The organism is Specibacter cremeus, assembly GCF_003946885.1.
GTDB classification, from domain to species: Bacteria; Actinomycetota; Actinomycetes; order Actinomycetales; family Micrococcaceae; genus Specibacter; species Specibacter cremeus.
On record NZ_RWKQ01000002.1, the window covers coordinates 54,453 to 112,123 of the forward strand.

General features: G+C 70.4%; 48 protein-coding genes and 2 tRNA genes (2 of these 50 cut by a window edge). 33 read left to right on the forward strand and 17 right to left on the reverse strand.

Annotation, left to right across the window (positions count from 1 at the left end; all coding sequences use genetic code 11):
* From hemE to kynU, 10 genes are all read left to right on the forward strand, one after another.
* A protein-coding gene (gene hemE, locus EJC77_RS00960) for a uroporphyrinogen decarboxylase (protein WP_125609703.1) crosses the window boundary here: on the forward strand, window positions 1–1,002 show its 3' portion. The gene continues 60 nt to the left of window position 1, outside the view; only the last 1,002 of its 1,062 coding nucleotides appear in the window; its start codon lies off the left edge, out of view; it ends in the stop codon at window positions 1,000–1,002.
* A 30-nt stretch (window positions 1,003–1,032) separates the two neighbouring features.
* Window positions 1,033–2,592 carry a protoporphyrinogen oxidase gene (gene hemG, locus EJC77_RS00965; protein WP_125609704.1) on the forward strand — a complete coding sequence of 520 codons (1,560 nt, stop codon included), beginning with the start codon at window positions 1,033–1,035 and terminating at the stop codon, window positions 2,590–2,592.
* Window positions 2,593–2,666: 74 nt separating this feature from the next.
* Entirely contained in the window at window positions 2,667–3,380 is a 714-nt protein-coding gene (gene hemQ, locus EJC77_RS00970; RefSeq protein WP_125609705.1) for a hydrogen peroxide-dependent heme synthase, read from the forward strand.
* Complete coding sequence (locus EJC77_RS00975; RefSeq protein ID WP_125609706.1) at window positions 3,377–4,594, forward strand: ferrochelatase; 1,218 nt, start codon at window positions 3,377–3,379, stop codon at window positions 4,592–4,594. The genes hemQ and EJC77_RS00975 overlap by 4 nt, the downstream gene beginning before the upstream one ends.
* On the forward strand, window positions 4,594–5,598 hold the full coding sequence (gene hemC, locus EJC77_RS00980; protein WP_125609707.1) for a hydroxymethylbilane synthase: 1,005 nt from the start codon (window positions 4,594–4,596) through the stop codon (window positions 5,596–5,598). Before EJC77_RS00975 ends, hemC begins: the two co-directional genes overlap by 1 nt.
* Window positions 5,595–6,671, forward strand: a complete 1,077-nt coding sequence (locus EJC77_RS00985) for a uroporphyrinogen-III synthase (RefSeq protein WP_125609708.1) — start codon at window positions 5,595–5,597, stop codon at window positions 6,669–6,671. The genes hemC and EJC77_RS00985 overlap by 4 nt, the downstream gene beginning before the upstream one ends.
* Before the next feature lie 13 nt (window positions 6,672–6,684).
* Complete coding sequence (gene hemB, locus EJC77_RS00990; RefSeq protein WP_125609709.1) at window positions 6,685–7,686, forward strand: porphobilinogen synthase; 1,002 nt, start codon at window positions 6,685–6,687, stop codon at window positions 7,684–7,686.
* Window positions 7,686–8,993 carry a glutamate-1-semialdehyde 2,1-aminomutase gene (hemL, locus tag EJC77_RS00995; protein WP_125609782.1) on the forward strand — a complete coding sequence of 436 codons (1,308 nt, stop codon included), beginning with the start codon at window positions 7,686–7,688 and terminating at the stop codon, window positions 8,991–8,993. Before hemB ends, hemL begins: the two co-directional genes overlap by 1 nt.
* A gap of 439 nt (window positions 8,994–9,432) precedes the next feature.
* On the forward strand, window positions 9,433–10,599 hold the full coding sequence (locus EJC77_RS01000; RefSeq protein WP_240629613.1) for a glycoside hydrolase family 3 N-terminal domain-containing protein: 1,167 nt from the start codon (window positions 9,433–9,435) through the stop codon (window positions 10,597–10,599).
* 15 nt (window positions 10,600–10,614) lie between these two features.
* A complete protein-coding gene (gene kynU / locus EJC77_RS01005; RefSeq protein ID WP_205786747.1) occupies window positions 10,615–11,898 on the forward strand; it encodes a kynureninase in 1,284 nt (427 codons plus the stop codon).
* 4 nt (window positions 11,899–11,902) lie between these two features.
* On the opposite strand, the gene EJC77_RS01010 is transcribed toward kynU, so the two are convergent.
* The 4 genes from EJC77_RS01010 to EJC77_RS01025 all read right to left on the reverse strand — a co-directional run bounded on the left by EJC77_RS01010 (window position 11,903) and on the right by EJC77_RS01025 (window position 15,341).
* Complete coding sequence (locus EJC77_RS01010) at window positions 11,903–12,637, reverse strand: amino acid ABC transporter ATP-binding protein (RefSeq protein ID WP_125609710.1); 735 nt, start codon at window positions 12,635–12,637, stop codon at window positions 11,903–11,905.
* A 1-nt stretch (window position 12,638) separates the two neighbouring features.
* The gene (locus tag EJC77_RS01015) at window positions 12,639–13,397 is read right to left on the reverse strand and encodes an amino acid ABC transporter permease (RefSeq protein WP_125609711.1); all 759 of its coding nucleotides are present in this window, start codon (window positions 13,395–13,397) and stop codon (window positions 12,639–12,641) included.
* A gap of 10 nt (window positions 13,398–13,407) precedes the next feature.
* The gene (locus tag EJC77_RS01020; RefSeq protein ID WP_125609712.1) at window positions 13,408–14,337 is read right to left on the reverse strand and encodes an ABC transporter substrate-binding protein; all 930 of its coding nucleotides are present in this window, start codon (window positions 14,335–14,337) and stop codon (window positions 13,408–13,410) included.
* Window positions 14,338–14,642: 305 nt separating this feature from the next.
* The gene (locus EJC77_RS01025; protein WP_125609713.1) at window positions 14,643–15,341 is read right to left on the reverse strand and encodes a 3'-5' exonuclease; all 699 of its coding nucleotides are present in this window, start codon (window positions 15,339–15,341) and stop codon (window positions 14,643–14,645) included.
* A gap of 97 nt (window positions 15,342–15,438) precedes the next feature.
* On the opposite strand from EJC77_RS01025, the gene EJC77_RS01030 reads away from it, so the two are divergent.
* The 4 genes from EJC77_RS01030 (at window position 15,439) to EJC77_RS01045 (ending at window position 24,272) form a co-directional block, all read left to right on the forward strand.
* Window positions 15,439–15,861 (forward strand): MGMT family protein, encoded by a 423-nt coding sequence (locus EJC77_RS01030; RefSeq protein WP_125609714.1) that lies wholly within the window; start codon window positions 15,439–15,441, stop codon window positions 15,859–15,861.
* Between the two features lie 53 nt (window positions 15,862–15,914).
* Window positions 15,915–19,220 carry an ATP-dependent helicase gene (locus tag EJC77_RS01035; protein ID WP_125609715.1) on the forward strand — a complete coding sequence of 1,102 codons (3,306 nt, stop codon included), beginning with the start codon at window positions 15,915–15,917 and terminating at the stop codon, window positions 19,218–19,220.
* Window positions 19,217–22,705, forward strand: coding sequence for an ATP-dependent helicase (locus tag EJC77_RS01040; RefSeq protein WP_125609716.1), 3,489 nt, complete (start codon window positions 19,217–19,219; stop codon window positions 22,703–22,705). Before EJC77_RS01035 ends, EJC77_RS01040 begins: the two co-directional genes overlap by 4 nt.
* Before the next feature lie 88 nt (window positions 22,706–22,793).
* A complete protein-coding gene (locus EJC77_RS01045; RefSeq protein WP_164520267.1) occupies window positions 22,794–24,272 on the forward strand; it encodes a CAP domain-containing protein in 1,479 nt (492 codons plus the stop codon).
* Between the two features lie 328 nt (window positions 24,273–24,600).
* Here the strand turns inward: EJC77_RS01045 and EJC77_RS01050 are convergent, their stop codons facing one another.
* Window positions 24,601–25,743 carry a macrolide 2'-phosphotransferase gene (locus EJC77_RS01050; RefSeq protein ID WP_240629614.1) on the reverse strand — a complete coding sequence of 381 codons (1,143 nt, stop codon included), beginning with the start codon at window positions 25,741–25,743 and terminating at the stop codon, window positions 24,601–24,603.
* A gap of 114 nt (window positions 25,744–25,857) precedes the next feature.
* On the opposite strand from EJC77_RS01050, the gene nudC reads away from it, so the two are divergent.
* Window positions 25,858–26,883: an NAD(+) diphosphatase gene (nudC, locus tag EJC77_RS01055; protein ID WP_125609718.1), complete on the forward strand. Its 1,026-nt coding sequence runs from the start codon at window positions 25,858–25,860 to the stop codon at window positions 26,881–26,883.
* Window positions 26,880–29,000, forward strand: coding sequence for an ATP-dependent DNA helicase UvrD2 (locus EJC77_RS01060; protein ID WP_240629616.1), 2,121 nt, complete (start codon window positions 26,880–26,882; stop codon window positions 28,998–29,000). The genes nudC and EJC77_RS01060 overlap by 4 nt, the downstream gene beginning before the upstream one ends.
* Here EJC77_RS01060 and EJC77_RS01065 read toward each other — a convergent pair.
* Complete coding sequence (locus EJC77_RS01065; protein ID WP_125609719.1) at window positions 28,961–30,049, reverse strand: TOMM precursor leader peptide-binding protein; 1,089 nt, start codon at window positions 30,047–30,049, stop codon at window positions 28,961–28,963. The genes EJC77_RS01060 and EJC77_RS01065 overlap by 40 nt on opposite strands.
* 152 nt (window positions 30,050–30,201) lie before the next feature.
* Between EJC77_RS01065 and EJC77_RS01070 the strand changes: the two genes are divergently transcribed.
* Window positions 30,202–30,801 carry a M48 metallopeptidase family protein gene (locus EJC77_RS01070; protein WP_125609720.1) on the forward strand — a complete coding sequence of 200 codons (600 nt, stop codon included), beginning with the start codon at window positions 30,202–30,204 and terminating at the stop codon, window positions 30,799–30,801.
* Window positions 30,802–30,887: 86 nt separating this feature from the next.
* On the opposite strand, the gene EJC77_RS01075 is transcribed toward EJC77_RS01070, so the two are convergent.
* A complete protein-coding gene (locus EJC77_RS01075; protein WP_125609721.1) occupies window positions 30,888–32,294 on the reverse strand; it encodes a zinc-dependent metalloprotease in 1,407 nt (468 codons plus the stop codon).
* A gap of 268 nt (window positions 32,295–32,562) precedes the next feature.
* On the opposite strand from EJC77_RS01075, the gene EJC77_RS01080 reads away from it, so the two are divergent.
* The 9 genes from EJC77_RS01080 to EJC77_RS01120 all read left to right on the forward strand — a co-directional run bounded on the left by EJC77_RS01080 (window position 32,563) and on the right by EJC77_RS01120 (window position 42,003).
* Window positions 32,563–33,663 carry a YlbL family protein gene (locus tag EJC77_RS01080; protein ID WP_240629618.1) on the forward strand — a complete coding sequence of 367 codons (1,101 nt, stop codon included), beginning with the start codon at window positions 32,563–32,565 and terminating at the stop codon, window positions 33,661–33,663.
* Window positions 33,664–33,767: 104 nt separating this feature from the next.
* On the forward strand, window positions 33,768–36,749 hold the full coding sequence (locus EJC77_RS01085) for a UPF0182 family membrane protein (protein WP_240629619.1): 2,982 nt from the start codon (window positions 33,768–33,770) through the stop codon (window positions 36,747–36,749).
* A gap of 67 nt (window positions 36,750–36,816) precedes the next feature.
* Window positions 36,817–36,890 (forward strand) — tRNA-Met (locus EJC77_RS01090).
* A 158-nt stretch (window positions 36,891–37,048) separates the two neighbouring features.
* A complete protein-coding gene (locus EJC77_RS01095; protein WP_125609722.1) occupies window positions 37,049–37,441 on the forward strand; it encodes a nuclear transport factor 2 family protein in 393 nt (130 codons plus the stop codon).
* 162 nt (window positions 37,442–37,603) lie between these two features.
* Window positions 37,604–38,434: a DUF3800 domain-containing protein gene (locus EJC77_RS01100; protein WP_125609723.1), complete on the forward strand. Its 831-nt coding sequence runs from the start codon at window positions 37,604–37,606 to the stop codon at window positions 38,432–38,434.
* Between the two features lie 124 nt (window positions 38,435–38,558).
* Window positions 38,559–38,837: a type II toxin-antitoxin system RelE/ParE family toxin gene (locus EJC77_RS01105; RefSeq protein WP_125609724.1), complete on the forward strand. Its 279-nt coding sequence runs from the start codon at window positions 38,559–38,561 to the stop codon at window positions 38,835–38,837.
* An 8-nt stretch (window positions 38,838–38,845) separates the two neighbouring features.
* Complete coding sequence (locus EJC77_RS01110; RefSeq protein WP_240629621.1) at window positions 38,846–39,136, forward strand: HigA family addiction module antitoxin; 291 nt, start codon at window positions 38,846–38,848, stop codon at window positions 39,134–39,136.
* Between the two features lie 198 nt (window positions 39,137–39,334).
* The gene (locus tag EJC77_RS01115; RefSeq protein ID WP_240629623.1) at window positions 39,335–40,588 is read left to right on the forward strand and encodes an acetyl-CoA C-acetyltransferase; all 1,254 of its coding nucleotides are present in this window, start codon (window positions 39,335–39,337) and stop codon (window positions 40,586–40,588) included.
* Window positions 40,585–42,003 carry an enoyl-CoA hydratase/isomerase family protein gene (locus EJC77_RS01120; RefSeq protein WP_125609725.1) on the forward strand — a complete coding sequence of 473 codons (1,419 nt, stop codon included), beginning with the start codon at window positions 40,585–40,587 and terminating at the stop codon, window positions 42,001–42,003. Before EJC77_RS01115 ends, EJC77_RS01120 begins: the two co-directional genes overlap by 4 nt.
* Window positions 42,004–42,101: 98 nt before the next feature.
* Here EJC77_RS01120 and EJC77_RS01125 read toward each other — a convergent pair whose 3' ends face one another.
* Window positions 42,102–42,635, reverse strand: coding sequence for a MarR family winged helix-turn-helix transcriptional regulator (locus tag EJC77_RS01125; RefSeq protein ID WP_240629625.1), 534 nt, complete (start codon window positions 42,633–42,635; stop codon window positions 42,102–42,104).
* Window positions 42,636–42,911: 276 nt separating this feature from the next.
* Between EJC77_RS01125 and EJC77_RS01130 the strand changes: the two genes are divergently transcribed.
* From EJC77_RS01130 to EJC77_RS01160, 7 genes are all read left to right on the forward strand, one after another.
* Complete coding sequence (locus EJC77_RS01130) at window positions 42,912–43,853, forward strand: cytochrome b/b6 domain-containing protein (protein ID WP_125609726.1); 942 nt, start codon at window positions 42,912–42,914, stop codon at window positions 43,851–43,853.
* Window positions 43,854–43,904: 51 nt separating this feature from the next.
* On the forward strand, window positions 43,905–45,041 hold the full coding sequence (locus tag EJC77_RS01135) for an acyl-CoA dehydrogenase family protein (protein WP_125609727.1): 1,137 nt from the start codon (window positions 43,905–43,907) through the stop codon (window positions 45,039–45,041).
* 27 nt (window positions 45,042–45,068) lie between these two features.
* Window positions 45,069–46,127 (forward strand): enoyl-CoA hydratase/isomerase family protein, encoded by a 1,059-nt coding sequence (locus EJC77_RS01140; protein WP_125609728.1) that lies wholly within the window; start codon window positions 45,069–45,071, stop codon window positions 46,125–46,127.
* 44 nt (window positions 46,128–46,171) lie between these two features.
* Window positions 46,172–47,110: a 3-hydroxyisobutyrate dehydrogenase gene (gene mmsB, locus EJC77_RS01145; RefSeq protein WP_125609729.1), complete on the forward strand. Its 939-nt coding sequence runs from the start codon at window positions 46,172–46,174 to the stop codon at window positions 47,108–47,110.
* The gene (locus EJC77_RS01150) at window positions 47,107–47,883 is read left to right on the forward strand and encodes an enoyl-CoA hydratase (protein WP_125609730.1); all 777 of its coding nucleotides are present in this window, start codon (window positions 47,107–47,109) and stop codon (window positions 47,881–47,883) included. The genes mmsB and EJC77_RS01150 overlap by 4 nt, the downstream gene beginning before the upstream one ends.
* 140 nt (window positions 47,884–48,023) lie before the next feature.
* Window positions 48,024–48,410, forward strand: a complete 387-nt coding sequence (locus tag EJC77_RS01155; RefSeq protein ID WP_125609731.1) for an SHOCT domain-containing protein — start codon at window positions 48,024–48,026, stop codon at window positions 48,408–48,410.
* Window positions 48,411–48,538: 128 nt separating this feature from the next.
* Window positions 48,539–48,612 (forward strand) — tRNA-Met (locus tag EJC77_RS01160).
* Window positions 48,613–48,670: 58 nt separating this feature from the next.
* On the opposite strand, the gene EJC77_RS01165 is transcribed toward EJC77_RS01160, so the two are convergent.
* The 9 genes from EJC77_RS01165 to EJC77_RS01205 all read right to left on the reverse strand — a co-directional run.
* Window positions 48,671–50,092 (reverse strand): MFS transporter, encoded by a 1,422-nt coding sequence (locus tag EJC77_RS01165; protein ID WP_164520268.1) that lies wholly within the window; start codon window positions 50,090–50,092, stop codon window positions 48,671–48,673.
* Between the two features lie 106 nt (window positions 50,093–50,198).
* A complete protein-coding gene (locus EJC77_RS01170; RefSeq protein ID WP_125609733.1) occupies window positions 50,199–51,158 on the reverse strand; it encodes a dipeptidase in 960 nt (319 codons plus the stop codon).
* A gap of 26 nt (window positions 51,159–51,184) precedes the next feature.
* Window positions 51,185–51,973, reverse strand: coding sequence for a hypothetical protein (locus tag EJC77_RS01175; protein ID WP_125609734.1), 789 nt, complete (start codon window positions 51,971–51,973; stop codon window positions 51,185–51,187).
* Window positions 51,970–53,730, reverse strand: coding sequence for a hypothetical protein (locus EJC77_RS01180; protein WP_125609735.1), 1,761 nt, complete (start codon window positions 53,728–53,730; stop codon window positions 51,970–51,972). Before EJC77_RS01180 ends, EJC77_RS01175 begins: the two co-directional genes overlap by 4 nt.
* The gene (locus tag EJC77_RS01185; protein WP_205786749.1) at window positions 53,717–54,448 is read right to left on the reverse strand and encodes an IclR family transcriptional regulator; all 732 of its coding nucleotides are present in this window, start codon (window positions 54,446–54,448) and stop codon (window positions 53,717–53,719) included. Before EJC77_RS01185 ends, EJC77_RS01180 begins: the two co-directional genes overlap by 14 nt.
* A 172-nt stretch (window positions 54,449–54,620) precedes the next feature.
* Complete coding sequence (locus tag EJC77_RS01190; protein WP_125609737.1) at window positions 54,621–55,673, reverse strand: sulfate/molybdate ABC transporter ATP-binding protein; 1,053 nt, start codon at window positions 55,671–55,673, stop codon at window positions 54,621–54,623.
* Window positions 55,670–56,530 carry an ABC transporter permease gene (locus EJC77_RS01195; RefSeq protein WP_240629627.1) on the reverse strand — a complete coding sequence of 287 codons (861 nt, stop codon included), beginning with the start codon at window positions 56,528–56,530 and terminating at the stop codon, window positions 55,670–55,672. The genes EJC77_RS01190 and EJC77_RS01195 overlap by 4 nt, the downstream gene beginning before the upstream one ends.
* Complete coding sequence (gene modA / locus EJC77_RS01200) at window positions 56,517–57,335, reverse strand: molybdate ABC transporter substrate-binding protein (protein ID WP_125609738.1); 819 nt, start codon at window positions 57,333–57,335, stop codon at window positions 56,517–56,519. The genes EJC77_RS01195 and modA overlap by 14 nt, the downstream gene beginning before the upstream one ends.
* On the reverse strand, window positions 57,332–57,671 hold the 3' portion of the coding sequence (locus tag EJC77_RS01205) for a TOBE domain-containing protein (RefSeq protein ID WP_125609739.1). The gene runs 71 nt beyond the window's last position; 340 of the gene's 411 nt are visible here — the last part of the coding sequence; its start codon lies beyond the right edge, outside the window; it ends in the stop codon at window positions 57,332–57,334. The genes modA and EJC77_RS01205 overlap by 4 nt, the downstream gene beginning before the upstream one ends.

The following is a 57,671-nucleotide window of genomic DNA, read 5'->3' on the forward strand; positions in this document are numbered from 1 at the left end:
ACCGCCTACCGGGGCCGCACGCCGTCGCGCCGGCCCGTCTGGTTCATGCGCCAGGCCGGCCGCTCGCTGCCCGAATACCGCACGCTGCGCGAGGGCACCACCATGCTGGACGCCTGCCTGGACCCGGCCATGGCCGCCGAGATCACGCTGCAGCCGGTGCGCCGGCACGATGTTGACGCCGCCATCTTCTTCTCCGACATCGTCATCCCGCTGCGGCTGGCCGGCGTCGGCGTGGACATCGTCCCCGGCGTGGGGCCCGTGCTCGAGAAGCCCGTGCGCACGGCCGCCGACGTCGCCGCCCTCCCGGAGCTGGCCGACGCCGCGCTCGCACCGATCCGGGAGGCCGTGGCCCGGACGGTGGCCGAGCTGGGCGGCACGCCCCTGATCGGCTTCGCCGGCGCCCCGTTCACCGTCGCCGCCTACATGGTGGAGGGCCGGCCGTCGCGCGACCACCTGGGCCCACGCACCATGATGCACGCCGACCCGGAGGTGTGGAGCGCGCTCATGGACTGGGCCGCCGACGCGTCCGGTGCGTTCCTGCGCGCCCAGATTGAGGCCGGCGCCAGCGCCGGGCAGCTGTTCGACTCCTGGGCCGGCTCGCTCGGGCTGGCCGACTACGTCGGCCACGTGGCGCCCGCCTCCGCCCGCGCCCTGGACCACGTCCGCGACCTGGGTGCCCCGCTGGTCCATTTCGGCACGGGCACCTCGGAGCTGCTCGTCGCCATGCGCGACGTCGGCGTGGATGTGGTCGGCGTCGACTACCGGCTGCCGCTGGACGAGGCCAACCGCCGGCTCGGCGGCGGCGTGCCGCTGCAGGGCAACATCGACCCGGCCCTGCTCTCGGCCCCGTGGGACGTGCTCGAGGCGCATGTGCGGGAGGTGCTCGCCGCCGGCGCCGCCGCGCCCGGACACGTCGTCAACCTGGGCCACGGCGTGCCGCCGGACACCGACCCGGCCGTGCTCACCCGCCTCGTCTCGCTCGTCCATTCGATCGAACCGTAGCCACGCCTCGTCACGACCAGGGAAGGCGCCATGGAACACCCGCAGGGTCCCGAAAAGCAGTCCGGCAGAGCGTCCACCGCCCAGCTCATCCACCGCCTCACCCACCGGCACGGTGACCGGCCCGCGGGGCCGCACGCCGTCGTCGTCGGCGGCGGCGTCTCCGGCCTGCTGGCCGCGCGCGACCTGGCCGCGGCCGGGCATGCCGTGACGGTCCTCGAGGCCGGGTCGGCGTGGGGCGGCTGCGTCGGCGTCCACGAGGTCGCCGGGCTGCGCCTTGACAGCGGCGCCGAGTCTTTTGCCACGCGGACGACGGCGGTCGCGGACCTGGCCGCCGAACTCGGCCTGGGCGGGCGGCTGGTGTCGCCGAACCCGGCCGGGGCCTGGGTGGCGCTGCCGGACGGACCGGTGCCGCTGCCTCGCACCGGCATCCTCGGCATCCCCGCCGACGTGCACGCGCCCGAGGTGCGCGCCGCCCTGGGCCGGTCGGGCGTGCTGCGTGCCGCCCTGGATGCGCGCCTGCCCGTGACGGTCGGCACCACGGAGAAGACCTCCAGCGTGGCCGATCTGGTGCGGGCGCGCATGGGCGAGCGCGTGCTGGACCGGCTCGTCGCCCCCGTGGTGGCGGGCGTCCACTCCGCCGATCCGGAACTCCTCGACGTCGACATGGTGGCCCCCGGCCTGCGTGCCGGCATCCGCGAGCACGGTTCGCTGGCCGCCGCCGTGGCCGCACTGCGCGGCGCCGCCGGGGAGACGGACGGCACGGGCCAGGCCCCGGCCAGGCCGGGCTCGGCCGTGGGCGGGCTGTCCGGCGGCATGCACGTCCTGGTCGAGGCCCTGGTCGCCGGGCTGGAGCGGGCCGGCGTCGACCTGCGCCTGCGGCACACCGCCACGGTCGTCAGCCGAACGGCGGCCGGCACGTGGACGGTCGGCTGGGACCATGCCGGGGCGCCGGGCGGCGTCGAGGCCGAGGTTCTTGTCCTGGCCACCGACGGGCCCACGGTGGTGCGCCTGCTCGGCGCCGAGGTTCCCGCGCTCGTCCCGCTGGCACCCGAGCGCGGCCCAAACGTCCGCCTCGTCACGCTCGTCGTGGACCTGCCCGACCTGGACGCCGCCCCGCGCGGCACCGGCGTCCTGGTGGCCCCGCAAACCCCGGGCATCAGGGCCAAGGCGCTCACGCATGCCACGGCCAAATGGGAGTGGCTGGCCGACGAGACGGGTCCGGGCACGCACGTGCTGCGGCTGTCCTACGGCCGGGCCGGCGACGTGGCCTCCGAGGCCGTCCGGCTGGGCGGCGGCGGTCCCGGCGACGCGGAGCTGTTCGCGGACGCGCTCGCCGACGCCACGATCCTGCTCGCCACGCCCATCAGTGTCTCGGACGTGCTGGGCTGGGACGTGGTGCGGTGGCGCGGCGCCCTGCCGTTCGCCGCCGTCGGGCACAAGGCCAGGATGGCGCAGCTGCGTGACCTGGCCGATCGTGAGCCCGGGTTGCTGGTGGTCGGCGGCTGGGTGGCCGGGAACGGGCTGGCCGCCGTCGTCGCCGATACCCGCGCCCGCGTGGCCGCGCTGGCCGGCCGCGGGACGACGGCGTGATCTTCACCACTTTCTACATGCTGTAGAGAAATCGGGTTTCAGTTTTCGGGCCGAATCGGTGCACACTTGAAGCCATGAGCCACACTTCTGCCGAATCTGTCACTAAAACTTCCGGGGCCGCGGAATCGGCGCAGACGCCGTTCACGCTGTGGACCGTCTTCAAGCGCACGGGCCTGCCGGCCGCCGGCAACGGGCAGGCCGTCGCGGCCTTCGAGGGCCTGACGGCGTCGCTGGCCGACTCCGGGATCACGGTGCGCGGCACCTACGACGTGTCCGCCATGCGCAATGACGCCGACGTCATGGTGTGGCTGGTCGGGCCGAACGCCGAGGGCCTGCAGCAGGCCGTGCGCGACATCCGACGCAGCGACCTGTTCGCGAACACCGCGATCGCCTGGTCCGCCATGGGCGTGCACCGCGAGGCCGAGTTCGCCAAGAACCACGGCCCGGCGTACATGCGCGACGCCGCCCCCAAGGGCTGGGTGTGCGTGTACCCGTTCGTGCGCTCCTACAACTGGTACATCCTGCCGGCCGACGAACGTTCCCGCATGCTGCGCGACCACGGCCTGCTCGGACGCGACTTCCCGCAGGTGCTCGCCAACACCGTCTCCGCGTTCGCGCTGGGCGACTGGGAGTGGCTGCTGGGCCTGGAATCCGACGACCTGACCGAACTCGTCGACATGATGCGCCACCTGCGCGCCACCGACGCCCGCATGCACGTGCGCGAGGAGATCCCGTTCTACACCGGCCGGCGCATCGACGCCGCCGCCGTCGCCGAGGTGCTCCGGTGAGTACCGCCGTCGATCTTCACAAGGTCGCCCCCAAGCACTATGACGCCGTCCTGCTCGCCTCCTTCGGCGGTCCCGAGGGCCAGGACGACGTCCTCCCGTTCCTGCGCAACGTCACGCGCGGACGCGGCATCCCGGACGAACGGCTCGAGGAAGTCAGCCACCACTACCGGGCGAACGGCGGCATCAGCCCCATCAACGCGCAGAACCGGGCGCTGAAGGCGGCGCTGGAGGCCGAATTGGCCGCGCGCAACATCAACCTGCCGGTGCTGTGGGGCAACCGCAACTGGGACCCGTACATTCCGCAAACGCTGCAGGACGCCTACGACGACGGCCACCGCCAGATCCTGATGGTCACCACGAGCGCGTACACCTGTTATTCCAGTGACCGGCAGTATCGGGAGGACATCGGCATGGCGCTGACGTCCCTGGGGCTGGACGGCAAGCTGGCCGTCGACAAGGTGCGCCAATACTTCGACCACCCCGGCTTCGTGGAGCCGTTCATCGAGGGCACGGCCGCGTCGCTGGCCAAGGTCCGCGCCGACCTGGCCGCCGCCGGCACGCCCGACGCACCCGTGCACGTGCTGTTCTCCACGCACTCCATCCCGACCCGCGACGCGCAGGCCGCGGGACGGTCGGTGGACGAGCCGCGCTCCTTTGAGCAGGGTTCCGCGTACGTGGCCCAGCACCTGGCCGTCGCCCGCCGCGTCATGGCGTCCATTGCCGCGGACACCGCCGGCCCGGCCCCGGACTGGTCGCTCGTGTACCAGTCCCGCTCCGGCGCCCCGCACGTGCCGTGGCTCGAGCCCGACATCAACGACGCGATCGCCGACCTCGCCGGCAAGGGCGTGAAGGGCGTCGTCGTCGTGCCGCTCGGCTTCGTCAGCGACCACATGGAGGTCGTCTGGGACCTCGACACGGAGGCGAAGGAAACCTGCGCCGGACTCGGCCTGGCCTTCGACCGCGCCCCGACCCCGGGCACGAGCCCGTTGTTCGTTGCCGGACTCGTGGACCTCATCTGTGAACGCACCATCGAAAACCACATCAACGACCGACCGGCCATGACCGACCTGGGCCCCTGGTACGACGTGGCCCCCGCCGGCTGCTCGCAGAACTTCCGCGGCGAGAAGCCGGCCATCGCCGAACACGGCAGCACGATCGGCCTGGTGGCGGGTCCCGTGGTGGACAAGTCAGTGCCCGCTGAGGCGGGGCGTTGATGGTGGCGACCGCAACCGCCGTGAAGTTCGGCACGCGCGGCAGCAAGCTGGCCATGGGCCAGACGCAACAGATCGCCGACCGGCTGGCCGCCGTCGGCGGGTTCGCCGCCGACCTCGTCACGGTCCGCACCGACGGGGATGTGCTCACGGGTTCGCTGTCCCAGATGGGCGGCACGGGCGTGTTCGCCACCGCCCTGCGGGCGGCAGTGCTGGACGGCCGCGTCGACGTGGCCGTGCACTCGCTCAAGGACCTGCCGACGGCGGCGGCTCCCGGCCTGACCATGGCCGCCATCCCCGCCCGCGTCGACCCACGCGATGCGCTGTGCTCCCGCGACGGGCTGTCCCTGACCGGCCTGCCCCAGGGCGCGAAGGTCGGCACCGGCTCCCCCCGCCGCGCCGCACAGCTGCTCGCCGCCCGCCCGGACCTGCGGATCATGGACATCCGCGGCAACGTCGACACCCGGCTCGCCCGCGTCCCCGGCCTGCCCGGGAACCCGGAGGCGCCCGTCATGCCCGGCAAGACCGGCGACCTCGACGCCGTCGTCCTGGCCGCGGCCGGGCTCAGCCGCCTCGGCCGGCTCGACGCGGTCGGCGAATTCCTCGAACCGGCCGTCATGCTCCCGGCCCCCGGGCAGGGCGCCCTGGCCGTCGAATGCCGCTCCGAGGACTCCGCCGCCCACGGCTCCACGGCGGTGCTCGCCCAGGCGCTGGCCGCCGTCGACGACACCGACACCCGGTTGTCCGTCACCGCCGAACGGGCCCTGCTCGCACGGCTCGAGGCCGGCTGCGCCGCGCCCGTCGGAGCTTACGCGTTCCGCAAGGGCAGCATGCTCCACCTCGAGGCCGTCGTCTGCTCCCTCGACGGGCAGCGCTCGCTGCGCCTGAAGAAAGCCACCGACGGGCTCACCGACGTGGGCGCCACGCTGTTGGGGATCGAGCTCGCCGAGCAACTGCTCGCCGACGGCGCCGGCGACCTCGCGGACCTGGCCGGCACGTCGAAATGACCGATCCGGTGGTCGAGCCTCCGGTGGTCGAGCTTGTCGAGACCAAGGACCCCGGGATTTCGACGGGCTCAATCACCGTTCCGGTGGTCGAGCTTGTCGAGGCCCCGGTGGTCGAGCTTGTCGAGGCCCCGGCCGGGATTTCGACGGGCTCAATCACCGTTCCGGTGGTCGAGCTTGTCGAGACCAAGGACCCCGGGATTTCGACGGGCTCAATCGCCGGCCTCCGGGTGGCGGTGACACGCTCCGCCGACCGGGCCGGGGCGCTGGCCGACGCGTTGGCGGCGGCCGGGGCCGAGCCGGTGCTCGTGCCCGTGATCGACTTCGAGACGGCTGACCAGGATGCGCTGGGTTCCTCACTTCGGCGGCTTCAATCGGGTGAGTACCGGTGGCTCGTCATCAGTTCCATCACCACCGTGCGGGCGCTCAAGCAGTGGTGCGACGCCCACGGCGCGTCGCTTGCCGCCCTTGTCCCCGCCGGGACGTCCGTGGCCACCATCGGGCCGACGTCCGTCGCCGTGCTGGCGGCCGAGGGTGTCCGGGTGGACCTGGCCCCTGTCGATGTGCAGTCGGCGGCAGGGCTCGTCGCCCTGTGGCCCGAGAAGGAGGGGCCGGGCCGGGTGCTGCTGCCGCAGTCGAACCTGGCCGAGCCGACCCTCGTCGACGGGATCACGGCCAGGGGCTGGACGGCCGACGTCGTCACCGCGTACCGCACGGTCGACCATCCCGCGTCCGCGGACCTGCGGCTCACCGCCCGGCTGGCGGCCGGCGGCGGGGGCGCCGCCGGCGACCACCCCATGCTCACCACGGCCGAGGCGGCCGGTGACGTGCGCGCGGGCCGCATCAACGCCGTCGTCCTTGCCTCCGGCAGCGCCGCCCGGCGCGTGGCCGAGACCCTGGCGCCGCTGCCGGACGGCTGCCGCATCGTGGCGATCGGGCAGCCGACCCGGCGGGAGGCCGAGCGGCTGGGTCTGGCCGTGGCCGCGACCGCCGAGCACCCCACGCCCGCGGGCATTGTCGCCGCGCTCGTGGCCGCTTTCCATGAATCACAGCCTTCGCTGGAACCGAACCCCTGAACTGGAGTCCCCCGTGAGTTTCCCCGCCCAACGCCCGCGCCGCCTGCGCAGCACCCCCGCAATGCGCCGGCTCGTCGCCGAATACACACTGGCGCCGGCCGACCTGATCCTGCCCGTGTTCATCCGGGAGGGCCTGACCGAGCCGTCGCCGATCACGTCAATGCCCGGCGTCGTCCAGCACACCACCGAGACCCTCGTGGCGGCTGCACGGCAGGCCGTCGACCTGGGCCTGGGCGGCATCATGCTGTTCGGCATCCCGGCCGTGCGCGACGCCGTCGGCTCCGCCTCACTGGACCCCGACGGCGTGCTGAACCGTGCCATCGCCGAGGTGCGGGCCGCCGTGGGCGACTCCCTGGTGGTCATGAGCGACCTATGCCTGGACGAGTTCACCGACCACGGCCACTGCGGCGTGCTCGACGACGCCGGCCGGGTCGACAACGACGCGACGCTGGAGATCTACGCGAAGATGGGCGTCGCCCAGGCCCGGGCCGGCGCGCACGTCGTGGCCCCGTCCGGCATGATGGACGGCCAGGTCGGCGTGATCCGCGAAGCCCTGGATGAGGCCGGATTCCAGGACGTGTCCGTGCTGGCCTACGCGGCCAAGTATGCGTCCGCGTTCTACGGGCCCTTCCGGGAGGCCGTCGACTCGCAACTGCAGGGCGACCGCCGCACCTACCAGATGGACCCGGGCAACCGTCGCGAGGCCATGGCCGAGGTCGAGCTGGACCTGGCCGAGGGCGCCGACATCATCATGGTCAAGCCGGCCATGAGCTACCTGGACATCCTGGCCGACGTGGCCGCGGAGTCGCCGGTGCCGGTCGCCGCGTACCAGATCTCCGGCGAGTACGCCATGATCGAGGCCGCGGCCGCGAACGGCTGGATCGACCGCCGCCGCGCCATCGAGGAATCCGTGCTCAGCATCAAGCGCGCGGGGGCCAACATGATCCTCACCTACTGGGCCGCCGAACTGGCCGGCTGGCTGCGGGGGACCACCATCGAGAAGGGCACCAAGTGATCACCAGTTCCGACGAACTCTTCGACCGGGCCAAGTCCCTCATGCCGGGCGGGGTGAACTCGCCCGTGCGCGCCTTCGGGTCCGTGGGCGGCACGCCCCGGTTCATGGTCAACGCCAAGGGCGCCCACCTGACCGACTCGGAGGGCCGGGACTACGTGGACCTGGTCTGCTCGTGGGGCCCGGCGCTGCTGGGGCACTCCCACCCGGACGTGCTGGCCGCCGTGCACGCCGCCGTCGACCACGGGCTGAGCTTCGGCGCCTCCACGCCCGCCGAAAGCGAACTGGCCGCGCTCGTGCAGGGACGCGTGCCCGCCGTCGAACGCCTGCGCATGGTCTCCACCGGCACCGAGGCGACCATGACCGCCGTCCGGCTGGCCCGTGGCTTCACCGGCCGCAACCTCATCATCAAGTTCGCCGGCTGCTACCACGGCCACCTGGACGGGCTGCTCGCCGCCGCCGGCTCCGGCCTGGCCACCCTCGCCCTGCCCGGCTCGGCCGGCGTCACGGCCGCCACGGCCGCCGAGACGCTCGTGCTGCCGTACAACGACCTGGCCGCCGTCGAGGCCGCGTTTGCCACGCACGGGGACTCGATCGCGGCCGTCATCACCGAGGCGGCGCCGGCCAACATGGGCGTCGTCACCCCGGGCGAGGGCTTCAATGCGGGGTTGTCGCGCCTCACCGCCGCGCACGGCGCGCTGCTCATCTACGACGAGGTCCTGACCGGCTTCCGCACCGGCCCGGCCGGGTACTGGGGCCTGACAGGCATGACGGAAGGGTGGACGCCTGACCTGTTCACGTTCGGCAAGGTGATCGGCGGCGGACTTCCGACGGCGGCGCTCGGCGGCCGCGCGGACGTCATGGAATACCTGGCGCCGTTGGGTCCCGTGTACCAGGCCGGCACGCTGTCCGGGAACCCGGTGGCCATGGCCGCCGGCGTGGCCACGCTGACCGCGGCCACGGCGTCCGTGTACGCGACGGTGGACGCGCGCTCCCTGGAACTGTCCGCGGCCGTGTCCGCCGCCCTGTCCACGGAGGGCGTGGACCACTCGATCCAGCGCGCCGGGAACCTGTTCTCGGTGGCCTTCGGGACGTCGGCCTCCGGCGTCCACAACTACGCCGACGCGCAGGCCCAGGAGGTGTTCCGGTACGCGCCGTTCTTCCACTCGATGCTGGACGCCGGGGTATACCTGCCGCCGAGCGTGTTCGAGGCCTGGTTCCTGTCCGCCGCGCACGACGACGCGGCCATGAACCGCGTCGTCGAGGCGCTTCCCGCGGCGGCGCGGGCCGCGGCGGCCGCCACGCGGTAACCCAAGCCGGTGAGGGGTGAGCGGGTGGGCGAGTCCGACCTGGATTCCCCCATCCGCTCACCCCTCGACTGTCGCGTCGTGTGGTGGCCGAGCGTGTCGAGGCCCGGCCATGTGACCCCCGTATCGAAGACATTACTCGTGGCGTCCGCGACCCAAGTAGGGCGCACTTAAGCACGTATTCCCCCCGGTTTTGGTGCTTAACTGCGCCCTACTTGGGTCGCCGGGGCCCCGGCCACCCACCCGGACCCGGCGGAAATAGCCGGACCCACGGGACAGGTGTGCGCAAAACAGCCCCGCGCGGCGATGCCAGGTCGCAGCCACGCAGTGGGCCAGAGCGCGGGGTGCGTGCAACCGGTTCGTTATGGATTCCGCGGGTGCCGGTGAGCCGGGCCAGGCGTAGGATTCGCCTATAGGTCCCGTCGTCGAAGCCGTGTGCATCATGCGTCCATTTCTCAAGCAGACCGCGATCTGTGCCGCCCTCTTGGCCGCAGTTCCATTCCTCGGATCGGCGCCGGCCCTGGGTCTGACCCCGGCCGCCGCGAAACAGGCAGCGCAGACCACGACACTGACGCCGGCGCAGCAACTGGCGTCCATGACCCTGCAGCAACGCATCGGCCAGCTGTTCATGGCCAAGTCCGCAGCCACCGGCGCCGACGCGAACACGATGTCGGACTTGATCAATTTCCATGTGGGGAACGTGTACCTGGGCGGGCGCTCCTACGCCGGCATTAACCCGACCCTGGCCGTCGTGAAGAAGATGACGGACACGGTCTCGCAGGCCACCACCTCCGGGGTGGCGCTGGCCGTGGCCACCGACCAGGAGGGCGGCTACGTCCAGGTCCTCAACGGTCCCGGGTTCTCCAAGATCCCCACGGCGCTGGCCCAGGGTGCCATTGCGCCGGCCATGCTGCGTGCCGATGCGAAGAACTGGGGCAACCAGCTGCGCTGGGCCGGCGTCCACGTGGATCTGGCGCCCGTCCTGGACACGGTCCCGAGTGCAGCCTTCGCCCCGAACAACCCGCCGATCGGCTACTACGAACGTGAGTACGGGTACACTCCGCAGGTGGTCTCCACCGAGGGCAACGCCTTCGCCGCCGGCCTCAAGGACGGGTTCGTCGCGCCCGCCATCAAGCACTTCCCCGGACTGGGCCGGGTCACGTTGAACACGGATACGTCATCGAACGTGCACGACACCGTGACCACGCGCTACGACTCCTACATGCTGCCTTACAAGACGGCCATCAACGACGGCGCCCGATGGGTCATGGTCTCCAGCGCCTACTACGACAAGATCGACAACCGGTCCGGCAAGCTGGGGGCGTTCTCGTCGGTTCTCATGCAGACCATCCTGCGCGGCGACGACCACTTCACCGGCATCATCCTCTCCGACGATCTGTGCAACGCCCAGCAGCTCGCCCCCTGGAGCCTGGGCGTGCGGGCCGCAAACTTCATCAACGCCGGGGGCACCATGGTGTTGTGCGCCGCTCCGCCCAGCATTTCCCCGATGTACTGGTACCTGCTGCACCTGGCGCAGACCAGCCCGTCGTTCCTGTCGATGGTCAACGCCGCGGCACTGAAGGTGTTGCAGGTGAAGGCCGGGCAGTAGCGCTATCGTGGGGTCATGACCCTCGCCTTGTCCACCCGTGACGACTGCCTGGCCGCCGACGCCGCCGACCCCTTGGCGCCGTTCCGGGCGAAGTTCCTGCTGCCGGAGGGCGTCATCTACCTGGACGGAAACTCGTTGGGGCCCCGTCCGGTCGGGGCGCTGGAACGGGCCCAGGCGGTCGTTGCGGACGAGTGGGGCACCGGACTGATCCGCAGCTGGAACACGGCCGGCTGGTTCGAGCTGCCGGGCCGGCTCGGCGACAAGCTGGCCGGGCTCCTCGGCGGCCGCGCGGGAGAGTGTGTCGTCACGGACACGACCAGCCTGAACCTGTTCAAGGCGCTGGCCTCCGCGTTGCGCATCCAGCAGGCCGACCACCCGGGCAAGCGGGTCATCGTGACCGAACGCGACAACTTCCCCACGGACATCTACATCGCCGAGGGGCTGGCCGACTTCCTGAACTCGGTGGCCGCGGAAACCGGGACCCGGTACGAGGTGCGGCTCATCGACGAGGAAGTGCCGCTGGACCGTGCGCTGGGAGGCGACGTGGCCGTCGTCGCGCTTTCCCATGTCAACTACCGCACCGGGGCGATGTGGGACATGGCCCAGGTGACCGCCCAAGCCCACGCACACGGCGCGTTGGTGATCTGGGACCTGGCGCACGCGGCCGGGGCCGTGCCGGTGGACCTGAACGACGCCGGCGCGGACTACGCGGTGGGGTGCACGTACAAGTACCTGAACGGCGGGCCCGGATCGCCGGCGTTCATCTGGGTCGACGCCCGGCACCAGGACCGGTTCTGGCAGCCGCTGTCCGGGTGGTGGTCGCATGAGCGCCCGTTCGCCATGGCCGATTCGTACACGCCGGCAGACAGCATCGACCGGTTCCTGTGCGGCACGCAGCCGATCACGTCGCTGGCCATGGTGGAGACCGGATTGGACATCATGCTGGCCGCGGACGCCGGGGCGGTCCGGGCGAAGTCGCTGGCGTTGACGGACCTGTTCATCGACCTCGTGGAGCGGCGGTGTGGAGCCCACCCCTTGGAGCTCGTCACGCCCCGGAACCATGCCCGGCGCGGCAGCCACGTGAGCTTCCGGCATCCGGAGGGATACGCGGTCATGGCCGCCCTGATCGCCCGCGGCGTGATCGGCGATTACCGCGAACCGCATGTGCTGCGTTTCGGCATCACGCCGCTGTACCTCGGGTACGCGGACGTGTGGGATGCCGTGGAAACGCTGCGCAGCATCCTGGACTCGCGCGCGTGGGATGCGCCGGAATTCCAGGTCCGCAACGCCGTCACCTGACGTCCTACAGCACGTCGGAGAGGAAATTCCGCAGCCGGTCCGTCGTGGGCGCCTCGAACAGCTCGTCGGGGCGGCCGGTCTCCACGACGACGCCGCCGTCCATGAACGTGACCGAGTCGGAGACGTTGCGGGAGAAACCCATCTCGTGCGTGACCACGACCATGGTCATGCCGCCCTTGGCCAGGTCGGTCATGAGCGCCAGGACCCCCTTGACGAGCTCCGGGTCCAGCGCGGACGTGGCCTCGTCGAAGAACATGACCGCCGGCTCCATGGCCAGGGCGCGGGCTATCGCCACGCGCTGCTGTTGGCCGCCGGACAGGTTGGCCGGCCGGGCGTCGGCCTTGTGCTTCAGGCCCACCATGTCGAGCTGGTCAAGGGCCTTGGCGCGCGCCTCATCACGGGACAGCCCGCGGATCTTGCGCAACGCCAGCGACACGTTGTCGGCGACCGTCTTGTGCGGGAACAGGTTGAACTGCTGGAACACCATGCCGATGCGCCGGCGCAGCTCGTCCGGGTTGTCCTTGAGCACGGAGCGGCCGTCCAGTGCGATGTCGCCCTGGTCGGGTTCGATCAGCCGGTTCATGACGCGCAGCAGCGTGGACTTGCCGGAACCGGACGGGCCGATGACCGACGTCGTCGTTCCCTGCGGCACGTGCAGGTCGATGCCGCGCAGCACATGGTTGGCGCCGAAGGACAGGTGGATGTTGGTCGCTGTCAGCGAACCGGAGGCGGTGGTCATCTCAGGCACCCTTTCCGACGACGGCGGCCGCCTCGTCCGGTTCGACCCGCTCCGGGCGCCCGGTGCGCAGCCGGTTGTCGATGTAGTTGACCAGGTGCGTCAGCGGGACGGTGAGGCACAGGTAGAGCAGGCCGGCGGCGATCAGGGGGGACAGGTTGCCGGTGTTCGCCGCCGCGTCGTTGCCGATGCGGTAGATCTCCCGCTCGCCGGACATCAGGCCGAGCATGTAGACCAGTGAGGAGTCCTTGATCAGGGCGATGAGCTGGTTGACCAGGGCAGGCAGCACACGCCGGATGCCCTGCGGGATGACGACGAGCGTCATCGAATGCCCGTAACTGAAGCCGAGGGCGCGGGACGCCTCCAGCTGTCCCTTGTCCACACTTTGAATGCCGGACCGGAAGATCTCGCCGATGTAGGCCGCCGCCATGAGCGTCAGGGCGAGCACGCCCATCGGGAACGGACTGGTGACGCCCGTCAGGTGGCGGAAGATCGGCCCCAGCCCGATCCCGATCACGACGATCACCAGGATCGCGGGCAGGCCCCGGAAAACGTCCGTGTAGATGCGTGCGATCCACCGCGGCACCGGGTTGCGGGAGATGCCCATGACCGCCAGGACCAGGCCCAGGATCGAGCCCAGGATCGCCGACGAGGCGGCCAGGATGAGCGTGTTGGTCAGGCCGACGGTGAGCATGGTCGGGAGGACCTGGCCCATCGCCTGCCAGTCAAAGAAGGTGTCAAGGAACTGCTGGAGGGTGTCCACTCAGGCGTCCTCAGGAAAGCTTGACGGCCTTTGAACCGGGCGTCCAGTTCTTCGGCGTCTCGCGCTTCGGGTACCACTCCTTGGTCAACTTGCTCCAGGTGCCGTCGTCGATCACGGCATCCAAAGCGGAGTTGAGCGCGTCGATCAGCGGCTGGTTCTGGGCATTCACGGCGTAGGCGGTGAAGTTCTGGGTATTGACCACGGATTCCACGATGGCGGTGCCGTCGCCGTCCTTGACCTGGCCGCTGGCCTGCTGGGACGGGGCCACCCAGGCGTCAACCTGTCCGTTCTTCAGGTTGGCGTAGGCGGTGTTGTAGTCCGAGAATCGGACCGGCTCAAGCTTGAGCGTGTTGGTCACATAGTCGTCCTGGACGGTACCCTGAACCACGGCGATGCGGGTTTTGGCGCTCAAGTCCTTGAAACCCTTGACGGCCGAGTCCTTCTTGGCGACGACGGCCATGTAGCCGAAGTCGTAGCCGTTCGTGAAACCAACCGTCTTGCGGCGGGCGTCCGTCGTCGAGATCGAGGAGGAGCCGAGGTCGAACTGCTTGTTCGCCACCTGCGACAGCAGCGCGGAGAAGTCCGTGGACTTGAACTCGACCTTCAGTTTCAGCTTGTCGGCGATGGCGCGCAGCAGCTCGTTGTCATAGCCGGTGAACTTGCCGGACTTGTCGATGAAGATGTTCGGCGGGGCATCCGAGAGCGTGCCGACGGTGAGGGTGCCGGGCGTCTGCAGGCCGAGCTTGGACGTATCGATCGCACCCAGCGGGGTGACGTTCGCCGTCGTGTAGCGGTCCAGCGACTGCTGGTCGCTGCCGGCCAGCGCGTTCGTCGGCGTGCCGCTGCCGCTGGCGTTCGAACCACCGCAGGCGGCCAGCGAGAAGGCCAGTGCGACGGCGACCGGAACGGTCGAGAGCCATTTCAGGGCAGATTTCTTCATCAAGCGTTCACTTTCATAACAGGAGCCCGAACCGTGACGCGGTCCGGGTGGTGCGAGGGGCGGAGAGCGTCCCCCAGGTGCTGGTGGTGCGATACCAGAGCTCAACCCGCCGAACTAAATTATGTCAGCCGCGCGAAAAACATGACGCGACTGAACTATCGGCGTCAGATGGTCGGTTGGGCGGAATTAATCACAGGTTTGACGCGGAGTGGCCGCAGCGAACCCGCCGGGGGCGCGCCGCCGGCTGAATGTATGACCGGGGCATCCGCGCGTTTTGCGCGACTCCGGCGCCTGTGATTTGACTCTCACGGACGCGGCTGCGGCAGCACGGGCCAGTCGCCCTCGATGACCGCGGCCGGGTCCTTCACGCGGCGCAGGTACTCCTGGAAGTTGGCCGCCTGCTCCCGGGCCCAGCCGATCTGGGCGGCGTGCAGGTCTGTCGCGGAGCCGCGCAGCTCACCGAACCTCTCCGCGAGCCGGTCGGCCAGGCGCAGCGCGGCCAGCGCGTCGGCCGACGCCGTGTGGGCGGCGTCCAGCGCCACACCGTATTCCTCACACAGGGCCGCGAGTGTGCGGCTGCCCTTGCGGTACCGGTCCACACGCTTGCTGCAGATGTACGGGTCGATGACCGGCGCCGGGGCCGGCGTCGAGGCGCCGTGCCGGGCTGCCTCATGCGCCATGACCGTGAAGTCGTAGGCGGCGTTGTACGCGATGACCGGGATGCCGTTGTCGAACAGGGCGTCCAGCGCGCCGGCGACCTCCGCCACGACCTCGCCCACGGGGCGCCCGTTCGCGCGGGCGTGCCCGGTGCTGATGCCGTGGATCTCGGTGGTCTCGGCCGGAATCTCCACGCCCGGATCGGCCAGCCATTCGAACGAGTCATCCACTTCGCCGTCGCCGCGCACCACGACGATCGACGCCGTCACGATGCGTGCCTCGCGGGGGTCCCGGCTGGTGGTTTCCAGGTCGAAGGCGGCACGGGGGAGGGCTGTCCAGCTAGTCATGCCCTCACGCTACCGTTCCGCACCGACAAACTCCGCCGACAACCCATGCGGCCAACCCCGCAGCCAAACCACGCTGCCACCCGGCTACGCTGATGCCATGCGTGCCGCGTACATCGACGCCGTCCTCGAGGTGGCAGAAGCCATCCCGGCCGCCCGGGTGCTCTCCTACGGCGACATCGCCGTGCTGCTGGACTCCGGCGGGCCGCGCCAGGTGGGTTCGGTCATGTCGCACCACGGGTCGGCGGTGGCCTGGTGGCGGGTCATCCGTGCCTCCGGCGAACCGCCGCAGTGCCATGAGGCGCACGCCCTGGAACACTATCGGACCGAGCGGACGCCGTTGCGTGGAAAGACGACCGGGGCCGACGCGCGTTGGCGCGTTGACATGGCCGCCGCCCGCTGGGACCCGACCGACGCGGAGCTGGACGTGCTCGACGCGATCGCCGCGCGGCTGCGCGCCGCGGAGGGCGCGGAGGCGAAGAACGACGACGACGGGCCGGGTCGGGCCGTCGAACGCGCCTGACACGGGGGTGCTTGGGCGCAGCGGCTGTCGGACCCGCGTGATGTGATGGTTGCATGAGTTCGCTTCCCCGCTCAACCACCGCGCGACCGACCACCGTGCGACCGCCCGGCGTTCGGCTGGCGCTCGTCCCGCCGGCCGCCGGCCCGTCGCGGCACCCCGCGTTGAGTGCCGACCAGCGGGCGATCGTCGATGTGCCGCCCGGCAGCGGCCCGGTCTTGGCGTGGGGCGCGCCCGGGACAGGCAAGTCCACGGTGCTCATCGAGGCCGTCGCCCACCGTGTGGAGCGGGACGGGCTGGACCCGGCCGGCGTGCTGCTGCTGGCGCCGTCACGGCTGGCCGCGGCCCGGCTGCGCGATGGCCTCAGCGCGCGGCTCACGCGCAGCCTGAGCACATCCCCGGCCCGCACCTGGTCGTCATACGCGTTCGACCTGCTGCGCCGCGCCAGGGTGGAGGGCCGACTCCCGCACCTGGACTCGGGCCCGCGCCTGATGAGCGGCCCGGAACAGGACCAGGTCATCAAGGACCTGCTCGACGGGCACCGGCTGGGGATCGGCCGCGATCCGCGGTGGCCGGCCGACCTGCGTGAGGCGCTGGGCACGCGCGGTTTCCGCCAGGAGATCCGCCAGCTGTTCGACCGGGTCATTGAATACGGCCTGACCCCGGACCGGCTGGCCGCGCTGGGCCGCGACCTCGACCGGCCGGACTGGGTGTCGGCGGCCTCCCTGTACGACGAGTACCGAGACGTCGTGGACTGGGGGAAGTCCGGCTCCTTCGACCCGGCCGGCATCATCACGGCCGCCACCACCCTGCTCGCCAACGACCCCGACTTCCTGGCCCGCGAACGGGAGCGGGTGCAGTTCCTGCTCGCCGACGACGTCCAGGAGGCCAACACGGCCGTGTACGACCTGCTGGCGGTGATCGCCGGCGGCAAGGACGCGCTCGTGACGGCCTCCCCGGACACCGTCGTGCAGGGCTTCCGCGGTGCCCGGCCGGACCTGGTCGGTACGCTGCGCGAGCGGCTCGCCCGCCCCGCGACCCATACGGAGGTGCACGAGTTCGTGCTGTCCACCTCCCACCGCATGGGCCCGGCGCTGGCCACCGGCTGGGCATCCGTGGCCGACCGCATCTCGCAGACCCGGGGCGGGCACAAGGCCCGCATCCTCGAATGGCCGAAGGACCGGCCGGGCGGCCAGGCCGGGCAGCCGGGCACGGCACCGGCGGCGAGCGGGCCGCCGTCGTCCATCCGGGGGAACATCTGCGCGCATGTCGTCGCCTCGGAGGTGCACGAGCTGCGCCTCGTGGCCGAACGCATCCTGCACGTCCAGCACATCGAGGGCCGCAACCTGGCGGACATCGCCGTGATCGTGCGCACCGGCGCGGCGCTGGCCGCGCTGCAACGCTACCTCAGCGCGCACGGCATCCCGGTCAAGGTGCCGGTCGCCGAGAACCCGGTGCGCGACGAACCGGCCGTGCGGCCCCTGCTGGACGCGCTGCGGATCTGCCTGGACCCGGACGTGCTCGACGCCGAGCTGGCCGTCGCGCTGCTCACCTCGCGGTTGGGCCGCTCGACGGCGCTGCACCTGCGCCGGCTGCGGCAGGCGCTGCGGCGGCAGGAACTGGGCGACGGCGGCGGCCGGGCCAGCGACCAGCTGCTCGTCGCGGCGCTGCGTGACCCGGCCATGTGCTCGCACCTCGGCTGGGAGGGGGCCAACGCGGCCCGCATGTCCGCCATGCTGGCGGCGGGCGCGGCGGCCATGACGGAACCGGGGGCCAACGCCGAGACCGTGTTGTGGGCGTTGTGGGCGGCCGCCGACTGCTCCGACACGTGGGAGGCGCAGGCGCTGGCCGGCGGGCCGGCGGGCATCCGCGCCGACCGCGACCTGGACGCCGTCATGGCGTTGTTCGAGGCCGCGGAACGGTACGTCGACCAGCTGCCGGGTTCCAGCCCGGCCCAGTTCCTCGACTACCTGCTCAGCCAGGAACTCCCCATGGACACGCTTGCCGCCCGGGCCCAGCGTGCCGACGCCGTGGAGATCCTCACCCCCGCCAGCGCGGCCGGGCGCGAATGGCCGGTGGTCATCGTGGCCGGGCTGCAGGAGGGGGTGTGGCCCAACACCCGGCTGCGCGGGGAACTGCTCGGCAGCCAGCTGCTCGTCGACGTGCTCGAACGCGGGGCGGCCGCGGCCCGCCAGGTCGACCCGGCTACCCGGTTGCGCGAGACCCGCTACGACGAGCTGCGCAGCTTCGCCGCCGCCATGTCCCGGGCGAGCGAATCGCTGATCCTGACGGCCGTGGCCGGCCACGACCTGCAGCCGTCGCAATTCATCGACCTGGCCTCACCGTGGGACGTCTCCGACGGTCCGGTGCGCGCCATCGAGCAGGTGCCCCGGCCCATGACGCTGCGCACGCTGGTGCCGGAACTGCGGCAGGAATCCGAGATGACGGGGGACCCGGAGGCGGCCCGCATGCTGGGCCTGCTGGCCCTGGCCGGGGTGCCCGGCGCCCCTCCCGAGCAGTGGTGGGGGCTGGCGCCGTTGAGCTCCGAGCAGCCGATCATCGCCGCCGACGAGCCCGTGCACGTGTCCCCGTCCAAACTCGATGCCGTGAAGAAGTCTCCCTTGAACTGGTTCGTCCGGGCCGCCGGCGGCGAGCGGGCCACCGACCTGGCCCGCAGCCTCGGCACGCTCATCCACGCCATCGCCCAGGACCTGCCCGAGGCGGCCGGGCACGAGTACGTGGCCGAGCTCGAACGGCGCTGGCCCACCCTCGGCATGGGCGAAGGCTGGGAGAGCGAGGTTGACTTCGCCCGGGCGCGGGAGATGCTGCGCAAACTCGCCCAATACGTGGTCGACGCCCGCGCCCAGGGACGGACGCTGATCGGGGTGGAGGTCAACTTCAGCGTCGACCTGCCCGCGGGGGACCGCACGGCCCGGCTCAAGGGCCAGGTGGACCGGCTCGAGGCCGACGCCGACGGCCGGCTCGTGATCATGGACCTGAAGACCGGCCGGGGCAAGCCCACCGCCAAGGAGATCGTCCGGCACCCGCAACTGGGCGCCTACCAACTGGCCGCCCGGGAGGGCGCGTTCGACGACGCCGCGCGGGCCGCCGGGATCGAACCGCACGGGAGCGGGGGCGCGGCGCTGGTGCCGCTCGGCGACGGCACGAAGTCCATGAAAACCCAGGACCAGGCGCCGCTGGGCACGGACACCTGGGCCATGGAGGATGTGCTGCTCGCCGCCCACGTCATGTCCGGCGCCATGTTCGAGGCCCGGCACGATGAAACGTGGACGCCCCGCTCGGGCTGTCCGTTGCCGGAAGTGTGCCCGCTGTGCGCGGCAGGAAAGCAGATCACCGAATGAGCCCGGACCCCGTCCTCTCCCCGCACCGGCTGGCCGAACTGCTGCACCAGCCGCCGCCCACCGACGAGCAGGCCGCCATCATCAGCTCCCCGCTGGAGCCGCTGCTCGTCATCGCCGGGGCCGGCTCGGGCAAGACCACCACCATGGCCGACCGTGTCGTGTGGCTTGTGGCCAACGGCCTGGTGCTGCCCGAACAGGTGCTGGGCGTGACGTTCACGCGCAAGGCCGCCGGCGAGCTGGCCGCCCGGATCCGCCGCCAACTGGGCAAGCTGGCCGAGCTGGCCCGCACGCCCGGCCTGGACCTGCCGCCGGCCGCCGCGGCCCTGGACGCGCTGGAACCCAAGGTGTCCACCTACCACTCGTACGCCAGCGGGATCGTGTCCGACTACGGGCTGCGGCTCGGCGTGGAACGCGACGCCGTCGTCCTTGGCGCGGCGGAGGCGTGGCAGTTGGCCAGCGAGGTGGTGGAGGCCCACGACGGCGACCACGAGCACTTCACGGCCGCCAAGTCCACGCTCATCCAGGCGGTCATCGACCTGGCCGGTGAATGCGCCGAACACCTGCAGGACCCCGACCACGTGCGCGCCGTGATCGACGGTTACGTGTCCCGGTTCGCGGCGCTGCCATACCTTGACGGCACGCCCAAGCCCGCCACCGCGGCCGCCGTGAGGCTGCTGGACATCCTGCGCACCCGCAGCTCCGTCGTCGCGCTCGTGCAGTCCTATGCGGCGGCCAAGCGCCGCCGCAACGCCCTCGACTTCGGCGACCTCGTGGCCCTGGCCGCGCGTATCGCCGCCGAGGTGCCGCAGGCCGGCGACCTCGAGCGCCGCCGCTACAAGGTGGTGCTGCTCGACGAGTTCCAGGACACCTCGCACGCCCAGTTGCGGCTGTTCGCGAAGCTGTTCGGCGGCGGCCATCCGGTCACGGCGGTCGGCGACCCGCACCAGTCGATCTACGGCTTCCGCGGCGCGTCCGCCGGGCAGCTGTTCCGCTTCCCCGAGGTGTTCACCGAGGACGACGGCGGGTACGCGCCGACCGCCGAACTCACCATCGCCTGGCGCAACGCCGGGCGCATCCTGCAAACCGCCAACGTGATGTCCGCCGAGCTGGCCGCGGCGCAGCGGCGCAAGGCCGACGCTGCGCTGGCCGCCGGGCTGTCCGCGGCCGAACGTGCCGCCGCCGGCCCGTCCGTCACGGTGTCGCCGCTGCGGGAGAAGCCCGACGCGCCGGCCGGGGAGGTGGTGCTGGCGCGGTACGAGACCGAGCACGACGAGGCCGACGCCATCGCCGCGACCATCCTGGACCGCAAGGGCGACTTCACCCACCACAGCGCCGCGCAGGGTGCGATGACGGTGGCGGTGCTGTGCCGGCGCCGGGCCCAGTTCGCGGCGCTGCAATCCAGCCTCGACGCGCACGCCATCCCGTACGAGATCGTCGGGCTGGGCGGGCTGCTGGCCACCCCGGAGATCGTGGACCTGGTGGCGACCCTTCGCGTGCTGGCCGATCCGGCCCGCTCCGACGCGCTCATGCGGCTGCTGACCGGGGCGCGCTGGCGCATCGGCACGGCCGACCTCATGGCGCTCGCGGACTGGTCCCGGTACCTGGCCCGGCGGCGGTCCTGGGCCGCCGCGCACCGCCACGTGTTCGACCCGGCGAACCCGGCCGCCGGCGACGCGTTCGACGACAGGACGTTCAGCGACGGCGCGGCGTCCGGTGACGCCCTGGTGCAGTCCGACCTGGCCGACGCCGCGTCACTGGTCGAGGCCATCGACTACCTGTCCGCCGATTTCTGGCCCGGGTCCGTGCCGCGCACGCTCACGGCCGAGGGCCGGCGCCGGCTGCTGGCGCTGCGGGACGAATTGCGTGTGCTGCGCGGGTTCGTCGGCGACGACCTGACGAACCTGCTCGGCGCCGTGGAGCGGACCATGCTGCTGGACATTGAGCTGGCCGCCAAGCCCGGGTCCAGCATCCACCACGCACGCCGCAACCTCGACGCGTTCGCCGACGCGGCCGCCGAATTCATGCAATCGGGTGAGCGCGTCGACCTGTCCGCGTTCCTCGGCTGGCTGGAGACCGCCGAATCGGAGGAGGGCGGGCTGGAGCGCGCCCCCGTGGAGGCGAACCCCGACGCCGTCCAGCTGTTGACGGCGCACGCCTCCAAGGGGCTGGAGTGGGACATGGTGTTTGTGCCCGGCATGAACGCCGGCGCGTTCCCGAGCGGCCGCACCGACCGGTGGTCCACCGGCGCCAGTTCGCTGCCGTGGCCGCTGCGCGGCGACCGGGCCGACCTGCCCGTCTGGGAGCTGGACGCCCCCGATCTCAAAACGCTGCTGGACAACGAGAAACTGTTCGCCGAGGACGTCTTGGCCCACGGGGAACTGGAGGAGCGCCGTCTCGCGTACGTGGCGTTCACACGGGCACGCGACTTCCTCATGTGCAGTTCCACGCTGTGGGGGAACGGTCTGAAGGCGTTGGCACCGTCGCCTTTCCTGGCCGAACTGCTGCCGCTGGCGTCCGGGCCGCGGCCGTTGGCGCGGATCGCGCACTGGCAGGACGAGCCTGTGGACGGCGACGCAGGGAACCCGAACACGGCCGGGGTGGAGACCGCGCCCTGGCCCTACGACCCCCTGAACGGGCCGGACATCCGGGGCCGGCGCGGGGTCGCGTCCCGGCCCGGCCGGCGCGCCAACGTGGAACGCTCCGCCGCCGCCGTCGTCGCGGCGCGCGAGCAGGCCAGGGCCCTCGTTCCGGAAGGGGCGCCCGACCCGGTCGGGGCCCTGCTGGACCGGCAGGGGCTGGCCGAGGCGAACCCGCGCTGGGGACGGGAGGCCATGGTGTTGCTGGCCCAGGAACGCCTCGAGCAGGACCATTTGAGCGTGGAGCTGCCCGCCCACATCTCGGCGTCCACGCTCGTGGCACTCGGCGAGGACCCGGACAAGGTGACCCGTGCGCTGCGCCGGCCGGTGCCCCGCAAACCGGGCATGGCGGCCCGGAAGGGGACGGCGTTCCATGCGTGGGTGGAGGAGTACTTCGGCACGAGCGGCCAACTGGACCTGGACGAATTGCCGGGTGCCGACGCCTACGTGGACGAGGCCTATGGGCTGGCCGCCATGCAGGAGACGTTCCAGGCCTCCGCCTGGGCGGCCCGCACGCCGGCCACACTCGAGGTCCCGGTCGAGACCCGCGTGGCCGGCGTCGTCGTGCGCGGGCGCATCGACGCCGTGTTCCGCGACGCCGACGGGCGCTGGGACCTGATCGACTGGAAGACCGGTGCCGTGCCATCGAAGTCCAAGCTGGCCGTGCGGGCCGTCCAGCTCGCCGTGTACCGGCTGGCGTGGGCGAGACTCAAGGGGTGTCCGCTGGAGGACGTGCGGGCGGCGTTCTACTACGTCGGCCAGGACCGGGTGGTCCGCCCGCACGATCTTGCCGGGGAGGACGCCCTGGAGGCGGTCATCACCGGCGCCTACGCCGGATTCGACGGATGAGGACCGCCCGACGCCAAGTAGTCTTGATCTCAATGACCTGGGGGTCGCGCCGGACCAGCCGGCAACATCGAGGATGAGGGGCAATCACTTGCGCAAGACAGTCATGGGGGCAGTGTGCGCGTTGGCCGTGGCGGCGGCAGCCGTCGTCGGACCGGCGCTGCCGGCCGGGGCCGCGGACCGGTCAACCGGACCCGCGTCGGCCCAGGCCACAGCTACGGCCACGAAAGCGGAATCTGAGACAACCGCGGGCAACGCCGCAACCGGTGGCGTCGACGGGCCCACGAACCAACCACTGAAGCGATCGCTGGCCAAACCGGCCGCGACGGGCACCATCGTCAAGGACAGCAACCTCACACAGGTCGCGGACATCTTCAACGGGATCAACACGTTCCGTGCCTCGAAGAAGCTGCCGCCGGTCAAGCTGACGCCGGCCATCAGCGCCGTGTCGCAAAAATGGTCGGACACGCTGGCCACCACCGGGGACGTTTACACCAGCCCCCACAACCCCAACGTCGGCAGGCAGATCCCGGCCGGGTGGACCGGTTGGAGCGAGATCGTGGCCTGGCGGTCGGACCGCTCGGGCCAGGGCATGGTGGACCTGTGGATCGGGTCCCCGCCGCACAACAAGATCATGTCGGACCCGACCTTCACCACCATCGGCATCGGCGTGACCTTCACGGACGGCACGGCCGGCCGGTTCGCCACGTATGCGGTGGTGAACCTGGCCACGTACAAGTCCAACCCGTCGCCGACGTATTCCTCGATTGCCAACTGGCGGGCGGGCATCCCCGACAAGGGCGAGGTGGCGCCGCCCAGTCCCGGCCCGACCCCGCAGTCCACGGCCAGCATCCCCAACGCCGGCGACGTCGTCGCCATCGATGGGGGCGGCCTGTTGTGGAATTACGGATCCCCGTCGCTGTCGAACCGGCGCCAGATCGGGAACGGCTGGGGCGCGGCGCAGAAGATCACCGTGGTCGACTGGGACCAGGACGGCGTGCAGGACATCCTGGTCCAGTGGAAGGATGGGCGCCTGGCCGTCTACTACGGCCGGGCCGCCGGCGGATTCCAGGCCCCCGTCGCCATCGGCGTCGGCTGGACCGGGTATGAGGTCACCGTCGGGAGGTGGAACAACGCGAACCCGTTCCCGTCCATCGTGGCCCGCGATCCGGGCGGGCTGCTGTGGCACTACCCGAACGTGGACGGTCGCGGGTTCGGTGCCCGCATCCAGGTCGGCACCGGCTGGAACGGCCTGGGCATCGCGCAGGTCGATTGGGACCAGAACGGGACCATGGACATGATCGCCATCCGCGGCAACGGGCAGCTGGTCCTGTACCGGGGCAACGGTGCCGGCTACTTCGTCTCCGAGGCGCGCCCCGTGGCGGGCACCGGGTGGACCGGCTACTGGGTCACCGGCGTCAACGGTTTCCGCGGCGCCGGAACGCAGGGACTGCTGGCCAGGGACCCCGACGGACTGTTGTACCACTACGCCATGACGAGCGCGGGGGTGCAGCCGGCCGTGCAGATCGGCAACGGCTGGGGTCCGTACACCATCGCGTCACACGGTTAGTGGCGGTGGCCGGGAAGATTTGCCGGTTTCGGGTTCGTGGCAACGGGGTTGGTGCCGCCTGGGCTTCGATGGGCCGGCTGTCATGGGCGGAAGGACCCTGGCGTCTGGCGAACCAGTGGACGGTAAACGCTCGTTTGTGAACGAGTGGGCGGTAGGTGCTCGTTTTGGGCCGATTTTCGACATCTGCTGCCCAGTAGTTTGCGTCGTCGACATCTACTGTCCGGCAGTTGCGTCCAGGGCGCGGGCGCCCCGGCCGACTCCGGCGAGGCAGCCCCTGACGCGGCGACGGCCGCCCGAACAACCATCCTCGCCCTTTCGCGTCACACGGCTAGTCTTCCAGCGGGATGACCTTCAGCGTGGTCGTATCCGTCTCCTCGGCCGTCGCCGTGACGGCGTCCGGGGCGGCGGTGGCCGCCGTGTCGGCGGCGTTTCCCGCCGGCTCCGCGTCGATCGGCGTGACGGTGACCTTGCCGTCGTCGTCCGGCTGCTCCGTGCGACCGGCGTCAGGGCCCGCGACGGGGGCGGGCACGGGTTCGGTGCTGATCGGCCGGCCGCCGTGCGTGGCAATGTCGGCCTCGAGCGTGCGCAGCATCGCCTCGGCGTCCGCGACCATCTGCCGGTCTCCGGCCGCCACGCCCTTCACCAGCCACTGCGCCAGCGCGAACTCGGCGCTGAGCGCCGCGCGGCGCATGAGGTGGGGGTCGGTGGCGTCGGTCCGGGCCTCCCTGTAGGCGGCGACGACGTCGTTCACGAACGCCTGGTCGTGGATGGCCACCAGCCAGGCCAGGTCGTCGGCCGGGTCGCCCACGTGCAGGTCCGTCCAGCCGATCACGGCCGTCACCCGGGTGTCCTCGAGCAGGATGTTGTCCTCGTGCAGGTCCCCGTGCACCACCGAGGCGTTGAAGCGCCACAGCGCCACGTCCTCCAGGGCGTGCTCCCACCGGCGCAGCAGCGCGGCCGGAATCTTACCGGTGGTCGCGGCCTGGTCCAGCTCGGTGAGCTTGCGCTGGCGGAACTCGTTGGCCGTGTAGCTGGGCAGGTCGGCGCCGGTGACGATGTCGACCGGCATGTCGTGGATGGCGGCAATGGTGGCGCCCAGCTCCTTCGCCAGCCGCGCACCGCCGGCGGGGATGGCGTCGATGGTCCGCGACTTGCCGGCCAGGTGCGAGTACACGAACGTGGTCAGCGCCCCCTGCCGTACGGTCCCGGCCACGGTGGGCAGCAGGAACGGCAGCTCGGCCCGGATGCCGGGGGTGAACGCGCGCAGCACGGCCAGCTCGGTCTCCAACCGGGTGCTCGCCTCGGCGTGCCTGGGGGAGCGCACCCGCCAGCGCCGTGATTCGGCGTCCACGAGCAGCGCGGAGTTGAAGTCTGCGGCGTCGTCGGGCTCGAGGGCGCACCCCGTCAGTTCCAGTCCCGGCACGGCCGCGCTCGCAATGGCGGCCAGTTCTAGCGCAGTCAGTCGTCTCACCCCTCAACCGTAGATGCCGCGGGCGCGAACGGGCCGACCCTGTCGCGGCGAGTCGGCAATCGGCCCGCGGGCGCGCAAGTGTCATTTGGGCGCCGTTCGCCGTACCGTAGAGGCATGATCCAACCCCTGCCCTGGCCCGACGCCGTCCTCGACCGGGACAGTGACAACCGCCAGGAACCGGGATTCCTGGACGCCGTGCGGACCCGCGCCTCGCGCCGGCTCATGATCATCCAACGGGGGCGCACGCTCGTCCGCGACGGCCGGATCAGGTACCTGCGCCCCGACGAACTGCCCGCCGGCGTGCTGGCCCGCGAGGACCAGGCCGTCTACCTGGGCGCCGTGCTGCCGGGCCTCGGCGACGGCGCCGGCACCGACCTGCCGGCCGGCACCGAGGTGCTGATGCTTGATGTCACGGACGACGACGACCCGCTGGCCTGGGTGCCCGGCGGCGCGGTGCCCGTCAATACGGGGCCCGGTGACACAGTGTTGATCGACTACCGCGAGGGGGCCGAGGGCCTGGGCGCCGTGGACGCGGGCATTTTCGTGGAGGCGCAGGGTGTGGCCAACTGGCATCGCACCCATCCGCGCTGCCCGCGGTGCGGGTCCGCGACCACGCTGGAATGGGCCGGCTGGATGCGTCGCTGCGTGGCCGACGGCTCCGAGCATTTCCCGCGCACCGACCCGGCCGTCATCGTGGCCATCATCGGCGCCGACGACCGGATCCTGCTCGCCAACAACGCCAGCTGGGAGACGAACCACTTCTCGACCGTCGCCGGGTTCGTCGAGTCCGGCGAGAACCTGGAGCAGGCTGTGGTGCGGGAGATCGCCGAGGAGGTCGGGGTGCGCCTGCACACGCCCACCTACGTCGGCTCGCAGGCGTGGCCGTTCCCGCGTTCCCTCATGCTCGGTTTCCTGGCCCGCACCGATGACGTGGAGCCCATGCCCGACGGCGTCGAGGTGGTCCGGGCCCGCTGGTTCGGGCGGGCCGAACTGCAGGCGGCCGTGCTCAGCGGCGAGGTCGTGATCTCCCGCCGGACGTCGATCGCGCGGTCGTTGATCGAGCACTGGTACGGGGGGCGCATCGCGAACGCCGGTGAAACGCCGGTTGCCCCGGTCATCGCCGGGTCGGTGGCACCGTGAGCGAAGCGAATGCCCGGCTGGACCTGGATGAGCGCGGCGTCGAGGAACGCATCCTGGCCGGGCTCGACGACGAGCAGCGGTCCGTCGCGACGACCCTGGCCGGTCCGCTGTGTGTGCTGGCGGGCGCCGGCACGGGCAAGACCCGCGCCATCACGCACCGCATCGCCTACGGCGTGCACACCGGCGTGTACAGCGCCAACCACCTGCTGGCGGTGACGTTCACGGCGCGTGCCGCGGCGGAAATGCGGGCGCGGCTGCGCGACCTGGGCGTCGGCAACGTCCAGGCCCGCACCTTCCATGCCGCGGCGTTGCGGCAGCTGCAGTATTTCTGGCCGCACGCCGTCGGCGGCCAACTGCCGGGCCTGCTCGAACACAAGGCGCAGACCATCGCCGAGGCGGCTCGCCGGTTGCGGCTGCCCGCCGACCGGGCCGGCATCCGCGACCTGGCGGCGGAGATCGAGTGGGCCAAGGTGTCCATGCTGACGCCGGAGACGTACCTGGCCAAGGCGGCGGACCGCGGCGAGCCGGCCGGGCTGGACCGCACCAGCGTGGCCCGGCTGTTCCAGTCGTACGAGGACGTCAAGACGGACCGCAACCTGATCGACTTCGAGGACGTGCTGCTCGTGACGGTCGGCATCCTGCAGGAGGACGAGCGCGTCGCGGCGACCGTGCGCGACCAGTACCGGCACTTCGTCGTCGACGAATACCAGGACGTCTCCCCGCTGCAGCAGCGCATGCTGGACCTGTGGCTGGGCGGGCGCCAGGAGCTGTGCGTGGTCGGCGACGCCAGCCAGACCATCTACTCGTTCACGGGCGCCACGCCACGGCACCTGCTCGACTTCAAGGCCCGGTACCCGGACGCCGGCGTCGTGAAGCTGGTGCGCGACTACCGGTCCACGCCGCAGGTCGTCGGGCTGGCGAATGCGCTGCTGTCGTCGCGGCGCAGTGCCGGGCCGGCCGCCGACGCGTTGTGGTCGGCGCCGTTGCGGCTCGTGGCGCAGCGCCCGTCCGGTCCGGAGCCCGAGTTCGTCGAGTGCAGCGACGACGAGGCGGAGGCCGCGGCCGTGGCCGCCCGCATCAAGGTGCTGCTCGACGGCGGCACCGAGGCCGCCGCGATCGCCGTGCTGTTCCGCACGAACGGTCAGTCGGAGGCGTATGAGCAGGCGCTGGCCGCGGCCGGGATCGGTTACCAGTTGCGCGGCGGTGAACGCTTCTTCGCCCGCAAGGAGGTCCGTGACGCCATCTTGCAGCTGCGGGCCGCGTCCCGGGCCGCCGAGGGCGAGGCCGTGGGGCAGATGGTCCGCGACGTGTTGTCCAACCTGGGCTACCAGGCGGAGGCGCCGAAGTCGTCCGGCGCGGTGCGCGAACGCTGGGAGTCGCTGGCCGCGCTCGTGGCCCTGGGCGACGAGCTGGTGGCCGCCCGCGGGGAGGGGTTCACGCTGGCGCATTTCGTGGCCGAGCTGCAGGAGCGCGCCACGGCCCAGCACGCCCCGACCGTGCAGGGCGTCACGCTGGCGTCGCTGCACTCCGCCAAGGGCCTGGAATGGGATGCCGTGTTCCTGGTCGGGCTGAGTGAGGGCCTGATGCCGATCTCCTTCGCGGACACGCCGGAGAGCGTTGATGAGGAACGCCGCCTGCTGTATGTGGGCATCACGCGGGCGCGGAAGTTCCTGACGTTGTCGTGGTCGACGGCGCGCACGCCCGGCGGCCGCGCGAACCGCCGCCCGTCCCGCTTCCTGGACGGGCTGCGGCCCCATTCGACGGCGACCGCGTCAAGCCGGATGCCGGCGCGCAAGACGCGCAAGGCGGCGGCGCCGAGCACCTGCCGCGTGTGCGGGAAGCTGCTGTCGACCGGCGCCGAACGGAAGGTCGGCCGGTGCGCCGACTGCCCGCCCGGCTACGACGAGGCCGTGTTCGAGGCGTTGCGCCAATGGCGGCTGTCCGAGGCCGCCACGGCCGGCGTCCCCGCCTATGTCGTGTTCACCGATGCGACGCTCATGGCCATCGCCGAGTCCTCGGCCCGGACGCTCGAGCAGCTCGCCGCACTGCCCGGCGTGGGCCCGGCCAAGCTGGACCGCTACGGCTCGGCCGTGCTGGAGATCGTGGCCAGGGCCTGATCCTGGATCCGGCAGCTGCAGTCCGGGTGGGCGGACAGTTCCTGCCGGCTCCAGCAACCGTCGGCGCCATGGAACGTCAGCGTCGCCGACCATGCGCCCGGGCGGTTGACGGCATCGATGTACAGCAGCACCTGGGCGGCCGCCGTGCCGGCCAGGGCGGTGGACAGCGCGGCGCTCTCAAGGGCCGGGTGGCGCCCGGGCCCGGTGCCGGGCGGGCCGGCGGCCAGCTGCCGGGACACCTCGTCCCACTGCGGGTCGGCGGCGCCGCGGTGCCGTTCCAGGCATTCCCCGCACGGCGTGGCGCCGGGAACCACGAGCGGGCCGACCACGCCGTCCTGTTCGCGCAGCAGCACGTACAGGTGCGGGCGATCCGCGGCCAGCAGCCGCGCCTCGGCGGCCGCGTCGACGGCGTCGTGCCCGACCTGGACCACCAGGTCGAGCCGCGGCAGGTCCGGCCCGCCCGGGTCGCGGCCGTGCACCACGTGCGGCCGGCACTCCGCGTCCAGGCGCAGCAGGCGCCGGCGCAGGGCCAGGGAACGCCGAAGGCCGATGTCGGGGCCGCCGTAGGCCCCGCCGTCGACGTCGGACGCCGTGACGGGCCGGTCGTCCTCGAGCAGCAGGGTGCCGATGCCCGAGGTGACCAACGCCGTGGCCAGCGCCGCACCGGTCCGGCCCAGTCCGATGATGCGGACGACGGCGTCCTCGCGTTGGTCGAGCAGGCCCAGGGCGGGGTGGTGGTGCAGGCCGGCGAGGAAATGCTCCTCGGCCAGCAGCCGGTCGCCGCGAAGGCCGGGCAGGTGGAAGTCGTCGTCGTCGAACAGTGCCGGGGCCAGCGACCGGCAGATCTCGGCCGCGCGCGCGAAGCTCATGTCCAGGTCGGCGAGAATGGCCGCCAGATCCCGTCCGGCCGTGCCGCGGCGCAGCGTCTCGACGAAGGCCAGGTCGGCCGCCGTCATGCCCTCCACGATGAAACCGCCGGGACCCACGCCGACCTGCACACTCGTGGCGTTCCGGTACACCACACGCAACCCGGGATTGATCCTGGCCATGGCTCCTCCATTTCGGTTCGGGCGCGCGGCCCGTGTGGACGATGGTTGCACGAATCCCCGCCGCCCGCCTCCGGTTATCCACAGGCGGGCGTTGTCCACACCGTGGCTGCCGGTCGTCGCGAGGCGCCCGCGGGACGGGATACGGTCGAGGCATGGCAACCAGGAACCGCGCCTACCCCGTGGGCGACTTCACGACGGCGCACACCACCCGCACCGGCGCACCCGTGATCGTGCGGCGCTCCACCCGGCGCACGCGCAACATCGCCGCGTTCTGGGAGGCCGGCACGGCCGTGATCGCGATCCCGGCACGGCTGAGCGCCGCGGAGGAGACGAAGTGGGTGAGCCACATGCTCGACCGCCTCAATGCGGGGGAGGACCGCGATGAGCGCCGCCCCACCCTCGTGGGGGACGGGCTCGCCGCCCGGGCGCTGCTGCTCTCCGTGCAGTACCTGGGTGCGCGCGCACGGCCGCGGTCGGTGCGCTGGGTATCGAACCAGCACAAGCGGTGGGGGTCGGCCACGCCGGCCACCGGCGACATCCGGATCTCCGATGCGGTCAAGCCCATGCCGGACTACGTCCTCGACTATGTCCTGCTGCACGAGCTGGCGCACCTGATCGTGGCCGGCCACGGCAAGGACTTCTGGGCCCTGCTGGCCGGCTACCCGCAGCTCGAACGGGCCCGCGGATTCCTGGACGGCGCCGCGTTCGCCGCCCAGCGCGGGGTGGCGTTCGACGGCGGGGAGGACATGTAGGTTCCCTCCACCCAACTGGTGGACTGTTGTTGCACGAAATCCACGGAAAACGTGCAATTACCGTCCACCAGTTGACGCGCGGCAGGTCAGCTCGCCGCGGGGGTGGGGCCGTCGTCGGGCGTGTCGTCCGGCGTGTCGGTCGTCGTGTCGGGGGCCTTGTCGTCGAAGCCGCCCTCGAGCAGCTTGGCCAGCGCAGCGTCCACCTCGGACTCGGAGGCCTCGGACGCCTCGCGCCGGGCGGCGAATCCGGACGGGTCGTCCAGGTCGGCTGCCGTGGGCAGCAGGTCCGGGTGCTTCCAGATCGCGTCGCGGCCCTCGATGCCGCGCTCGTCGCGCATCGACTTCCACAGCGTGGCGGCGTCGCGCAGCCGGCGAGGGCGCAGCTCCAGGCCCACGAGGGCGCCGAACGCGTGCTCGGCGGGGCCGCCCGTGGCGCGGCGGCGGCGCACCGTCTCACGCAGCGCGGCGGCGGAGGGCAGGTTCGTCGCCGCCTCGAACGTGAGCTCGTCCACCCAGCCCTCGACCAGCGCCAGCGCCGTCTCCAGCTTGGCCAGGGCGGCCTCCTGCTCGGGCGTCTTGGCGGGCATGAACACGCCCTCCGACAGCGCGTCCTGCAGGTCCTGCGGGTTGCTGGGATCCAGGTTGCGGGCCACGTCCTCGATCCGGGACATGTCGATGTGGATGCCGCGCGCATACGACTCGATGGCGCCCAGCAGGTGGCCGCGCAGCCACGGGACCTGCACGAACAGCCGGGCGTGCGCGGCCTCGCGCAGCGCCAGGAACAGCCGCACGTCGGCCTCCGGCAGGTCCAGGCCCGCGCCGAACGCCTTCACATTGGCCGGCAGCAGCGCCATCTGCAGGTCCGCGAGCGGCACGCCGATATCGGTGGAGCCGACCACTTCCTTCGCCAGCGCCCCGACGGCCTGCCCCAGCTGCATGCCGAACAGCGCCCCGCCCATGTTCTGCAGCATGGAGGATGCCTGGCCCATCATGGACTTCATCTCCTCGGGCAGCTGCTCGTTCATGGCCGTGGACAGCGCAAACGCGATGCTGTTGGCCACCGGTTCGGTCAGCCGCTTCCACGTGCCCAGTGTCTCCTCGACCCATTCGGCCCGTGACCAGGCCCGGCCGATGATGCCCGTGCTGGGCAGGTCGGTCACCGGATCCAGCCACAGCTCGGCCAGCCGCAACGCCTCATCGACCTCCCGCGACTGTGCGGCGGTGACGGACGGGTCATCGCCGGCCGCGGCGGCCCGGGCGTTGTCGTGGGCCAGGTCCCAGTTGACCGCCGTGTCGCTGTCGGCGCTCATCATGGCCTGCACCTGCGCGAACATCTGGGCGAGCGTGTTCGGGTCCGATGGCAGGCCCGCGGCCTTGGCCAGCTCGGCCGGGTCGAATCCCTCGATCCCCTCGCCCCCCATCAGCCGGGCCAGCATTTCAGACAGCGGGTCCTTGGGGGTGTCGTCGTCGTTGTTGGCTGGGTTCGTGGACATGGTGTGCCGATCGTCGCAGGGGGTGCTGGTGATTTCACGTTACCGCCGCGCCCGGGGGTTGTCGCCCCCGCCGGCGCCGCTGTTCGCTACCGGCAAATCAACCGGCAAATCACCGACCGCAATCCGCCGGCCCGGGACGGACGACGGCGGCGCTCACCGCTCGCCGCGGGCGAAACCCAGTAGGCTGGTGTGGATACCCGGTGCCGCATGCCCGGGGGCCGAAGAGTTCGTTGGCACCGCTATCACGTCCAGGGAGAGGAACGCGCATTTGAGCGAGGAGAACGCGGCAGTCCCGGCCCCGGCCGCTGCCCCGAAACGACCCCGCGACGGCCGGTTCCCGGCCATGCTGGTCTCCGGCGTGCTGGCCGCCGTCCTCGCCATCGTCGCAATCCTGGTCCCGGTCCCGTACGTCATCGAATCACCCGGCCCGGCCATCAACACCATCGGCAAGGTCAACGGCGAGCCGATCATCACGGTCACCGGCCAGAAGTCGTTTCCGGGAACCGGCACACTGGACCTGACCACCGTCCACATGTTCGGCGGGCTGCCCGAGAGCCCGGTCAACATCTTCCAGGTGCTGCGCGCATGGGCGAGCAACAGCAATAACATCTACCCGGCCGAACTGATCTACGCGCCGGGCACCAGCGAGCAGACGATCTCCGGGGAGAACGCGGCGCAGATGACCTCCTCGCAGGAGGACGCGACGGCCGCCGCGCTGAAACAGCTGGGCATCAAGTACACGACGCACCTTGCCGTCGCCGCGATTCCGTCCGGCTCGGCATCCGCGGGGCGGCTCAAGCCCGGCGACGTGCTGGTGTCCATCGACGGGACCAGGATCGCCGGCCTCACGGTCATCCAGGACGCGCTGGCCAAGGGCAACGGCGCCCCGGCCAGCCTCACGATCAAGCGTGCCGGCGTCGAGAGCACCGTTTCGGTCACGCCGCAGAAGGCCGGCACCGGCAAATACGTGCTCGGCATCCAGGTCCAGTACAAGTTCGATTTCCCGTTCCAGGTCAGCTTCGCCCTGCCGAACGTCGGCGGCCCCAGCGCCGGCATGATGTTCAGCCTCGGGATCATCGACACGCTCACGCCGGGCAACCTGACCGGGGGCAGGCACTTCGCCGGCACCGGCACGATCGACCCGGACGGCACCGTCGGGCCCATCGGCGGCATCGCACAGAAGATGATCGGGGCCCGCCAGGCCGGCGCCGACTACTTCCTGGCCCCGGCCCCGAACTGCGGCGACGTCGTCGGGCACATCCCGCAGGGGTTGCAGGTGATCAAGGTGGCCACGTTGTCGGCCGCCTATGACGCCGTGAAGCTCATCGGTTCGGGACAGGACGGTTCGAAACTGCCGACCTGCAGCTAGCGGGAACTTCCCGCCGTCGTCCTTCGTGCCACAACTGAGGGCACCCACACCCGCACCATCCACCCACTACCGACCAACAAAGGCCAGCCAACCATGAGGTACCAGTGAGCACCCGACCCTCACCGTCCAGCCGACCCGCCAACACGCGCCGCCGGCGCGGTGCCCTGCTGCCGACCATCATCGTGGTCGTCGTGCTCGTCATCGCCCTGGTCATCTTCGCGGGCATCTACACCGACGCGCTGTGGTTCAGCCAGCTCGGCTACAGTGGTGTGTTCTGGCGTGAACGGATCGCCAAGCTGCTGATCTTCCTGGCCGGGTTCCTGGCCATGGCCGGTGGCGTCTACGCGTCCATCCGCATCGCCTACCGGGCACGCCCCGTGTACGCGCCCGACTCCGCCCAGACCGACAACCTGCACCGTTACCAGTCGCAGCTCGAACCCGTGCGGCGGGTGGTCATGCTCGGCGTCCCGATCGTGTTCGGCCTGTTCGCCGGCGCGGCCGCGATCGCGCAGTGGCAGAAGGTGATGCTGTTCTTCTTCCAGGTGCCGTTCGGCAAGACAGACCCGCAGTTCGGGCTGGACATCAGTTTCTACACGAACACGCTGCCGTTCGTCGGCTTCGTCATCGGCACGCTGATCAGCGTTACCGTCGTGGCCGCCATCGCCGGCATCCTCACGCACTACCTGTACGGCGCCATCCGCCTGCACGACCGCGGCCTCTATGCCTCCCGTGCCGCGCAGGTCCACCTGGGCGTGCTGGCGGCCCTGTTCCTGATCCTGCTCGCCATCAACTTCTGGATGGAACGCTACGGGACGCTGCAGGACAACTCCGGTTCCTGGGCCGGCGCCCTGTACACGGATGTCAACGCCGTCATCCCGACCAAAGCGATCCTGGCCGTCGCGGCGCTGCTCGTGGCCGTGCTGTTCGTCGTCTCCGCCGTGATCGGCCGGTGGAAGCTGCCGCTGATCGGCACGGCCATGCTCGTCATCACGGCCATCGTCGCCGGGGGCATCTACCCGTGGGCCATCCAGAACCTGCAGGTCAAGCCGTCACAGAAGACGCTCGAGTCCCAGTACATCGGCCGCAATATCAACATGACGCGGCAGGCCTACGGGCTCGCCGACATGGAGGTCACCGCCTACGACGCCAAGACGACCGTGAGCGCCGGCCAGTTGCGCAAGGACGCCAACACGGCGGCCAACATCCGCCTGCTGGACCCGAACCTGGTCTCGGCCACGTTTGCGCAACTGGAACAGTACCGCCCCTACTACAAGTTCCCCAAGACACTCAACGTGGACCGCTACACCATCGACGGCAAGGTCCAGGACGCCGTCATCGCCGTGCGCGAGCTGAACCCCGACGGCATCAGCCCGGGCCAGCAGACCTGGTACAACCAGCACCTGGTCTACACGCACGGCTACGGCGTCGTGGCCGCCTACGGCAACAACGTCACCTCCGACGGCAAGCCGGTCTTCATGCAGTCCGGTGTTCCCTCGACGGGCGTGCTCGGCGACTACGAACCGCGCATCTACTTCGGCCAATACATGACCGACTACTCGATCGTGGGCGGGCCCGCGAACGGCTCCCACGTCGAACTGGACCGCCCGCAGGGCTCGTCCGGGTCGTCCGGGGAGTCCATGACGACGTTCACCGGCAACGGCGGTCCGAACGTGGGCAACTGGTTCAACCGGCTCATGTACGCGTTGAAGTACCAGTCCTCCGACCTGCTGCTCACCGACGGGGTCAACAGCGATTCGCAGATCCTGTACGACCGCACCCCCGTGGACCGCGTCGCCAAGGCCGCGCCCTACCTGACGATTGACGGGAACCCATACCCGGCCGTCGTCGACGGCCGGGTCAAATGGATCGTGGACGGGTACACGACCAGCTCGTACTATCCGTACTCGCAGCAACAACAGTTGCAGCAGGCCACATCCGACTCGCTCACCGCCCAGGGCTCATCCTCGGCGTTGCCCGCGAACACGGTCAACTACATCCGCAACTCGGTCAAGGCGACCGTGGACGCCTATGACGGGTCGGTGACGCTGTACGCGTGGGACGACCAGGACCCGATCCTGAAGGCGTGGGAGAAGGTCTTCCCGACCTCGGTCAAACCGTACTCGGAGATGTCCGGGGACCTGATGAGCCATGTGCGGTATCCGGAGGACCTGTTCAAGGTCCAGCGGTCGCTGCTGGGCCAGTACCATGTGACGAATCCGGACGACTTCTTCTCCAACACGTACGCGTGGAGTGTGCCGGACGATCCGACGACGTCCTCGACCGACAAGCAGCCGCCGTACTACCTGTCGCTGCAGATGCCCGGTGACACCCGGACGGCGTTCTCGCTGACGACCGGCTTCATCCCGCAGGTCGTGGCGGGGACCGAATCGCGCAACGTGCTTTACGGGTTCCTGGCCGCCAACGGCGACGCGGGCGACGTCAAGGGGGTCAAGGGCAAGAACTACGGCAAGTTGCAGCTGCTCGACCTGACCGCGAACACGCAGGTGCCCGGTCCGGGCCAGGTGCAGAACACGTTCGTGTCCGACCCGTCCGTCTCGGAACAGCTGAACGTGCTCAAGCTGGGCCAGTCCGAGGTGCTCAACGGCAACCTGCTGACCCTGCCCATGGGCGGCGGCATGCTGTATGTGCAGCCCGTCTACGTGAAGGGCACCGGCTCGACGTCATACCCGACCCTGCAACGTGTCCTGGTCGCCTTCGGCAACAAGATCGGCTACGCCCCGACACTCAATGAGTCGCTGGACCAGCTCTTCGGCGGCAACTCGGGCGTCCAGACACCGGACGCCGGCAATGCCAGCGCCGGGTCGGGCAGCGCCGGCAGCTCGAACGCCGGCGCCGGCACCGCACAGGCAGACAACCCGGCCCTGCGCGCGGCGCTGGACCAGGCCGGCCAGGCGCTCAAGGACAGCCAGGCGGCACTCGCCAAGGGCGACTTCACCGCCTACGGCGCGGCCCAGAAGAAGCTGAGCGAGGCCATTGCCGCCGCCATCGCGGCCGAGGGCAAACCGTCCACGGGCGCGGGCAAGGGCACGGCCACGAGCTCGCCGACGGCGACGCCCACGCCGTAGGAGACGAACCTCACGGTCCCTCCGATTTGGCTGCACCACCTACGCGGCGGTAGGGTTGAACTATCGCCGCGGGGTGGAGCAGTTCGGTAGCTCGCTGGGCTCATAACCCAGAGGTCGCAGGTTCAAATCCTGCCCCCGCAACACGACAAGGGTCCCGGAAGCAGCCAGGCTTCCGGGACCTTTCCCTTTGGGGCCGGCTTCCCGCCCCGCCTTCTTGACAGGTCCTGCCGTGCGGATGACAGTGGCTGTACCTGCGGTGTCGCATACTGCAGTGTCCCAAATGCGGGGAGGCATCGACCATGACCGATGACAGTAGCCTGGCCCTGCAGACGGCGCTGGCCTACTACCACGCCTGGACCAGCCACGACTTCGACCGCGCCATGACGTACATCGCCGACGACATCGTTTGCCATGCGCCCGCGGGCCGGCTGGAGGGCGCTGAAGCGTTCCGTGGCTTCATGGAACCGTTCACGCGGATCCTGACGAGCTCCAGCCTGATCGCCGCGTTCGGCAACGACGACACCGCGTTGCTGATGTACGACGCCGATACCGTCCCGGTCAAGGGCGCCCCGGGCGCCGAATGCCACACCGTCAAGGACGGCCTCATCCACAAGATGACCATCATCTTCGACCGGGCCCCGTTCGACGCCGCCCGCGAGGCCGCAAAGCGCGCCCAGCCTGCTGACACGTAGGGTTCCCGCTACAAACCACCGCCGGCGCCCAGATCAACAGCGGTGAATCAAGGCTTAGGACTTGTATTCTGAGTGGCATTGGAGTGCCGATGTCCAGCTGGTCGCGGGTCCAATGCCATAGGCGTCGAGGGCGCGACTATATATCGACCGTAGGGAGACCGGGTGCACATCGCTTATGTTGATGATACGAAGCAGAAGGGCCTGCGAGTCGGGATGGGCGAACTCGTTGCGCTGGCCGCAGTCATCTTTCCGGAAGATCAAGTCAAACCGTTCGCCGATGCCTTCTATGCCTGCTATGACGAGTTCGAGGTCCCTCATGACGTCGAACTCAAGTGGTCCTATGCCCAGAATAAGAACTGGTTCAGGGAGACAAACAGCACTGATAAGCAAACCCCGCTGAGGGAGGCGGTACTTCAAGCAGCGTGTGAGCACGACGCGCAAGCGATAGTGGTTGCTTGGGACCTTGCTGGTGGGGTTGCCACTGCAGGCCGTGAAAGGCCCGAGGACGCCGTGATTACTTTCATGTTCGAGCGAATTTCGATGCAGCTTGAGAACGGTGGTCATCGCGGGTTGATCGTGTTCGACAAGCCAGGGGGTGATCACAAGACCGAAGCGGATTGGCTAACGGGTCGGCGCGACATGGTTACGCTCGGTACGAAGTACGTCAAGCCGAATGCTGTCGTCACTCAGGTCTTGACCGCGCCGTCACATCTACACCCTCATCTGCAGCTGGCAGACCTCGTTGCCGGGAGCTTCACGGGGGCTATTGCAGGCAACAAGTACGGCATGGAACTTGTGCCGCTCGTCAGACCGATGCTCTGTGCCAACAGTTGGGGCATCGTTCCGCAGACGGGAGTGAAGCTGTACCCCGACGACATGAACAATCTGCACTACTGGGTATATGGCGCAGACACCATCAAACGTGGATCGTCTCGAGTTGGCCTTCCGAAAACTGGTTGGCGCTACTACGAGGACGCCGGCATGCCCGTCTAGACAAAGGACTCAGTGATCGATGTACCAGTGGAAAACGGCCCGGTTGATGATGGCGGCGCCAACAGGCGAAGACATCGTGGCGTAAACCTGGATTGATTGTATCGTATAACGATACAATCAACTGGTGATCATCAGTTTCCGCCACAAGGGCCTGCGGACACTATACGAGTCGGGCTCGGCTCGCGGCGTGCGCGGTGACCATGTACGGAAGCTGGCGCGCATCCTGTCGGCGCTCGACGTCGCGGAGGGCCCGAAAGACGTCGATCTGCCGTCTTTCCGGCTCCACGCGCTGAAAGGTGACAGACAGGGCTACTGGTCGATCTGGGTGAACGGGAACTGGCGTGTAACGTTCCGTTTTGTCCAGACGGATGTGGAGTTGGTCGACTATGAGGACTATCACTGAGTAAGGAGATGAGGACGATGATGCGGCATCCGGTGCACCCGGGCGAGATTTTGCGCGCAGACGTGCTGGACGACCTGGGAATGAGCGTGACCGAGGCGGCACGTCGGCTCGGGGTTTCCCGTGTCGCCCTGTCGCGTGTGCTGAATGGGCGCGCGAGTGTCAGTGCGAGCCTCGCACTGCGGCTGGAGCGCGCCGGGATCAGTACCGCCGATTTCTGGCTGCATCTGCAGAGCGCGCACGACCTCGCCCACGCGCGTGACACAGAGAACTTCATAGTCGAGCCGCTGGGCGCCGCATAGACATCTTTGCGTGAACGCCGGACCAACGCCTACCCGCCGGAATCTTCAGTCGGAAGCATCAACGATGTCCTGGCCAGGGCATCAATGATCTGCTGAATGTAGACACTTCCCTGCAACCAATTGACGTTCCGGAAGCCGATCGGTGTCCGGAACCCCGGCGGATTGACACCGGCGGGCCCCGCTCGGCACGATGGCGGTATGCCAGCCAGCGACGGTATGCCAGTCAGTGCCGAGGCGCGCCCCGACGCCTTCATCTATGATGCGATCCGGACCCCGCGCGGCCGCGGCCGGCGCGGAGCCCTGCACGGCGTCAAACCGGTGCAGCTCGTCGTCGGGCTCGTCAACGAACTGCGCCGCCGCAACCCCGGACTCGACCCGGACCTCATCGACGACCTGGTGCTCGGCGTCGTCACCCCCGTGGGCGACCAGGGCGCGGACATCGCCCGCACCGCCGCGCTGGCGGCCGGGCTTCCGGACACCGTGGCCGGCATGCAGCTGAACAGGTTCTGCGCGTCCGGGCTCGAGGCCGTCAACGTGGCCGCGCAGAAGGTCCGCTCCGGCTGGGACCAGCTCATCATCGCCGGTGGGGTCGAATCCATGTCCCGGGTCCCGATCGGCTCGGACGGCGGCGCCTGGTTCATGGACCCGGCCACGAACGACGACACCGGCTACGTGCCGCAGGGCGTCAGCGCCGACCTCATCGCCACCGTCGAGGGCTTCAGCCGTGCCGACGTCGACGCCTACGCGCTCACGTCCCAGCAGCGGGCCGTCGCGGCCTGGACGGAGGGCCGGTTCGCCCGCTCCATCGTGCCCGTGCGGGATCAGAACGGCCTGCTCGTGCTGGACCGCGACGAGCACGTGCGTCCCGGAACCACCGCCGACGCGCTGGCCGGGCTGCCGCCGTCGTTCGCGGCGGTCGGCACCGACGGCGGGTTCGACGCCGTCGCGCTGGCGAAGTACCACTGGCTCGATCACATCGAGCACGTGCACACGGCCGGAAACTCGTCGGGCATTGTTGACGGTGCCGCGCTCGTGCTGGTCGGCTCGGCCCGGATGGGGGAGCGGCTGGGCCTGGCGCCGCGGGCGCGCATCGCCGCCACGGCCACCTCCGGTGCCGACCCCACCATCATGCTCACCGGCCCCACGCCCGCCACGCGCAAACTGCTGGCCACGGCCGGGCTCGCGGTGGACGACGTGGACCTGTTCGAGCTCAACGAGGCGTTCGCGTCCGTGGTGCTCAGGTACCAACGCGACCTGGGCATCCCGGACGACCGGTTGAACGTCAACGGCGGCGCCATCGCCATGGGGCATCCGCTGGGCGCCACCGGGGCCATGCTGGTGGGCACGGTCGTGGACGAGCTGGAACGCCGCAACGCCCGCCGGGCCGTCGTCACGCTGTGCATCGGCGGCGGCATGGGCGTGGCGACGCTGATCGAGAGGGTCGAGGGATGACGGTGCCGGGGCCCATCCGGTGGGACAGGGACGACGACGGCGTGGTCACCTTGACGTTCGACGACCCGTCCCGGCCGGCCAACAGCATGAATACGGCCTGGGGTGCGCCGCTGCGGGCCGCCGCCGACCGGCTCGTGGCCGAACGCGACGGCCTGCGCGGGGTGATCCTGGCCTCCGCCAAGGACACGTTCTTCGACGACGACGACCTGGAGCCGTTCCGCGCGGCGGGACCCGGCCAGGCGCAGGAGATCTTCAATCGCGCCCAGGACCTCAAGGCGCGGCTGCGCACGCTCGAGACGCTCGGCGTACCCGTGGTTGCCGCGGTGAACGGGACTGCGCTCGGCGGCGGGTTCGAGCTGGCCCTTGCCGCGCATCACCGGATCGTTGTGGACGCCGGGGGCGCCGTGCTCGGCCTGCCCGCCGCCGGTGTTGGCCTGCTGCCCGGGGCCGGGGGCCTGGTGCGGTGCGTGCGCATGTTCGGCGTGATCGCGGCGACGCAGACGTTGCTGTTCGGCGGGCCGCGGTTCACGCCCGGCCAGGCCCTGGACCTGGGCTTGGTCGACGAACTCGTCGAGGAGGCCGACACGCTACCGGACGCCGCCCGGGCGTGGATCGACGCCAACCCCCGCGCCCGCCAACCCTGGGACGCGCCCGGCCATGCCATCCCCGGGGGCACGCCGTCCGGCGGCGAGCTGGCCTCCCGGCTGCCCACGCTGCCGGCCATCCTCCGCCGGACGCATGGCGGCGCGCCGGACCCGGCGCCGCGCGCCATCCTGGCCGCCGCGGTGGAGGGCGCCCAGGTGGATTTCCAAACGGCGTGCGACATCGAATCGCGATACTTCACGGAACTGGCGACCGGGCAGGTGTCCACGAACATGATCACCTCGAGCCTGCAACGGCGGGCCGTCCGGGCGGCCGGGCCGGGGCCCTTCACGGCCCGGATCGCCGACGCCGTCCGGGACGAGGCACTGGCCATGCTGGCGGAAGGCGTCGCCCCGGCGTCCGTGGCGCAGGCCGCGGGCCAGGCCGGCTTCCAGGCCGGCTTCGTAGTCGGGTTGCCGGCCGGGTTGCCGCCGTCCCCGCCGGCACCGGTCGCGGCGCCGGCGCCCCCCGGGCACGCAAGGGGGCGCGTGCCAGTCGAGGACCTCACAGAGCGGCTCCTGTTCGCCGGGTCGCTGGCCGCCATCCGGGCGGTGGACGACGCCATGGTGCGCACGGTGCCGGAAGCGAACGTCGGCTCCCTGCAGGGTGCCGGCTTCCCGCCGTGGACCGGTGGCGTGCTGCAGTACGTGAACGGGTACGGGCCGGCACGGTTCGTGGCCCGCGCCCGCGAGCTGTCCCACCGCCACGGCCCGCGGTTCGAGCCGCCGGCGTCGCTCGCCGCACTGGCCGGGCGCGGGGAGGAATACCTGTGATACTGGCCGTTCTGCGCAGGATGCGAGGGCGTAAGTCGCGCCACTGCGCCGGTGGCGCAACTTACGGGGCCGTACAGTGCGCAGCATGGTTGGGAGGCCTACAGTGGCTCGGGCAGTTCCGGCGGGTCCACGAAGTCGCCCGCCTCGCGGCGGAACCGGGCGATCGTCTGCACCAGGTCGCGCAGCTGTGCCGGCGGGATGCCCAGGGCTGCGAACACGTCCCGGTTCAGCGTCGCGGTCGCCCGGCCCACCCTCGCGGCGCCGTCGTCCGTGAGCAGTACAAGCGTGGCCCGTCGGTCCGTGGGGTGCGCGGTGCGCCGCACCAGTCCGTCCTGCTCCAGCCGGTCGACGACGTTCGTCACGCTCGTGGGATGCACCTGCAACCGGGCGCTGGCGCTCGCCATGGGCAGCGCGCGGTCGTGGCTGAAATTCAGCAGCTGGAGCAGTTCGTAGCGTGCGAAGGACAACCCGAAGGGCTTCAGCGCCGTCTCGACGCGGGCCAGCACGATCTGCTGCGCCCGGATGAGCGAGGTCACGGCCGTCATGCCGTCGGCGGCGTCCGCCCAGCCGTGCGCCAGCCATTGCCGCCGGGCCTCGGCGATCGGATCCATCGGCAACGGGGCACGGGCCACGGGGTCCTCCTCACCAGCAACAACCTGACACCGCCAATTTAGTTGGACTACCTAGTAATTGCCAGTAGATCCTAGTAATCTCGGGCACAACGAACCACGCACCGTGTCAAACGGCGCAGGCACGGAAGGCAGGATGATCCAGGCTGTGAACTTTCATGGCGTCGCGGTGACGAACGCGGCGGCGGATTTTGGCATAGTGGGGGAGGGCGCCATGCCCCGCCCGCACAGCACCCCGGCCACCCGGTCCGGCCGCGCCCGAGAGGTTTTATCGCGATCATGTCCGCCACAGTGAAGAAAACGCCCGGCACGAACGGTGCGCGGGGCAAATGGACCAAGCTGGCCTGGATCATCCCGGCCGTCGTCGTCGGGCTGTTCATCCTGGTCCTGCTGGCGCGCTGGTTCACCGGGTCGGCCGCCGGAGAGTCGTTCCTGCGCGACTACCCGGGACGCTCGGCCCTGCCGGCCGATGCCCCGGTGGGCATCCCCGGCTGGCTGGCCTGGCAGCACTTCCTGAACGTGTTCTTCATCGTCCTCATCATCCGCACGGGCTGGCAGGTGCGCACCGTGACCCGGCCGGCCGCGCACTGGACGCGCAACAACAAGGGGCTCATCAAGACCCGCAACGCGCCGGCGAAGATCAGCCTGGACCTGTGGTTCCACCTGACGCTCGATGCGCTGTGGGTGCTCAACGGCCTCGTCTTCATCATTGCGCTGTTCGCCACCGGCCAGTGGATGCGCATCGTGCCCACGCGCTGGGACGTGGTCCCGAACGCGATCTCCGCCGGCGTGCAGTACCTGTCGCTGGCCTGGCCCACCGAGGACGGCTGGGTCAACTACAACGCCCTGCAACTGCTGACCTACTTCGTCACCGTGTTCATCGCCGCCCCGTTGGCCATCATCACCGGCCTGCGCACGTCCGGCGCCTGGCCGAAGAAGGCCGCCAGGCTCAACCGGGTCTACCCGATCGAGCTCGCGCGGGCCGTGCACCTGCCCACCATGGTGTACTTCGTGCTGTTCATCGTCGTGCACGTGACGCTGGTGCTCGCCACCGGCGCGCTGCGCAACCTCAACCACATGTACGGCGGCTCCGACGTGGTCAACTGGTGGGGCTTCGGCATCTTCGCCTCCTCGCTCGTCGTGATCGTGGCGGCCTGGTTCTTGGCTAGGCCGCTGTTCCTGCGTCCCATCGCCGCACTCATGGGGACCGTCAGCCGGTAGCCCGGAAAGCGGTAAACCGCACAACAGTGTCCGCAAGCCAAAGGAGTGGCCATGTACGATCTCACCGACGAGCAGCAGGCGGTCCTGGAAACCGTGCGCGACTTCGCGGCCACGGCCATCGCGCCGCACGCCGCCGAATGGGACGCGGCCGGGCACTTCCCCGTGGACGAGTTGCGCCAGGCCGCGGAACTGGGCATGGGCGGCATCTATGTCAGTGAGGATTTCGGCGGGTCCGGTCTGAGCCGCCGGGATGCGGCGCTGATTTTCGAGGAACTGGCCAAGGCGGACCCGACGACGGCCGCGTACCTGTCCATCCACAACATGGTCGTCTGGATGGTCGACGCGTTTGGCAACGAGGAGCAACGCGCCGCCTGGGTGCCCGAGCTCGCTTCCATGGCCAAGCTGGGCAGCTATTGCCTGAGCGAGCCCGGGGTCGGCTCGGACGCGGGGGCCCTGGTCACGAAGGCCGTCCGCGATGGCGACGACTACGTCCTCAACGGCACCAAGCAGTTCATCTCCGGGGCCGGGGTGGCCGGCTATTACATCGTGATGGCCCGCACGGCGGACACCGGCAGCCACGGCATCACGGCCATCATGGTGCCCGACGGTGTCCCGGGCCTGTCGTTCGGCCCGGAGGAGAAGAAGATGGGCTGGCACGCCCAACCGACCCGCCAGGTCATCCTCCGCGACGTCCGCGTGCCCGTCACGAACCGGCTCGGGGCCGAGGGCGACGGGTTCGGCATCGCCATGCAGGGGCTCAATGGCGGGCGCATCAACATCGGCGCCTGCTCCCTCGGCGGCGGCCAGGCGGCACTGGAGAAGTCCATCGCCTACCTGAAGGACCGGGTGGCGTTCGGCCAGCCGCTGGTCAACCAGCAGGCACTGCTGTTCGACCTGGCCAACATGGACACGTCCCTGGAGGCCGCCCGCACGCTGCTGTGGCGTGCCGCGGACGCGCTGGACCGCAACGCCCCCGGCAAGGTGCGCCTGTGCGCCATGGCCAAGCTCGTCGCCACGGACGCCGGCTTCGCGGTGGCCAACACGGCCCTGCAGTTGCATGGCGGCTACGGGTATCTGACCGAGTACGGTTTGGAGAAGATCGTGCGTGACCTGCGCGTCCACCAGATCCTGGAGGGCAGCAACGAGATCATGCGCCTGATCGTGGGCCGGCTGGCCGTTGCCGATTGACCGGAGCAGACTGGAAGGATCGACTGCATGGCGAACAACAGCAGGACTGGCAACGAGGATGTCCTGGTCACCCGCACCGGCGGGCTGGGCCACCTCGTCCTGAACCGGCCGCGGACCATGAACGCGCTGACGCACGGGATGATCGCGGCGGTCGCGGCCACCCTGGATGACTGGGAGAACGACGACGGCGTGACCACCGTCGCGATCTCGGGCGCCGGTGAGCGGGGCTTGTGTGCCGGGGGCGACATTGTCGAGATCTACCATGACGCGCGCACCGGGGGCTCCGCCAGCACGGCGTTCTGGCGCGACGAGTACCTGCTCAACGCCCGGATCGCGCGGTACCCGAAGCCGGTCGTGACACTCATGGACGGGGTGGTGCTCGGGGGCGGCGTCGGCATCTCCGCGCACGCCTCGGTGCGCGTCGTCACCGAACGGTCCCGGGTCGGCATGCCGGAGACGGGCATCGGCTTCGTCCCCGACGTGGGCGGGACGTTCCTGCTCTCCCGCGCCCCCGGCGAACTTGGCACGCACGCCGCCTTGACCGCCGCCATGGTGACCGGCGCCGACGCGATCGCCATGGGGCTGGCCGACCACTACGTGGACTCCGCCCAACTGCCGGCGCTGGTCGGCGAGCTGGCCGAGCGGCCGGCCGCCGCCGTCGTCGGCCGCTACGGGCAAACCGCCCCGCCCTCGCCGCTGGCCGGGCAGCGCGACTGGATCGACGCGGCCTACGCCGGCGACGACGCCACCGCCATCCTGGCCCGGCTGCGCGCGGTCGGCACGCCGGAAGCGGACGCGGCCGCGCGGGCGATCGCCGGCAAGTCGCCCACCGCGGTGACCGTCACACTGGCCGCGCTGCGCCGTGCCGCCGTGCTTGGCAGTCTCGAGGACGTGCTCAACCAGGAGTACCGCGTTTCCGTGCGGGCGCTGCGCTGGCCCGACTTCGCCGAGGGCATCCGCGCACAACTCGTCGACAAGGACCGCGCCCCGGTGTGGGCGCCGGCGGCGCTCGCCGACGTGCCGGCGGCACGTGTCACGGAATCGTTCGCGCCGCTCGGGGACGGAGAACTGGGCCTGCAGGGATGACAACGACCCCGCCTGGCGGGGTCGAGGCAACGAAAGGCAGCACAATGGTCAGGAAGATCGCATTCATCGGACTGGGGCACATGGGCGCCCCCATGGCCGCCAACCTGGTCGCGGCCGGTTACCCGGTAACCGGGTTCGACGTCGTGCCGGCCGCGCTGGACGCGGCCCGCGCCAACGGGCTGGGCATCGCCGCATCGGGCGCCGAGGCGGCCGCCGACGCCGACGTCGTCATCACCATGCTGCCCGCCGGCGACCACGTGCTGACCGCGTTCGGCGGCGGTGCACACGGCGATGGCGGACTGCTGGCCGCGGCCCGGCCGGGCACACTGTTCCTGGAGTGCTCCACGATCTCCGTCGACGACGCGCGGGCGGCACACGAGCTCGTGGTCGCCGCCGGGCACCGCGGCCTGGACGCACCCGTGTCCGGCGGGGTGGTGGGTGCCGAGGCCGGGACCCTGACGTTCATGGTGGGCGGCAGCGCCGAGGACTTCGCCGATGCGGCCGGCATCTTCGAGGTCATGGGCAAGAGGATCGTGCACTGCGGCGGGCCCGGCGCCGGGCAGGCCGCCAAGGTGTGCAACAACATGATCCTCGGCGTGTCCATGATCGCCGTCAGCGAGGCGTTCGTGCTCGGCGAGGCGCTGGGCCTGACCCACCAGGCGTTGTTCGACGTGGCCGCCAACGCGTCCGGGCAATGCTGGTCGCTGACCACGAACTGCCCCGTCCCCGGGCCGGTGCCCGCCAGCCCGGCCAACCACGACTACCGGCCCGGCTTCGCCGCCGCACTCATGGCCAAGGACCTGGGCCTGGCCGCCGCGGCGCTCGACGCCACGGGAGTGCACGCCGAGCTGGGACGGCGCGCGGGCGAGATCTTCCGTGACTTCGCCGACCACGGCGGAGCCGGCAACGACTTTTCCGCCATCATCAACAGCATCCGCGCCGCGGCCCGGAACACGTCACCACAGAACAGGACACCCGAGTGAGCGACTTCGACACCATCCTGGCCGAACGGAATGGACGCGTGGGCGTCATCACCCTGAACCGGCCGCAGGCCCTGAACGCGCTGAACGACCGGCTTGGGCACGAGATTGTTGCCGCCGCCCGGGAATTCGACGCCGACCCGGGCATTGGCGCCATTGTCATCACCGGGTCGAAGAAGGCTTTTGCGGCCGGCGCCGATATCAAGGAGATGGCGGAAAAGTCCCTCGCGGACATGTACCTGTCCAATTGGTTTTCCGCATGGGATGAACTGGCCCGCGTGCGCACGCCGATGATCGCCGCCGTGGCCGGCCACGCCTTGGGCGGGGGCTGCGAGCTGGCCATGATCGCCGACTTCATCATCGCCGCGGACAATGCGTCGTTCGGCCAGCCGGAGATCAAGCTCGGCGTGATCCCCGGCATGGGCGGCTCCCAGCGGCTGACACGCGCCATCGGCAAGGCCAAGGCCATGGAGATGGTGCTCACCGGCCGGACCATGGGCGCCGAGGAGGCCGAACGGGCCGGGCTGGTGGCCCGGGTGGTCCCCGTCGACGACCTGCTCGATACCGCCTTGGCCACGGCCGCGACCATCGCGTCCATGTCCAAGCCCGTGGCCATGATCGCCAAGGAAGCCGTCAACGCGGCGTTTGAGACCCCGCTGGCCGCCGGCGTGCAGCTCGAACGCCGCTACATTTATGCCTGTTTCGCGACCGACGACCAAAAGGAGGGAATGGCGGCCTTCGTCGAAAAGCGAAAGCCCGAGTTCAGGCACCGGTAAGCGGTGCACGCGGAAGGTGGCGCAGAGCCGGGGAATGTCGAAACGAAATACTTGAAGGAATACCCGCGGCAACTGGTAGGCTGGCCGCGTAAACTGGGGGATAAACCATTTCCCCGCAGTGGCACTTAACGCATGAGGGGATGATTTACGTGAACTTTCTTGAAACACTTTGGTCCATCATTGTCTTCTTCCTGTTCCTGTCCTACCTGATCCTGCTGTTCCAGATTGTGGCGGACATTTTCCGCGACTCCACGCTGATGGGCTGGGCCAAGGCCATCTGGCTCCTGTTCCTGATCGTGATCCCGGTCCTCACGGCACTGGTCTACCTGATCGTCCGCGGCGCCAGCATGGCCGCCCGCAGCGCCCGCGTTGCCGCCAACGCCGAGCAGCAGGCCGAGCAGTACGTCCGCCGGCTGGCCGCGAACCAGAGCCCGGCCGAGCAGATCGCCTCGGCCAGGGCGCTGCTGGACCAGGGCGCCATCACCGAGGCGGAATATGCCACGCTGAAGGCCAAGGCCATGGCCTGATCCCCAGCTCCTTCCCGCTGAAGCCGCGCGAGCGCGTCATCAGCGGGGCCCCTCGGAGCTGTGGGCCCACCACGAGAATGCGCCCGGTTTGGTTCCGGGCGCCCTCGCCTGTACAGTAGTTCGAGCGACGCGGGGTGGAGCAGTTCGGTAGCTCGCTGGGCTCATAACCCAGAGGTCACAGGTTCAAATCCTGTCCCCGCAACTCGAACAGGAAATCCCCCGGCCATTGGCCGGGGGATTTCCGTATTGCGTGGATGATCCTATGCGTCCAGCGCGCCCAGTTCCTCCAGTGACCGGCCCTTGGTCGACATGCCCATGGTCACGATGACGATCACGCCCAGGAACAGCACCACGCTGATCATGGCGAAGACGCCGCCGAACTTGATGGACGCGTACGTGGCGCCGATGATGGCCGGGGACAGCGCAGCCCCGATCCGGCTCGCGGCGTCGGACATCGCGGTGCCCGCGGCACGTGACTCGGTCGGGTAGATCTCCGCCGAGTAGGCGTACAGCGGGGCGTAGGCGCCGTTGAGGAAGAATCCGAGCAAAATGCTGGCGATCAACACCTGGCCGCTGGACGGGGCGACCGCCAGCCAGCCGGCACTGGCTACGCTGAGCACCATGAAGATGGCCAGCGACCACTTGCGGTCGAGCTTCTCCGCGAGGACTGCCGCCGGGTAGTAGCCGACGACTTGGGCGATCTCGACCAGCAAGCTGTAGCTGAAGCTTTCCGTGATCGACATGCCCCGCTGCATCAGCAGGGTGGGCAGGAAGGTGAGGAACCCGTAGTAGGCGAAGCTGAGGGTGATGGTGATGACCCACAGTACGAACGTGCGCCGGCGCAGGGCCCGTCCCCAGATCAGCACAAGCTGCGCGCCGAGCTTTTCCCTGAAGGGACGTGCGGCCGCCACCGTCTGGGACGCCTCGGGCACGGGCGGCAGGGGTGCCTTGGTGCGGGCGACGACGCGGCGTTCAAGTCCCTCGACGACCGCTTCGGCCTCGTCGACGCGGCCGTGCATGAGCAGGTACCGCGGCGATTCGGGCAGTGCCCGCCGCCACCAGAACGCGAGCAGGACGGGGAGCCCGACTAGGACCTGGACGAATCGCCAGGCGCCATCGAAGGTGGGGATGATCAACCCGAGGATGGCGGCCAGGACGAACCCGAGCCCGAAGAACCCGGCCAGTGAGCCCACGTAGTGGGATCGTTTGGCCGGCGGGGCGAATTCCGCGAGGTACGGGACGACGACGTTGACGCTGATGCCGATGCCGATGCCTGCCAGGAACCGCGTGGCCAGGAGGAACTGCCAGGAGGGCGCGAGGGCCCCGACCAGGATCGCGCCGCTGTAGACCACCAGCGACCAGATCAGCAGGTTGCGCCGGCCCATCCGATTGCCCAAGACGCCGAGGGCGAGGTCGCCGAGCAAAGCGCCGACCAGGGCGGCGCTGCCGAAGAGCCCCTGTTGGGTTCCGGTCATGGCGAACGCCGTGGCGACCACCGGGAGGATGAAGGAAACTATGCCGTTGTCGAGGCCATCCAGGGTGGTGCTGATGCCGCCTTGGAGAAGAATCCGCCCTTGGGCCCACGTCATCGGCAGGCGGTCGAGGCGCGCGTAAAGCTGTGCGGCCGTCGCATGCTGGTGCATGTGCGGCGTGACGTCGTTGTCAGAAATTTCTTCTAGCATCGTGTGCTCCAGGATTATGGTGAGCAGGAACCTGCCCGTGGGGTGCGGCAGGGTTTGGTTGTTGGTTGCGTGCGAAGCGGTGGCTTCGGGATCACGCGGTGTCGGGTCACGGCTTGAATACGCCTCGGTAGAGACGCATCCAGTTGCCGCCGAGAATGGCGTCGATGTCCTTTTCCTCGAATCGGCCATGGTCGCGAAGTGCCGACGTGATGGCCTCGAAGTGCGTGGGAGAGCGGAACCAGTCCTGTTCGGGCACGTTCGAGAGGGCGGCACCCGGCTGGGCGTCGCGGGTCCAGCGTCCCCGGCGCATCCAGTCGAGATCCCCATCGCCGGAATTCTGGCCCAGGTCGGTCCCGATGCCGACGTGGTCGATGCCGATGAGGTCGACGGTGCGGGCCACCATGTCCGCCCACGCCTGCGGGCTTGTGGCGTAGTCGCCGGCGATGTTGTTGTAGGTGGCCAGCCCCAGGACCCCGCCGGCGTCGGCCAGTGCCTTCAGTACGTCGTCCGGCTTGTTGCGCGGATGCTCGACCAGGCTGGCCGGGTTCGCATGGGTGATGGCGACGGGCGATTCGGAGGCGTGGATGGCCTCGAGGCTGGTGCGGTTGCCGACGTGTGACAGGTCGACCAGCATGCCGACGCGGTTCATTTCATGCACCACCTCCCGCCCGAAACGGGTCAACCCGCTGTCCTCCGGCTCGTAGCAGGATCCCCCTACGGCGTTCTGGTTGTTGTACGTCAACTGCATGACGCGCAGGCCCATTCGGTGGAACAGCTCGACGAACCGGAGTCGGTCGTTGAGTGGTGTTGAATTCTGCACACCCAGGATGACGGCCGTCCGACCGCCCGCCGCGGCGCTTTCGATGTCTTCCGCCGTGCGCGCGATGGTGATCAGGTCGGCGTTGTTCCGTGCCCGGTCATTCCATCGGCCGAGTTCGTCCATGGTCTCCAACGCGTCCTCCCAGAAAGCGGCGGTGATAGTGACGGCAGACACCTTGGCGTCGTGGAGTTCGCGGAAGATCTCCCTGTTGTAGTTGCTGCATTCAAGTCCGTCTATCAAGAGCATGATGGTCCTTTGGGTCGGGTGGCCGGTCAGTTGTTCGTGGGTTCCGCAAGCCTGGCGGTCCGGGACATGGCCTGGATCTGTGGGTAGTCGTCGTCTTCGCCGATCTCCCCGACGATCTGGCCGAATTCGTCCAGCACGGAGGAGCCGGCATGCTGGCGGGAGAGGATGGAATCCGGCGTGAGTGCGCCGTTGGAGATGTCGTATACGGCCCACCAGAGGTCCGCATCCACCCGGCTGCCGTCGGCCAGGAGCCGGGCGATGTGCCCGCCGGCCGCGTCCCTCGGCGTCGGCGGCCCGGCCGCCCGGTCGCCTGCGGAGAACAGCAGCAGGGCGCCGGGCGCCGTCGTTCCGTTCGTCCAGGCCCGTCCGGGCTGCTGGCCCACGGTGGTGGTGACGCCACGACCGGACCCGGCCAGGACGGACACGTCAAGCCCGTGCAGGTGCGCCCTGCCGGCCAGTGCGGCCAGCATGCCGGGGCCGGTGCAGTTGGAGACCTCGACGACGGCGCCGCCGTGCCCGGCCGCTTCGGCGACGCCGAGGTCCAGCACGGCGGGGGCGATGAGGAAGGCAGGCTGGCCCAGGCCGTCGATCGACAGGTGGCCGTTCAGGCGGCTGACGCGGATCGCCCCGTGGTGGGCCGGCAGCTGCGGCAGCGAGCGATGCAGCTCCGCCAGCGCGTCGTGCCCCAGGGCCTGGGCGTCGACGAGCAGGTCACGGACCGGGTTTACCGCCCCGGCGGCCACTCCGGCGGCATGGAGGGCCCTGCCGACGGTGAATTTCAGTTCCCGGAGGGAGACGTCGATGGTTGCGTTCACTGGGCGGTTCCTTTCGCTTTGCCGGCCGGCTTGGCCGGGTAGGCCCATTCCTGGGCGGATTCGAGTTCGTCACGCGTCGGGGCGCCCTGGAACAGCAGCCCGAGGACGTTGCGGTCCTGGGAGTCGACGGTCCGGTCCAGGCCGTGGAAGGCGGCGTTCATGAACCGGACGATGTGTACTGGCCGGAACGCCTCGTCGAGCATGTTCATGTGCGGTGAGTGGTAGAGGGTCCCGCCCAGTCCCTGCGCCCGCTCGGCGATGCCGCGCAGTTCGGGCCTGGTCGCCAGGAAACGGGCCATCGTTTCGCCGGCCGGCGCCCCGGCGAGGGCTCGGTCGAGCCGCTGCAGGTCGCCGGGCAGGTCCAGGGCCCAGTTCCGGCCGTCGGGAACCTCGTCGGCGGGGCCGCGCCGGGGTTCCTCGGCGTCCCGCGACTTATACCAGACATAGGCGCGGGCACCCGGGGCGTCCATGTCGATACGCAGCGCCCAGGCGTATTCGGTGGAGAGCAACGTGCGCATTTGGGCCACCGTGGCGCCCGGGGCGCCCTGCAGGATCTCGTGGACCGCGGCATCGGCGGTCAGCTCGTCCACCTGGTCCGGGATGAGCTCAAGCAGGGCGGCCGCCACCACCTCCCACGCCTCGGCGCTGACCACGCCATCGAGCCGGCTGAGCAGGTCCCCCGCCACCGCGGTCGGTACATCGGTGCGCAGCCTGGCGAGGTCGTCCAACGCACACTGCAGGTCGCTGGTGATGCAGCCCGGATCCTCGAAGGCGAGGTAGGTGAAGGGGTCTTCCGCGTAGAAGCGCAGGGCCCGGGCCAGCACGCCGGCCAGATGGTCGCCATATCCCCGGCCGTCGTCGAGCGGCAACCCGGCCGCTCGGACCATCGCGCGCTGGCGCAGTGACAGCCAGCGGTCAATGAGCACGGGGTGCGTATTGGTGAAGAACACCAGGCCGAGCGCCGAGCCGTTGCCCAGGCCCAGGCACCGGCGCAGTTCGGGGGCCAGCCGTGGGGCCCCCGGGTTGCGCAGGCGGGCCATGTGCTCGACCAGGTCGACGGAGAATTCGCGCATCAGGTAGGCGGCCAGCATTTGCGCGTGGTAGGGGACCCGCAGCGGATGGTCGGCCTCGAGGGCCAGGAAGGACCGGGTGCCGAACGTGCCGTTGCCGTCCAGCCCGGTATTGCGCATCAGGTAGCCGACTCCCCACAGCTCGTCCAGGTCGGGCTGGACGCCATCCGCCAGCCGGTCGACCACGTGGTCGAAGAGGCGCAGGCTCCGGTTCGACCGGCACCAGACCAGCGTGCCGGGCGTGGCCCGGCCGGCGTACAGCTTGGGCAGCTCGACTGCCGTCGTCTCGACGTCCGCGTCGCTGATCTCGCCCTCAACGAGGGAACCGGCCATGTCCCAGTTCTGGCCGATGATGCGGCCGGTGCGGCCCTCCAGTACGGGTTCGAACGAATAGGCGACAAAGCTGAAGGTCCAGGCTCCCGCGCAGATTCGGTAGATGGCCCGCCCGCGGGCCGATGCGTCGATGTCCAGCGACGCGAGTTCGACCGACCACTTCTCCGTGATCATCTTGTTCACCAGCGATCGGCTCGCCGACATCCGGCTCGGTGCCAGCGCGCCCAGCCGTTCGGGACGCATCAGGCGGTCGGGGTCCAGCAGCAGGTCGGCGGCGCTGCGGCCGCCGTGGGTCTCGGTGCCCGGCGTGGCGTTCGAGGCCAGCAGGTCTTCCAGGGTTTCAGCCCAGCGCATGGCGGACTCCTAACGTGTTGTTGACTGACAAAAGTTCGTTCATGGCGGCGGCGGTATCCCGTAGGCTTTGCAGCGCCGCTCCGACGTCGACTCGTTCCCTGGGGCCGCTGATGCTCACGGCGCGTACGACGCCGCCTGGCCCGTCATCGACCGGGACGGCGATGCCGAGGATGTTGTCGCCAGGCTGGTCCAGCGAACTGGCGTGGCCGTCGCGGCGCACCAGGGCCAGCTCCTCGTCCGACGGCACGCGGACGCCGCGATCACGCAGTGCGGCCACCGTCTCCGACGGGGAGAACGCCATGAGCACGCGGCCGGTCGCGCTGTCCCACAGGGCGAGCTTGGCGCCGAGGGACAGGGTGACGCGCAGGGCGCGGCCGGGCTCGGCTCGCTGGACGATGCGGGCGCTGTCGCCGTCCAACACCGCCACGGAGGCGGCCTCACCCGTCGACCGGGCCAGCTCCTCGAGGAGCTCCTCGATCCGTTCGGACATGCCGCTGTGGTGCAGCGCCGCCTGGCCGACCAGGGCGGGGCGAAGGGTCAGGGCATAGGCGCCGTCGCCGCGTTGGGCCATCCAGCCGGCCGTGACCAGGGTGACCAGTTGCCGGTGCACCTCCGCCCGGGGCCGGCCCATCTTGCGTGCCAACGTCGAGATGGTGACGGCGTCCGCGCTCGTGCCGATTTCATCCAGCAGTGCCAGAAGCTTCAGTCCGGAACCCATTGCCGGGGTCGCGGCCGGATTACCCCTTGCATTCATCGTTCGTGTCTCATATTCTGTGACAGTGTCTCGTATTTGGTGACACGACGTTAGGTGATGCCGATCACGCTGTCAAGGGGTTTCTTGGCGTTTGCTTGCCCCGCGCGCCCGTCCGGCCGCGCGGGAAGTGCCCCGGTCAGGCCGGATAGAGGGCCACCTCGGCGGCCTTGACCACCAGGACGACGTCGGTCCCCGGGGCCAAGGCCAGGTCAGCGGCCGCTGCGGGGGAGATGTCCGCGGCCAACGCCCCGGCGCGAACCCGGATCTGGTCGCCGTGCGGCTCCACGTCGGTGACGGTGCGCGCGAAGACGTTGCGCGGGCTGCCGTGCGGTGCGGCCAGGAACACCGACACGGCCGACGGCGGGAACGCGGCCGTCCCGGCGCCGGCCCGCTCGTCGGCGGCCGCCCCCGGCGCCCAGCGGCCGGCGACGTGCTCGCCGTCGTCCGTCAGCAGCCCGCCGGCCACCAGCGAGCCGGTCATGACATTCAGGCCGGCCAGGCCGGCGGCGAAGCGGCTGCGCGGGGTGGCCAACACGGCCGCCGGCGGGCCCTGCTCCACGATGCGCCCGTGCTCCATGACGATGATGCGGTCGGCCAGCGTGAGGGCGTCGAGCACGTCGTGCGTGACCAGGACGGCCTGGCGGCCGGCCAGCACCCGCTTGAGCAGCCGGCGCAGCAGCGGCGCGCTGTGGATGTCCAGGGCGGCCATCGGCTCGTCGAGCAGCAGCAGGGCCGGTTCGGTCGCCAGCGCGCGGGCCATGGCCACCCTCTGGGCCTGCCCGCCGGAGAGTTCGGCCGGGCGGCGGTCGGCCAGGTCGGCCGCGTCCACCGCCTGCAGCCAGCGCCGGCCATCACGGCGGGCGGCGGCGCGTCCCGCCCCGGTGCTGCTGGGGCCGAACGCGACGTTCTCCAGCACGCTCAGGTGCGGGAACAACAGCGGGTCCTGGGCCAGCAGGCCGGTGCCCCGTGCGTGCGGCGGCAGCCAGTGGCCGCGCTCGGCGTCGTACAGCACCCGGCCGTCCAGTTCGGCCCGGCCGGCCTCCGGGCGCAGCAGCCCCGCCAGCAGGGACACGACGCTGGACTTGCCGGCGCCATTGGGACCCATGAGGGCCACCGTCTCGCCGTCCCCCACCGTGAGGGAGAAGTCAAGGTTGCGTTGCGCCAGCCGGGCCGACATGGCCAGGGTCATGGGGTGGCCGCTTCGCGCGGCGGCGGCCCGGCCGTGGCCGGCCGGCCCTTGGGACGGGTGTGGCGGCGGCGGGGGGCCCGGTAGGTGAGGGCGACGACGACGGCGGCCACGGCGATCAACAGCAGGGACAGTGCGATCGCCGCGTCGGGATCGATTTCGCGCTGCAGGTAGATTTCCAGCGGCAACGTCCGGGTGACCCCCTCCAGGCTGCCGGCGAAGGTCAGTGTGGCGCCGAACTCGCCGAGGCTGCGGGCGAAGGCCAGCACCGCCCCGGAGACCAGCCCGGGCAGGACCAGCGGCAGCGTGACCCGGCGCAGCACCACCGTCGGCCGGGCACCCAACGTGGCCGCCACCGCCTCGTACCGTTGCCCGGCCGTGCGCAGCGTGCCCTCCAGGCTCAAGACCAGGAACGGCAGGGCGACAAACGTCTGGGCCATGACCACCGCCGTCGTGGAGAACGCGATGCTGACGCCGGCCACGTCGAGGGCCCGGCCGATCAGCCCCTCGCGTCCGAAGGTGTACAGCAGCGCCAGTCCGCCGACGACGGGCGGCACCACGAGCGGCAGCAGCACCAGGGCGCGCAGCAGCCGCTGCCCCGGGAAGCTGCCGCGCGCCAGCACGATGGCCAGCGGCACGCCCAGCAGCAGGCACAGCACGGTGCTGGCCGCGGCCGTGCGCAGGCTCAGGAACAGCGCCGCACGGGACGAATCGGAGGTGACCAGCGCCACGAAGTCCGGCCAGTTGACCCGTGCGGCCATGCCGGCCAGCGGCAGCAGGATGAACAGCGCGCCGAGGACCGCCAACGCCACGATCCAGCGCGGGACGGCGCGGAATTCCCAGACGTCAGGGCGCGCCAAATCCCGCGTCCTTGAGGACTGCCTGCCCCTGGGCGCCCGTGACGAACGCGATGAACGCGGCGGCCAGGGGGCTTCGCTTGGAGGACGACACGCCGGCGATCGGGTAGGAGTTGACGGTCGCCCGCGGGATGTTGACGGGGACGCCCTTCACCTTGCCGCCGGCTCCGTGCACATCGGTGACGTACACCAGCCCGGCGTCCGCCTCGCCGGCGATGACCTTGCCCAGCACGCTCGTCACGTTGAGCTCCTCGCTGACGGGCTTGACCGTCACCCCGGCGGACGCCTCATCGGCCCTGGCGGCGGCACCGCAGGGGACCTGCGCGGCGCAGACGACGACCTTGACACCCGGCCTGGCCAGGTCCGCGAAGGAGGTGATGTTGGCGGGATTGGCCGGCGGGACGGCGATCTCCAGCCTGTTCGTGGCGAAGGTGACGGGTTTGCCGGCGATGAGGTTGGCGTTGACGACCTTGGTCATGTTCTTCGTGTCCGCGGAGGCGAACACGTCGGCGGGGGCGCCCGCGATGATCTGGGTGGCCAACGTGGAGGAGCCGTCAAAGCTCAGCGACACCTTGGCTCCCGGATGCGCGGCCTCGAAGTCCGTCGCCAACTGCGTGAACGTGCCGGTCAGCGACGCGGCCGCGAAGACCGTCAGCGTGCCGGACAACGTCGCCGAGGCCCCCGCAGTCGATGCCGGCGAGCCGCCGCTCCCGGCCGGGGACCCGGCGTCGTTGGTTCCGCAACCGGCCACCGTGCCGCCCAGCAGCAGGGCAATGGCCAGGGCGACGGGCCTGGCGAACGGCTTCATGGGGTTTTCCCTCCGGTGGGGGTCTCGATGATGACGGTGGTGGACTTCACGACGGCGGTGGCCACCGATCCCGGCTCCAGGCCGAGGTCGCGGACCGCCTCGGAACTCATGAGCGAGACGACGCGGAACGGCCCGCACTGCAGTTCCACCTGGGCCATGACCGTGTCCATGAGGACGTTCGTGACGAGGCCGACGAACCGGTTGCGGGCGGAACTGCCCACGTTCGTGGGGTCGTCCGGGAGCTGCGCCTGGGTCCGGGCCAGCGTGGCCAATTCCAGCCCGTCGATGACGATGCGGCCCTGGCCGTCCTTGCCGCCGTGCAACGTCCCGTTCTCG

Bases quoted from the DNA above. Each gene is read 5' to 3' on its own strand.
- hemG (WP_125609704.1), top strand. From the start codon at position 1,033: ATGGAACACCCGCAGGGTCCCGAAAAGCAGTCCGGCAGAGCGTCCACC.
- hemQ (WP_125609705.1), top strand. From the start codon at position 2,667: ATGAGCCACACTTCTGCCGAATCTGTCACTAAAACTTCCGGGGCCGCG.
- hemC (WP_125609707.1), top strand. From the start codon at position 4,594: ATGGTGGCGACCGCAACCGCCGTGAAGTTCGGCACGCGCGGCAGCAAG.
- EJC77_RS00985 (WP_125609708.1), top strand. From the start codon at position 5,595: ATGACCGATCCGGTGGTCGAGCCTCCGGTGGTCGAGCTTGTCGAGACC.
- EJC77_RS01000 (WP_240629613.1), top strand. From the start codon at position 9,433: ATGCGTCCATTTCTCAAGCAGACCGCGATCTGTGCCGCCCTCTTGGCC.
- kynU (WP_205786747.1), top strand. From the start codon at position 10,615: ATGACCCTCGCCTTGTCCACCCGTGACGACTGCCTGGCCGCCGACGCC.
- EJC77_RS01010 (WP_125609710.1), bottom strand. From the start codon at position 12,637: ATGACCACCGCCTCCGGTTCGCTGACAGCGACCAACATCCACCTGTCC.
- EJC77_RS01020 (WP_125609712.1), bottom strand. From the start codon at position 14,337: ATGAAGAAATCTGCCCTGAAATGGCTCTCGACCGTTCCGGTCGCCGTC.
- EJC77_RS01025 (WP_125609713.1), bottom strand. From the start codon at position 15,341: ATGACTAGCTGGACAGCCCTCCCCCGTGCCGCCTTCGACCTGGAAACC.
- EJC77_RS01030 (WP_125609714.1), top strand. From the start codon at position 15,439: ATGCGTGCCGCGTACATCGACGCCGTCCTCGAGGTGGCAGAAGCCATC.
- EJC77_RS01035 (WP_125609715.1), top strand. From the start codon at position 15,915: ATGAGTTCGCTTCCCCGCTCAACCACCGCGCGACCGACCACCGTGCGA.
- EJC77_RS01040 (WP_125609716.1), top strand. From the start codon at position 19,217: ATGAGCCCGGACCCCGTCCTCTCCCCGCACCGGCTGGCCGAACTGCTG.
- nudC (WP_125609718.1), top strand. From the start codon at position 25,858: ATGATCCAACCCCTGCCCTGGCCCGACGCCGTCCTCGACCGGGACAGT.
- EJC77_RS01065 (WP_125609719.1), bottom strand. From the start codon at position 30,049: ATGGCCAGGATCAATCCCGGGTTGCGTGTGGTGTACCGGAACGCCACG.
- EJC77_RS01070 (WP_125609720.1), top strand. From the start codon at position 30,202: ATGGCAACCAGGAACCGCGCCTACCCCGTGGGCGACTTCACGACGGCG.
- EJC77_RS01075 (WP_125609721.1), bottom strand. From the start codon at position 32,294: ATGTCCACGAACCCAGCCAACAACGACGACGACACCCCCAAGGACCCG.
- EJC77_RS01095 (WP_125609722.1), top strand. From the start codon at position 37,049: ATGACCGATGACAGTAGCCTGGCCCTGCAGACGGCGCTGGCCTACTAC.
- EJC77_RS01110 (WP_240629621.1), top strand. From the start codon at position 38,846: ATGAGGACGATGATGCGGCATCCGGTGCACCCGGGCGAGATTTTGCGC.
- EJC77_RS01115 (WP_240629623.1), top strand. From the start codon at position 39,335: ATGCCAGCCAGCGACGGTATGCCAGTCAGTGCCGAGGCGCGCCCCGAC.
- EJC77_RS01120 (WP_125609725.1), top strand. From the start codon at position 40,585: ATGACGGTGCCGGGGCCCATCCGGTGGGACAGGGACGACGACGGCGTG.
- EJC77_RS01130 (WP_125609726.1), top strand. From the start codon at position 42,912: ATGTCCGCCACAGTGAAGAAAACGCCCGGCACGAACGGTGCGCGGGGC.
- EJC77_RS01135 (WP_125609727.1), top strand. From the start codon at position 43,905: ATGTACGATCTCACCGACGAGCAGCAGGCGGTCCTGGAAACCGTGCGC.
- EJC77_RS01140 (WP_125609728.1), top strand. From the start codon at position 45,069: ATGGCGAACAACAGCAGGACTGGCAACGAGGATGTCCTGGTCACCCGC.
- mmsB (WP_125609729.1), top strand. From the start codon at position 46,172: ATGGTCAGGAAGATCGCATTCATCGGACTGGGGCACATGGGCGCCCCC.
- EJC77_RS01155 (WP_125609731.1), top strand. From the start codon at position 48,024: ATGATTTACGTGAACTTTCTTGAAACACTTTGGTCCATCATTGTCTTC.
- EJC77_RS01165 (WP_164520268.1), bottom strand. From the start codon at position 50,092: ATGCTAGAAGAAATTTCTGACAACGACGTCACGCCGCACATGCACCAG.
- EJC77_RS01170 (WP_125609733.1), bottom strand. From the start codon at position 51,158: ATGCTCTTGATAGACGGACTTGAATGCAGCAACTACAACAGGGAGATC.
- EJC77_RS01180 (WP_125609735.1), bottom strand. From the start codon at position 53,730: ATGCGCTGGGCTGAAACCCTGGAAGACCTGCTGGCCTCGAACGCCACG.
- EJC77_RS01185 (WP_205786749.1), bottom strand. From the start codon at position 54,448: ATGGGTTCCGGACTGAAGCTTCTGGCACTGCTGGATGAAATCGGCACG.
- EJC77_RS01190 (WP_125609737.1), bottom strand. From the start codon at position 55,673: ATGACCCTGGCCATGTCGGCCCGGCTGGCGCAACGCAACCTTGACTTC.
- modA (WP_125609738.1), bottom strand. From the start codon at position 57,335: ATGAAGCCGTTCGCCAGGCCCGTCGCCCTGGCCATTGCCCTGCTGCTG.